We start from the raw sequence: 57,671 nt of genomic DNA on the forward strand, positions 1-57,671 counted from the left end.
GAGCGCCGCCGCCATCATCGCGCCGATACCAAGTGCCGCATCGCCGAAGTGCAGGTAGGCGAACTTCATCGCCTCGATCACCGCAACCGCCACCACGATGGTGATCATGCTGAGCATGCCCGCGACTGTCGCCCGATTGGGGCTGTCCACCGCAAACAGCGACTGGCGATACACCACGCCGTAGCACATGCCCATGCCGAATGCATGCAGGCTGGTGCCGACGAGCAGCGCCGGATACCCGGGCGCCAGAATGGCCGTGCCGATGAGCGACACCGCCGCGCCGATCAGCATGGCCGCGACGCCAGTGGCCAGCAAGCGGCCATTGGACCAACGTCCGACCTGACGCGCGAGCAGCACGTTGCCGAGAATCAGCGCCGCGAACACGGGCACTTGCAGCAGCGCGTATTGCATCTGCGACAGTCCGGCACGCTCGATGAGAAACACCGGGCCAAGCGCGATCCACGTGAGCAGCGGCGTCACGGCAAGCCCCGTGAGGATGGCACCACGCCAGAAGCGTCCGCTGGAGAGTGGCAACTTGTAGCCGGCCCAGAGCTGTTTCGCGTTCAACGCCTGACGATCGTGACGCGAGAGCTCCGGCATCGTGCGATACAACCCCACGAACGAGAACACGGCAACGATGGCGATGAGCCAGAAAATGCTGCGCCACGGCCAGAACGACACGACAGCAGCGCCGGCCAGCGGCCCGAACAAGGGCGAGAGCAGCGAGACGTTCGCCATGAGCGCCATCACGCGCACGGCGGTCTTTTCCTCGAACGCTTCATGCACGGTCGGGTAGCCCACGGTCAGCACAAAGCAGCAGCCCATGCCTTGCAGGAATCGCAGCAGAATGAACTGCGGCATCGTCTGCACGTAGTGCACGGCCAGGCAGGCGACGATGAACATGGTGAGACCGGAGAGCAGCACGCGACGGCGCCCGAAGCGGTCGGCAAGCGGGCCGAGCAGCCATTGCAGGCTGGCATTGCCGAGCATGGCCGCCGTGAGCGCCAGGGTGGTCATTTCCGTCGATGCGCCGAATTCGCGCGTCACGAGCGGCATGCCGGGCATGATCATGTCGTTCGAGATGTAGACGGCAAACTCGAAAAGCACCAGCGAGAAGGGAAACCAGAATCGTGAAACCGGCATTGCAGAGTGTGACACCTCGCAAAGACTCCTTTGTGCAGCCATCGCTCGTGACGATGGTCCACATGAATTGACGGCACTCATTGACAGCACCAAAAGACAACACCCCCGATGCCTGAGGCACCGGGGGTGTCTGTTTGCAACGACTGTGCCGCTTCGGTATGTTACGAGCGGCGTTCGATGCCTCAGACGTCCAACAGATCGACCTCGAAGACCAGGGTGGCGTTCGGCGGAATCACGCCGCCTGCGCCGCGCGCACCGTAGCCGAGTTCGGCCGGAATAATAAGCTTGCGCTTGCCGCCGACCTTCATGCCGGCAACACCTTCGTCCCAGCCGCGAATGACCATGCCGCCACCGAGCACGAAGGCGAACGGATCGTTGCGGTCTTTGCTGGAATCGAACTTCTTGCCATCGGTCAGCCAGCCGGTGTAATGAACGGTGACGGTCTTGCCCGGAATGGCTTCAGCGCCATCGCCCACTTGCAGGTCTTCGTATTCCAGGCCGGAATCGGTAGTGATAGTCGACATCGTTGTTCTCGCTCGAAGAAGAGGGGTATCGGCGCGCGAGGTATCGCCAACGCGCGAACTCGGGAAAGAAAAAACCCCCGGCTCTCCGCGAAGAGCCGGGGGTGTTCCGCCAAGGCGACTTGGCGGAGACGGAGGGATTCGAACCCTCGATCCAGGTTTTGGCCCAGATGCTCCCTTAGCAGGGGAGTGCCTTCGACCTCTCGGCCACGTCTCCCAAACTTGTCGTCGCACCAGGGAGGTGATGCAACGAAGCCGTGATACTACCTACTGTTCTCGATGCCGTCAAACATTATGCGCATCAAAATCCAACTTTTTTTGCGGACGTGTCATGCACAGGACACGTTCGAGGGAATTTTCCCGCATCCCGGCACGAAAATTCCGCTGCGCGCCGCATGCGCGATATGCGCATGCGGCCCGTCTTTTCCTGACTTCCTTACGCCTGATCGAGCTCGAACGCCTTGTGCAGTGCGCGCACGGCGAGCTCCATGTACTTCTCGTCGATGAGCACGGAGATCTTGATTTCGGACGTGGAGATCAACTGGATGTTGATACCCTCTTCCGAGAGCGTGCGGAACGCTTTGCTGGCGATACCCACGTGCGAGCGCATGCCCACACCGACGATGGAGACCTTGGAGACTTTCGGGTCGCCGACCACTTCGGCCGCACCGATGTGGCCCTGCACGTCGTTTTGCAGCAGGGTCATGGCGCGCTGGTAGTCGCCGCGCGGCACGGTGAATGTGAAGTCGGTCTTACCCTCGACGCTCAGGTTCTGGATGATCATGTCGACATCGATGTTCGCGTCGGCGATCGGGCCGAGGATCTGGTAAGCGATGCCCGGGCGATCCGGCACGCCGCGCACGGTGATCTTGGCCTCGTCGCGCTGGAATGCGATACCCGAAATGATGGCCTTTTCCATTTGTTCGTCTTCCTCAAAAGTAATCAGCGTGCCCGAGCGCGCTTCTTCTTCGAGCGCGATCATCGGATCGGTCAGGCTCGACAGCACGCGAGTCTTGACCTGGTACTTGCCGGCGAATTCCACCGAGCGGATCTGCAGCACCTTGGAGCCGAGGCTGGCCATTTCCAGCATCTCTTCGAAGGTGACCTTGTCGAGGCGGCGCGCTTCGTCGACCACACGCGGGTCGGTCGTATACACACCATCGACGTCGGTATAGATCAGGCACTCGTCGGCCTTGAGCGCAGCGGCAACCGCCACGGCCGAGGTGTCCGAGCCGCCGCGACCGAGCGTGGTCACGTTGCCGTTCGGATCGATCCCCTGGAAACCGGTGATGACGACGACGCGCCCGGCATCGAGATCGGCCATGACGCGTTTGTCGTCGATTTCCGAAATGCGGGCTTTGGTGAAAGCGCTGTCGGTCTTGATCGGTACTTGCCAGCCGGCATAGCTCACGGCATCGACGCCGGCCTCTTTGAGGGCCATCGCCAGCAGGCCAACGCTCACTTGTTCGCCGGTGGCGGCAATGGCGTCGAGTTCGCGCGGGTCGGGGTTGGCCGAAATTTCTTTGGCCAGGCCGAGCAGACGATTGGTCTCGCCGGACATTGCCGACGGCACCACGACCATCTTGTAACCGGCCTTATGCCACTTGGCCACGCGCTTGGCGACATTCTTGATGCGCTCCACCGAGCCCATCGACGTGCCGCCGTATTTGTGTACGATCAGAGCCATAACATTGCTAACACATTGATTTAAAACCGTTTATGAATCCTGCGCGGATACCCGTGATGAGGTATCGGTGACGTTTCGATTCGCGGAACTTTTGATTATCGCACGAATGTATCGCGAGGGAGCCAGTTTGACGCAGATTGCACTGCCGTGGATGCAACACGCCGCATCCGACAGCAGATTCTGCTGATTTTTTCGGGCTTTTTGGGGGATGCCTTCGTGGCTCCGGTCTTTGCCTTGACTTGGTGCCAGGCAGTGGAATCCTAGGTGCTTCCTGCCCCCCCACCCCACCCTTGCCATCGCTCCAGGGCAGCGAGGGTCGGGGCTTCACGCTTCAAGCTTCACGCTCCATGCTTAACGCCCCCACCCTACCCTTGCCATCCCTCCGGGCAGCGGGGATTGGGGGTGCCCGACTAGGCTCCAACTTAAAGTCGCTACGTCTGGGCACCCCCAATCCCCGCCACTCATACGCCCATATCCCTCCTCGCACCTTGTCGCACTCCGCTTGCGCTCTCCTCTCTCCTCTCCTCTCGTCACACCATCGCTTTCGCCGACACGCACTCCCTCACGCCTCGTCGCGCCATTCCATCCGCCAACGCGCGCCCCCCTCTTCTCGCTGCAACGCGCCGTCAATCCCCAATCGCGGGACGAAAACAATCCCATCGCCCCGCCAAACGATCGGCACATTCCGCAACCACGCCGCAATCCCCCGACTCTGATACCAATGCTTCAACGACCGCGAATGCCCCTCGGCATGCTCGCGCCATCGTTCCCCCCCCACCCTCGCCTTCGCCACCAGCCGCCCCGCGCGCAACACGCTGTCAGCAATGCTGGCACCGAATGGCGCATTTGCCTCATTCGGCACCACCGGCGTGAACACGATGCTTCCCTTCCACTGCGGCAAATGCCACTCGCGCTGCCCCGTCCACCACATCACGACATCGGAGGCCACATCGTCCGGATCGACCGCGCCATAAACGGCCGTCCACTGCAATTCGTCACGATATAAACGCAAGACCGCCTCGCCGTGCGGCAATTCGAGCGACGCCTCCGCCTGCGCATCCTTGATCTGACGCACCCACTCATCGAGCCGCGCCTCGGGCGGCATGGCCAAGCCGCGACGCGCCGTCCAGTACCGCAGCAAATTCGCCAGCCTCGACGCATCCAACGCCTGCAAACGACTGCGCTGCAAGCGCTCGTCGCCTTGCGCGCCCGCCGAATGCAAAGCGCCGCCGGCACGCGCCATCTCGAAGTCGAGTTGCGCCAACTGATCGAGCAATGTCTGCGCCTGCGCCGCATGACGCGCAAACCTTGCCAGCGTCTCGCGATAAGCCGGTACGTGCGCGGCAATGGCCGGCATGACGTCGTGACGCAACGCGTTGCGCAAGTAATGCCGGTCCTGGTTGGACGAATCTTCGACCCACGTGAGCGAACGCGCCTTGGCATAAGCGCGCAGCGTTTCGCGGCAGACGTCGAGCAACGGACGTAACATCCGCACCCGACTCGCCCCCCGCTCCACGACGGGCAACTCGCCTTCCATGGCCATAGCCGCAACGCCGGGCAAGCCCGCGCCGCGCAGCATCTGCAACAGCACGGTCTCAGCCTGATCGTTGGCATGGTGGGCGCTCAGCAGCCAGTCGATGCGATGCGTCCGACATAAGGTCGCCAGCGCTTCGTAGCGCGCCGCGCGCGCCGCCCCTTCGATACCCTGCCGGGCGTCGCGCGGCACGCTCACGCGATGGGCTTCGAATGCGAAGCCGCGCAAGCGCGCCTCGCGCTCGCACACGACGAGCCACTCGTCGGCCTGCGCAGACAGCCCGTGATGGATGTGGATGGCGAGCAACTGCGCAGTCGTCTCACCGGCCTCGCGACGCTTTTGCACCCAATGCGCCAGCGCATCGAGCAACACCATGGAGTCGAGTCCGCCACTCAGTGCGAGGGCAAGTCGGGCCGAGCGAGCATCGGGAGGTGCACTGTGCGGCATGACGTGGGCCGTCAATGCCAGACGCAAAGCGACGTCCACATGTGCAACTGCCGCGTCGCATCGGGCAGATGCGAGCGCGGCAGAAGAAGAATCGTGATGAGGCATCGGATTCGGCGTCATCGCCACAACGGACGATGACGCAATGGAAGGCGCTTTACTTCGCGCCGGCTTCCTTGAACTTGCCATAGCTCATGAGACGCTCGAAGCGACGCTCAAGCAGTTCTTTGTGGCTCATGCCCTGGAACTGACGCAGCGAGTCGGCCAGCGCACGCTTGAGCATGCCGGCCATGCCGAGCGGATCGCGTTGCGCCCCCCCCAGCGGCTCGTTGACAATCTTGTCGATCAGGCCAAGCGCCTTGAGACGGTGGGCCGTCAGACCCAGCGCCTCGGCAGCGTCCGGCGCCTTGGCCGCGCTCTTCCACAGAATCGACGCGCAACCTTCGGGCGAGATCACGGAGTAGGTGGAGAATTGCAGCATCATGACGGTGTCGGCCACGGCCACGGCCAACGCACCGCCGGAACCGCCCTCACCGATGATGGTGGTGATGATCGGCGTCTTGAGCTCGGCCATCACGTAAAGATTGCGGCCGATGGCCTCGGACTGACCGCGCTCCTCGGCATCGATACCCGGATAAGCCCCCGGCGTGTCGACGAACGTGAAGATGGGCAGGCCGAATTTCTCGGCGAGCTTCATCAGGCGCATAGCCTTGCGATAGCCCTCGGGACGCGGCATGCCGAAGTTGCGCATGGCGCGCTCTTTGGTGTCGCGGCCCTTCTGGTGACCAATGACCATGCAGGCCTGGCCGTTGAAACGCGCCATGCCGCCCACGATGGCGTGATCGTCCGAGAACGTGCGATCGCCATGCAGCTCATGAAAGTCGGTAAAGATGTCGCGTACGTAATCGAGCGTGTAAGGACGCTGCGGATGACGCGAGATTTGCGAAACCTGCCACGGCGACAGGTTTGTGTAGATGTCCTTGGTGAGCTGCTGGCTCTTTTTGGAGAGGCGCTCGATCTCTTCGGAAATGTCTACGGCTGAATCGTCTTGCACGAAGCGCAGCTCTTCAATCTTCGCTTCAAGTTCGGCGATCGGCTGTTCAAAATCCAAAAAGGTGTTCTTCATCAGGTTTCCCCGGAAATGCGGCAGCGTATTGTACCGCCGGTAACGTCTACCCGGATAGGATAGGCAACTTTCATCGCCTGTCGACCCGCAATAGCCATCAAAAATGACTGGATGAGACGGGATGGACGCGGATTATACGTCCAAGGCCCGATCGAAACCGTAAACAATCAGTATTCGACAGCCACCGGCTCGAGGCTTCGCCACATGTACCAGGTGGCGACGGAGCGCCAGGGCTCCCAATTGGCAGCCACCTCGCGCGCTTCGCTGCGCGTGACGGGCTCGCCGCTGAAATAGTTGACGCTGATCGCATTGATGAGCCCGACGTCGTCGAGCGGCAAAACGTCGGGGCGCAGCAGGTTGAACATGAGGAACATTTCGGCCGTCCAGCGGCCGATGCCGCGAATGCCGGTCAATTCGGCGATGACGGCCTCGTCGTCCATACTAGCCCACGCGTCGACGTGCAACGCCCCGGACTTGAAATGGGTCGCCAGATCAAGAATGTATTCGGCCTTGCGACGCGACAGCCCGCACCCGGCGAGCGCATCGTGCCCCGCCTTGATGAACTGGGACGGCGAGAGTTTTGGGCAAATAGCGACAACCCGGTCCCACACGGCCTGCGCCGCCTTCACGGAGATCTGCTGGCCGACGATGGAGCGCGCGAGCGTGACGAACGGCTCGCCTCGTCCGGTCAGATGCGCCGGACCGAACTGGGGAATCAGCTTCTTGAGAATGCGATCGCGCTTCATGAGATCGGCACACGCCTGATCCCAGAAGTCGGGACGCGACGACCCCGGCGCCACCGGCAACGGCACAACGCCCGTCACCGCCTGCTCGACGATCTCGTGCTCGATACGCTCGATCTCGGGCGTGACGATACGCGTCTCGCCATCGCGCTTGGCAATGACGCGTCGCGTGGTCGCAGCATTCGATGCGGCAGTCGACACCGTATTCGACACCGTATTCGTTGCAGTATTGGATGCCGTATTCAACGCCGCATTGGCGCGACTCGGCGCATCCGGCCTGACCGCCGTTTTGCTCGGCGCTTTGACGCCGGGCTTCGGCGCCGCCTTTTTTGCGACTTTCGACGCGACTTTCTGCACCACTTTCGGCGCGGCCTGTTCCGTCTTGGTCGCCCTGGACGCCTTAGCTGTCTTCGCCGCCCCCGGCTGCGCGGACTTGCGCACCGGATCGGCCTTTGCTGTCGTCTTTACGGTCTTCGCAGGGGTCTTGCCCGCGGCAGTCTTGCCGTCCGGCTTGGCGGTGGCCGTTCTGGTCGCCACGGCCTTGACCGGTGCGCGACGTGCGCCGTCGTCGGCCGCCGGGGCCGGCTTGGCCGCCTTCGCCGCGCCCTTCGTGGCGCGCTTGGCTGCCGGGATCTTGGTCGCAACCTTCGCGGCTACGGATTTACGAGTCACCATGAGTTTCGCCTCGATGCGCCGCGCTCAGGCACGACGCCATTCGGTGGCGCCTCCGGGACGGTCTTCCAGCACGATGCCCTCGCCCAGCAATTCGGCACGAATACGATCGGCCTCGGCGAAGTTGCGATCGCGCTTGGCTTGCGCACGCGCTTCGATGCGAGCTTCGACCGACGCACGCAGCGCATCGCCGTCACCCGCCTCCTCACCGCCCGTCGCGCCTTGCAGGAACGACTGCGGGTCGCGGCCCAGCAAGCCGAGCGTGCCGGCCAACCCTTGCAACTGACGCACCAGCACCGGGTCGCGCTGCTTGTTGATCTCGCCAGCGAGTTCGAACAGCACGGAGATGGCCACGGGTGTGTTGAAATCGTCGTTCATGGCGGCCGCGAAACGCTGCGCAAACGGCTCGTTCCAGTCGAGCGGCGCGCCATCGCCTACAGCGTCCTTGAGCGCGGTGTACAAACGCGTGAGCCCGCCGCGAGCGTCGTCCAGATGGGCGTCGCTGTAATTGAGCGGGCTGCGGTACTGGGCGCGCAGAATGAAGAAGCGCACGACTTCCGCATCGAACTTCGCGAGCACTTCGCGAATCGTGAAGAAGTTGCCGAGCGACTTGGACATCTTCTCGTTGTCCACGCGCACGAAGCCGTTGTGCATCCAGTAGTTCACGAACGTCTCGCCCGTCGCGCCTTCGCTTTGTGCGATCTCGTTCTCGTGATGGGGGAATTGCAGATCCGCGCCGCCACCGTGAATGTCGAAGTGATTGCCGAGCAACTGGCAGCTCATGGCCGAGCACTCGATGTGCCAGCCCGGTCGCCCCGCGCCCCACGGCGACGCCCATTTCGATTCCTCGGGCTCGGTGTCTTTCGCGCGCTTCCACAGCACGAAGTCGAGCGGGTCCTGCTTCGCGGCATTGGCCGCCACGCGCTCACCCGCGCGCAGATCTTCGATGGACTTGCCGGAGAGCCTGCCGTAGCTCGCGAACTTGCGCACGGCGTAATTCACGTCGCCGTCGTCGGCCTGATAGGCGTAGCCGTTGCGTTGCAGCGTGCCGATCATGTCCACCATCTGCGGAATGAAATCGGTCGCACGCGGCTCGTGATCGGGACGCTGAACGCCGAGCGCATCGGCGTCTTCATGCATCGCGGCGATGAAACGCGTGGTCAGTTCGCGCATCGTCTCGCCGTTCTCCACGGCGCGCTTGATGATCTTGTCGTCGATATCCGTGATGTTGCGCACGTAAGTCACGCGAAGCCCAAGCGTGCGCAACCAGCGCTGCACCATGTCGAACACCACCATCACCCGCGCATGACCGATGTGACAGTAGTCGTACACCGTCATCCCGCAGACATACATGCGGACTTCGCCGGGAACGAGGGGTACGAACGGCTGTTTATCTCGCGCGAGCGAGTTGTAGACACGCAGTGAATCCATAGATAAGCGCTTGACCGGGCGGCAACAGCGCCGGACGCTGCGACGATATCCTCATGTGAAACGAGAGCGATATCGCGAGGCGGGCTGCGCGCCGTGCGGCAGAAAAAACGAACCTGCGAACCGCATCCACCGCCACATCGAGAAATGGCGCAGGCCGGGCGCAGGTGTTTTGTTAGAATGCGGCCGAGTATAGCATCTCTTGTGCACCTCTCAGGTATCCCAAGCACCCACTATGACGCAACGAAGCCGGTCACTTTTGCACCCCTCAACGCGCCTTGCCTCGCGCCCTCTCCCGCGCCTCCTTTCGCGACTGATTTCCCGTGTCCGCCCGGTCACCGCTGCCGCTCGCAGCGTCCGTGCGCTGGCGCTCGCGGGCGCCACACTGGGCCTCGCAGGCACGTTGTTCGCGCTGCCCGCCGGCGCCCAGTCCATCACCGATCCACCGCCGCCCGCCCCGCTGCAAACGCCGCAGCAGGCCAGCGAGTCGGCCATCGACAAACTGGTCGACGCGGACAAGCTCACCGACGCGCTCGCCAAGATCGACGAGCACCTGAAGCAGTACCCGCGCGACGCGCAGGTGCGTTTCACGCGTGGTCGCGTGCTCATGGAAATGGGCCGTAATGCGCAAGCCATCGACGTCTTCACGGCGCTCACGCAAGACTTCCCGGAACTGCCCGAGCCGTTCAACAATCTGGCCGCGCTCTACGCACAAGCCGGTGAGTACGACAAGGCGCGCGCCGCGCTCGAAAGCGCGATTCGCAACAACCCGAATTTCGCCGTGGCCTACTCGAATCTGGGCGACGTCTACGCCAAGCTCGCGCAGCAGGCTTATCAGAAATCCCTGAAGCTTTCGCCGACGGCCCGCGTATCGAGCCGCGAAAAGATCCTGTCGAATATGCTGACCCCGCAACGCGCAGCACCGGTCAGTCAGACGCCGTCGCCGGCCAAGGCCAGCGACGACGCGGCACTGAAAAACGTCGGCAAGTCGGGCAACTAACCCCCTCGCTCCGACTCGAATCGATTCCTTATCGCATACGGAGACACGCATGTCCTTTCCGAATCGCCTGCGTCGCGCGCTGCTCGGCAGTGTCGGGACCGTCGTCGCAGCCGCCGCCCTGACGAGTGCGAGCCTGCCGGCCCTCGCCCAGACGGCGCAACCGCAAGTGCAGTTCAAGACCTCGCTCGGCAACTTCGTGGTCGAAGTCAACCCGAAGGCGGCGCCCAAGACGGTGGAGAACTTCCTCCAGTACGTCAACGATGGTTTCTACAACGGCACGATCTTCCATCGCGTGATCAACGGCTTCATGATTCAGGGCGGCGGCTTCACCCCGAATATGGATCAGAAGCCCACGCGCGCGTCGATCCCGAGCGAATCGAAAAACGGCCTGAAGAACACGATCGGCACCATCGCCATGGCCCGCACTTCGGATCCGAACTCGGCAACTGCGCAATTCTTTATCAATGTGAAGGATAATGCGTCACTGGATTACCCCAACCCGGATGGCTTCGGTTACACGGTATTCGGCAAGGTCGTCTCCGGCATGGATACCGTCGAGAAGATCAAAGGGGTTGCCACGACCCGCAAGGGCATGTATTCGGACGTGCCCGCCACGACGGTCGTGATCGAATCGGCCAGCGTCGTCAAACGCTGAATATTCTCCGGCCCGCCGGGACCATTTCATTAGAAGGAAAGCATCATGGTTGAACTGCACACCAATCACGGCGTCATTCGCATCGAACTCGACGCAGACAAGGCACCGAAGACGGTCGAGAACTTCCTGAATTACGTCAAGAACGGTTTCTACGACGGCACGGTGTTCCACCGCGTCATCAACGGCTTCATGGTTCAGGGCGGCGGTTTCGAAGCCGGCATGAAGCAAAAGTCGACCGAAGCACCGATCGAGAACGAAGCCAACAACGGCCTGAAGAACAACAAGTACACGCTGGCCATGGCACGCACGAACGATCCGCACTCGGCCACGGCACAGTTCTTCATCAACGTGAGCGACAACGACTTCCTGAACCACAGCGCACCGACGTCGCAAGGCTGGGGCTATGCCGTGTTCGGCAAGGTCGTCGAAGGCCAGGAAGTGGTCGACGCGATCAAGGGCGTGAAGACCGGCTCGAAGGGCTTCCACCAGGACGTGCCGGTTGACGACGTCGTCATCGAGAAGGCCGTGATCGTCGCGTAAGCGCATTCACGCGAACTGCGACACTCGATGCCAGTATCGACTGCGCGGTGCCCGCAATGCCCCGTGACACCACGGGGCGACGGGCCCGCGCTTTTCATTTCCGATCTTCACCTCTCGCCGGCGCTGCCGCGTACGGTGCAAGTCTTCGAAGACTTCCTGCGCGGTCCCGCGCGTGAAGCGTCCATCCTTTTCATCCTCGGCGATCTGTTCGAATACTGGATCGGCGACGATATGCTCGATGCCGACCGCGGCGTCGACACCGGCGCATCCTCGCCACAATCGTCCCCTTCGCCCTCGAACGCTACCGAGCCGCTCGGCGCATTCGCGCGTCGCATGACGGCGGCGATGGCAGCGCTCTCGGCAAGCGGGGTGCCGATTGCCGTCATGCGCGGCAATCGCGACTTCCTGCTCGGCAAGCGCTTCGCCCGCGCTGCCGGTGCGGTCATGCTCGACGACCCCTGCGTCTTCTCGTTTCTCGGTCAGGCGCTGGTACTCAGTCACGGCGACCAGTTGTGCACCGACGACGTGGGCTATCAGCGCTTTCGCCGCGTGGCGCATTCGCCGCTCGGCAAAGCGTTTTTCCTGGCGCTGCCGTTGCGTGTGCGCATGGGCATTGCGGATCGCATCCGGCGGCGCAGTGCCGCCAAGGGCGCGCATCGCATGGCGTATGCCGATGCCAATGCCAGTGCTATTGCCACGCTGCTCGACGCCGCCGGCGAGCGTACGCTCGTGCATGGCCACACGCATCGTCCGGCGCGGCATGTCGACGGCCGTCGCGTGCGCTGGGTGCTGCCCGACTGGGAGTTCGATCTGGAGCCGCCGCGCGGCGGCTACCTGCAATGGGACGTCAACGGTCTGCGAGCCGTCGATCTCTCGCCCTCGGTAAGCGGTGGCGCATAACCCGCCGCATCAGCCCGGTCGCCATGCAAAACGGCCCGTTCGAAACCATTCGAACCGGGCCGTTTTCACGTGGATGGCACAACGTGGCACGACGTGGCATGACGTGGCGCAGCGACGTAGCGACGTAGCGACATAGCGCGTCACATATCCTGAATTTCCTTCCCGAGCTTGCGCAGCTCTGCGGTGTCGAACTTGCTCGCGCCGAGCGCTTCGAGATGCGCACCGAGCTGATTGAGCGCCGCCACCATCACATCGATCTTGTGCGACTGATCCGTCGCGTTCTCGATCAGGCCGTGAATCGCGAGCGAGACGGGATCGTCGGCGTTCGGTGTGATGCCATAGGCGGAAAATTCCGCCTTACGTCCGGTGCCGCCCCGGCCGGCCTGCCCCTCACGAGGCGCGTCGGGACGAACAATGCGCGCGGGGTTGCCCACGGCCGTCCCGCCCGCCGGCACCGGCTTCACGACCACGGCGTTCGAGCCGATCTTCGCGCCCTCGCCCACCGTAAAGCCACCCAGCACCTTCGCCCCCGCGCCCACGATCACGCCGGGCTCCAGTGTCGGGTGACGTTTCGCGCCACGCGCGAGCGACGTGCCGCCCAGCGTGACGCCCTGATAGATCGTGCAATCGTCGCCAATCACCGCCGTCTCGCCAATGACCACGCCCATGCCGTGATCGATGAAAACGCGGCGGCCCAGCGTCGCGCCCGGGTGGATTTCGATGCCGGTGAGAAAGCGTGCGTATTGCGAGATGTAGCGCCCAAGCCACTTGAAGCCGGATGTCCAGCAACGGTTGGCAACCCGATGCAGCATCACGGCATGCAGGCCGGGATAGCAGGTGAAGACTTCCCAGTTGCTGCGGGCGGCGGGGTCTTTTTGCCGAATGGCGGCGATATCTTCGCGAAGACGAGTGAACATGAGCCTGATGCGATCCTGTCGTGCGCCGTCCGGCCGTCTTGGGGCGGATCGTCGCGTAGTAGCGGAAGGGCAGCGCGGGCCGTGCGTGGCCGGCGGGCGCGGCGGCGACACGTGCCAGGGCAACGCGTCACGCTGGCGAGCGCAGGGCTAACAACAGTGAACGTGATAAGGCAGAGAGGCAGCGCAACGCTGGCGCAAACGATTCATATCCGCGAGAGGCCGATAAGCATGTGACTGGGAATTGTATGACGTTTTTTTGCCCGATGTGCAGACACGCCGTCGACTTCCCGTGTGCGCTGCCGTGATATGCCGTCAATACGCCGTCGATATGCCGTCGATATGCCGTCGATCTCCCGTCCCCGGCACACGCGCGCCACGCTCAGCGGCGGACCTTGCGCTCCAGAATATGCTTCGCGATGCCGCGCAAGATGTTGACCTCCTCACGCTCGAGATGGCTCTTTGCGAAGAGTCGACGCAGACGCGTCATGAGCTTCTTCGGGTTATCCGGATCGAGAAAGTCAAGCTCGACGAGCGCGCGCTCCAGATGCGTGAGCATGCCCTCGACATCGTCGCGGGTCGCCAGCGCTTCGTGCGCTTCGTGCGCTTCGTGCGCTTCGTGCGCTTCGTGCGCTTCGTGCGCATCGTGCGCTGCGGCCGCGGCCACCGTTGCCGCCGCTGCACCTGCCGGTGAGGCCGCCACTGCCGTCATGCTCAGCACCTCACCCCGCGCATGCGACAGGCACGCCATGCGCACTTCGTAAGCGATCAACTGCACCGCCTGCGAAAGATTGAGTGAGCTGTACACCGGGTTCGCCGGGATATGCACGAGCGCGTTGCAACGCTCCACATCCGCGTTCGAAAGCCCCGTGCGCTCGCTCCCGAAGACGAACGCCACCGCTTCGCCCTGCCCCGCGTGCTGCACGGCGATGGCCGCACTCTCGCGCGGCTCGGCGTTCGGCGGCCCGTACTCGCGCGAGCGCGCGGAAAGCGCCACCGCCCAACTGACGCCTTGCAATGCCGTATCGAGATCGGGCACGACGAGGGCGTTTGCCAGCACATCGTCCGCACCGCTCGCGAGCGCGACCGCCTCAGGGTCACGCAGCACGTCGGCCCCGGCACGCGGCGCGGCAAGCACCAGCCGACCGAAGCCCATCGTCTTGATCGCCCGCGCGGCCGAGCCAACGTTACCGGGGTGGCTCGTCTCGTTGAGCACGAAACGCACTTGGTCGAACAACGGCGAGGGGGAAGCAGCAGACTGGGGCATGAGACAGCAGTGAGGGGAACGAGGTGCGATGAATGGAAACGGATATGGCCGCTACGGTCCCGGAGACTCCCCGGGCCGAACAATGTCGCTATTCTGCCTGAATCGACGGGCCGAATCGATGCACGGGATCGGCAAACGCGATCTGTAGACGGAATCGATGGCCGGCGGGAGTGAACGAAATGCAGACGAAATACGGGCGAAATGTGGGCGAAATGTGGACGAAATGTGGACGAAGTCGGGACGAAGTCGACGGCGCCAACCCACGTGGCCCTCGGCAGCGCCGCCAGACCCACGCTACACGGCCACCGCACGTCACCCCGACGAAAAAGGGTCAGAACATGCAGGTTCCGCAGCGCACGGGCCGCGTTTTTGCTAAAATGCGCGTTTTCGTCCTCGCAAACGAGCCGCCACCCAGTGCGCGGCGCTTGCGGGGCATCGCTCTTGCTCAATTCGTTCGCTTTGTCCGCCACGCTCGACGGCCGACCCAACGGGGGTCGCACGTACCGTCAGCGATGGCCTTAACAGGAATCTGTCATGCAGCATCCCATGCTCAATATCGCGGTGAAAGCCGCGCGCCGCGCCGGCAACATCATCAGCCGAGCCTCCCTCGACATCGATACCGTCAAGGTCAGCAAGAAGCAGCACAACGACTTCGTGACGGAAGTGGACAAAGCGGCTGAGCAAGCGATCATCGAAGTCCTCCTGACGGCCTACCCCGACCACGCCATCCTCGCCGAGGAATCCGGCGAAGCGCACGGCAATTCCGACTCGGAATACCAGTGGATCATCGACCCGCTGGACGGCACGACCAACTTCATCCACGGCCTGCCCTACTACTGCACGTCGATTGCGCTCGCGCACAAGGGCATCGTCTCGCAAGCGGTGATCTACGATCCGACCCGCAACGAACTCTTCACCGCCTCGCGCGGCCGCGGCGCCTTCCTCGACGGCAAGCGCATTCGCGTCTCGCGCCGTGACCGTCTGGCCGACGGCCTGATCGGCACGGGCTTCCCGTTCCGCGATCTGCAAGGCGTGGAAAACTATCTGAAGATGTTCGGCACGATGACGGAGCACTGCGCAGGCATCCGCCGCCCGGGCGCCGCTGCGCTGGATCTGGCCAACGTCGCCGCCGGTCGCATGGACGGCTTCTTCGAGCAAGGTCTGAACCCGTGGGACATGGCCGCAGGCAGCCTGCTGATCACCGAAGCCGGTGGTCTGGTCGGTAACTACACCGGCGAATCGAACTTCCTGTTCGAAGGCGAAATCCTCGCAGGCAACCCGAAGATCTATGCCCAGATGGTCAAGCTCCTCGAAGGCTATTCGCGCGCCAAACGCCCGGTGACGTCGTCCAAGGCAGGCTCGACCCTGACCCTCTCGACGGATGGCAGCGCCCAGGCGTAAGCACACATAAGGGGACGCGCCTTCTGCGGCGTCCCCCAACAAAAAACCCCGGCGATGCGCAAGCATCCCGGGTTTTTTTGTTTCCCGCGCCGCCCCCTCAAGGCTGGCGGCATCGGGAATCCAAAACGCGATCGGCGACGGACTCGGGCTCAGGCACCCAGACGCGCCAGCACCACATCGCGTCCCAGCAATTCGAGCACGGCGTCGATGGCCGGCGTGTGCGTGGTGCCGACCACGAGCAGACGCACCGGCATCGCGAGCTGCGGCATCTTCATGCCATGCTGCGCGAGCGTGGCCTTGAATGCCGGCGAAATGGCTTCCTTCTTCCATTCGGGCAGCGCTGCGAGCGCCGTGGCCAGATCCTTCATCGCCGCACGTGTGGTATCCGTCATGTGTTGCGCCAGATCGTCTGCCGAGGGCACCGGGTGACGGTAGAACATCTCGGCGCTCGCCGCGATGTCCTTGATCGTGTTTGCACGGTCCTTGAACAGACCGACCACACCAGCGAGCGACGGACCGCCGTCGATCGACACGCCCGCCTTTTGCAGGAACGGCTCGGTCAGCCCGGCCAGACGCTCGTTATCGGCCTGCTTCAGATACTGATTGTTCAGCCACTGAAGCTTTTCCGGGTTGTGCTGCGCTGGCGACTTGCCCAGATGCTCCAGATCGAACCACGCGACGAACTGCTCGCGCGAGAACACTTCGGCGTCTCCATGCGCCCAGCCCAAACGTGCCAGATAGTTCACCACCGCCTCGGGCAGATAACCCTCTTCGCGGTACTGCACGACACTCATGGCGCCGTTGCGCTTGGACATCTTCTCGCCCTGGTCGTTGAGCACCGTGGGCAAGTGCGCGTACACCGGCTGCGGCTTGCCGAGCGCCTGGAAGATGTTGATCTGACGCGGCGTGTTGTTCACGTGGTCGTCGCCACGAATCACGTGCGTGATCTCCATGTCGATGTCGTCGACGACCACGCAGAAGTTATACGTCGGCGTGCCATCGGGACGCGCAATCACGAGATCGTCGAGTTCTTCGTTCGAGATTTCGATGCGGCCCTTGACGGCGTCTTCCCAGACCACGCTGCCGGTGAGCGGGTTCTTGAAGCGCAGCACCGGCTGCACACCGGCCGGCGGCTCGGGCAGCACTTTGCCCGGCTCCGGACGCCAGCGGCCGTCGTAACGCGGCTTCTCGCCACGCACACGCTGCTGCTCGCGCAGTTCGTCAAGCGCTTCCATGCTCATGTAGCACGGGTAGACGTGACCGGCGGCCTTCAGTTGCTCGAGCACTTCGCGATAGCGATCCATGCGCTGCATCTGATAGAACGGGCCTTCGTCGTAATCGAGGCCGAGCCATTCCATGCCTTCGAGAATGACCTGCACGGCTTCCTGTGACGAACGCTCGAGATCGGTGTCTTCGATGCGCAACACGAACGCGCCGTTGTTGTGACGCGCGAAGGCCCACGGATAGAGAGCGGAACGGATGTTGCCCAGATGGATGAAACCGGTCGGGCTAGGCGCAAAGCGGGTGCGGACAGTGGTCATGGTTTGGCTTCGGTGCATCGCGTCGGCGACAAACAAAAACGCCCGCAGCGGAGAGTCTCGCGCAGGCGGGTCGCCAACATTTGGAAGCCGTCATTATATCAGCCGAGTGCGTGCATTCGCGGCACAGTCCGAGTCGAGGCTCGGAATTTCCTGTCACCTGCATCGGACGTCGCCCCCGCGCGCATCCGATGCAGGCGTCAACCACAGGAAAATGGCAGCGCTGCGGGCAAGCGCGTCAGAGCTTGGCGAGCGAAACTTCGGTGGCCTTGACCAACGCCACGACTTCGGAGCCGACGTCCAGACGCAGCTCGTCGATCGAGCGCGTGGTGATGACCGAGGTGACGATGCCGCTCGGCGTCTCGACGTCGACTTCGGACAGCACGGGACCGCGCAGAATTTCGCGAATACGGCCCTTGAACTGGTTGCGGACATTGATGGCGGTGATACCCATGGTGAACTCCTGTGTTCGAAAAAACGGTTCTGTGAGTGATTCTGAAACGTGATCGGTAAAAACGAATGCGCGCACGCGCTCAGATGGCCCAGCGCACGGCCGCCGCCGGCCACAGCGGCTCGGGCGCGGGCACGTGCGACGACGGCGACACTTCCGTTTGCAGCACGCGCGCGAGCACCTGTGCTTCGAGCCCGGCGAACTCGGCGCTCCCGCGCGCACGCGGACGCGCCAGCGACACCGACTGATCGAGCCCCAACTGCCCTTGCTCGATGAGCACCACGCGATCGGCCAGCGCTACGGCTTCCTGCACGTCGTGCGTCACGAGCAGCGCGGTGAAGCCGTGAGCGCGCCAGAGGCGTTCGATCAGGGCGTGCATTTCGATGCGCGTGAGCGCGTCGAGCGCACCCAGCGGTTCGTCGAGCAGCAGCAGATCCGGCTGATGCACCAGCGCACGCGCCAGAGCCACACGCTGACGCTGACCGCCCGAGAGCTGGCTCGGCCAATCGTTGGCGCGCTCGGCGAGACCCACTTCGCGCAGCACGTCCAGCGCTTTCGCGTGCGACGACTTCGGCAGCCCGATCGCAACGTTTTGCAGCACCGTGCGCCAGGGCAGCAGACGCGCGTCCTGGAACATGATGCGCGTCGCCACCTTGCCCGAGGTGTCACCGGCGCCGCCCAGCGCATGTCCGTCGAGCGTGATGCGACCGGCGTCCGGCGTCTCCAGACCGGCGATCAGACGCAGCAGCGTCGACTTGCCGCAACCGCTGCGTCCCACGATGGCCGCGAAGCCACCGCGCGGAATCGTCAGTGAAAAGTCCGACAACACCGAGCGTGCGCCGTAGCGTTTGCCCACCGCGTCGACGCGCAGGCCGCCAGATATCGCGGGCGCCTTCGGGGTGCTCGCGTCACTCGTCGCATGCACCACTTTAAGATTCGTCCCCGTCACCGAACGCGATGCGTGCGCGGCGATGTGCGCACCGAGCGGCAGTTGCGTGCCGAACGCATCGGCCTGCGGATCGAGCGCGAGGGTGTCCAGACGGCCCGTGGCGCGCTGCTCGGCGGTCCATTCGGACTCGATGTCGGCGCCCGCGACCGGGGCCAGTTGTTGTGCGCTCATGCGGCGGCTCCTCGTTGAAAGGCCGGATGCCAGCGCAACCAGCGAAATTCCAGTTCCTTGGCCAGCACGTCGGCCAGCTTGCCCAGCAAGGCGTACAGCAAGATCCCCACCAGCACGATGTCCGTCTGCAAGAACTCGCGGGCGTTCATCGTCAGATAGCCGATGCCCGACTGCGCCGAGATGGTTTCGGCAACGATCAGCGTCACCCACATCAGGCCCAGCGAAAAACGAACGCCCACCAGAATCGACGGCAGTGCGCCGGGCAGAATGACATCGCGATACAGCGCCCAGCCACGCAGCCCATAGCTGCGCGCCATCTCCACGAGGGCCGAATCGACCGCACGAATACCGGCGTAAGTGTTGAGGTACATCGGGAAAAACACACCGATGGAGACGAGGAACAGCTTGGCTTTTTCGTCGATGCCGAACCACAGGATCACCAGCGGAATCAGCGCCAGGTGCGGAATGTTGCGCAGCATCTGGAACGACGAATCGAGCGCGGTCTCGGCCACGCGCGACAGGCCGGTCAGCATGCCGAGCAGCAGCCCGAGACCTCCGCCGATGACGAAGCCGATCACGGCGCGTCCGGTCGACACGCCGATGTCGCGCCAGATCTGGCCCGTCACCGCGAGTTGCCACGCGGCTTCGACGACTGCCGACGGTGCAGGCAGCACCCGCGTCGACAGCCAGCCCTCTTGCGCGGCGAGTTGCCAGAGCGCGACCAGTACGATGGGCACGGCCCACGGTGCGAGACGTCGCGCGACCGAGCGCCAATAGCGTTGCAAGGTGCTGGGCGCCTCAGCGACGGCGACGGCGCTTGCAGCGGAGGAGCCGTTGCCGGTGACGGCGTCGGTCAGGGTAGTGTGCGTCATGCGAATTTCCTCCGGGGCGCGGGCGCCCCGTTTCCGTTCATTTCCAGGTGAAGTCGGTGCGTCTTGATGCGGCGTGAAGCTGCGTGGTTACGGTGATGGCACGCGATGACACGTGACGCCACGCACAGCGCCCGTCAGCTTTGCGACGCCTGCGGCACGATGTTGTTGGCCATGACTTCGCCGACGGGCCCTGCGAGCGAGACGTTGCCCAGCTTTTCGCGCACGTGGCGCGGCAGATGCGGGAACACCAGTTCGGCGAAGCGATACGCTTCTTCGAGATGCGGGTAGCCCGACAGGATGAACGTGTCGATGCCCAGATCCGCGTATTCGCGCAGACGCTGCGCCACGGTCGGACCGTCGCCCACGAGTGCCGTGCCGGCCCCACCGCGCACAAGCCCTACCCCCGCCCACAGATTCGGTGCGATCACGAGCTTGTCGCGACGTCCGCCATGCAGCGCCGCCATACGCCGCTGCCCTTCCGAATCCATCTTCGAGAACTGCGTCTGCACGCGCGCGATGGTCTCGTCGTCGAGCTTGCTGATGAGCGAATCCGCAGCGCGCCACGCTTCGTCTTCCGTCTCGCGAACGATCACATGCAGTCGCAGACCGTAGCGCAGCGTGCGCCCGAGTTTGGCGGCGCGTGCACGCACGTCCGCAATCTTCTCAGCCACATCGGCGAGCGGCTCGCCCCACGTCAGGTAGACGTCGAGCTGCTCGGCAGCGATCTGACGCGCCGCCTCCGACGAGCCGCCGAAATACAGCGGCGGATGCGGTTTCTGCACCGGCGGATACAGCAGCTTCGCGCCCTTCGCACGCAGATGCTTGCCTTCGAAATCGATGCTCTCGGCCGAATGCGACTTCTCGATCAGCGAGCGCCAGATGCGCAGGAATTCGTCCGTCACTTCATAGCGTTCGGCGTGGTCGGCAAAGAAGCCGTCGCCTTCGAGCTCACCGGCGTCGCCGCCCGTCACGACGTTGACCAGCAGCCTGCCCCCCGACAGGCGATCGAACGTCGAGGCCATGCGCGCGGTGAGCGCGGGCGACGCAATGCCCGGCCGAATGGCGACGAGAAACTTCAGATTGCGGGTCGCGCCGATCAGGCTCGATGCCGTCACCCAGGCGTCTTCGCAAGAGCGTCCCGTGGGCAGCAGCACACCTTCGTAGCCGAGCGAGTCGACGGCGCTGGCGATCTGTCGTGCGTAGTCGAAATCGAACACGCGTCCACCGTCGGACGTCCCGAGGTAGTGGGCGTCCCCGTGCGTCGGAATAAACCAGAAGACTTGCATACGGACTCCGGCGCTCAGGCGGCGAGCGTCGCGGCGGCGCGCGCGCGGCGAACTTCCTTCGCCGCCGTGGCGGGCCACTGACGAATCACCTCGCGCTCGTGCAGCCACCGCGCGAGTTGATCGACCGTCGCACCGAGCCGCTCGGCAACGGCGGTGTCGAGCACGGCGCCCTCTTCCTTCGGCACCTGCTGATCGACGGCAAATACGCCGCGCAGAATGTGTTGTGCCCCCAGCGCGGACAGCACCGGCTTGAGCGCGTAATCGAGCGCGAGCAAATGCGCCGGACTGCCGCCCGTGGCGAAGGGCGCGACGAGCTTGTCGGCGAGGCCGTCTTGCGGCAGCACGTCGAGGAAGGCTTTGAGCAGGCCGCTGTACGCTGCCTTGTAGACCGGCGTGGCAACGACCACCGCTTGCGCACCGGCGACCTGTGCGAGTGCGTGACGCAGATCGTCATGCGACGTATCGGCGGCCAGCAAGGCGGCGGGCGATAGCGCGCGAATGTCGATGCGGCGCACCGCGATACCGGCCTCAACCAGTTCGGATTCGACGAAACGCAGCAACCGGGCGCTGCGCGAGGCGGCCGACGGGCTGCCCGAGATCGTGACGGCGTATGTCATACTTCCCTGCCAAAGACGGGCCGCTGGCCCTGAGAAATCGAAGCGCATCGCGTGTCTGGCGGGCCTTGCGGCGCCGCTCGCGCGGTGCTGACCGGTACTCACCGGCCGCTGGTGAACCAGTGTAGCGAGCCGTCCCGCGCGCCCGAACCAATGAATCCGGGATTGCTTTGCGCGTTTTTTCATAACCTGAAGTCATGCACCGTCCGCGCCTTATTCCTTGGCAGGGTGATAACGTTCGATGGAGTCGGCTGCCGTTCGATGACGTTCGGGGCCGTCGGCTAGGGTCCGCCGCAGTCCACTGCCGTTCGGTAGCGCCCGCCAACATCCGCTACCATCGCTAACATCCGGTATCCGGTTTTTTGCCTGAGCGTCTGCCTGCCACACCTGTAAGCCCCCTGCTCCCATGTCCGCCCCGATTCTCGAACTGCGCGAGTACCGTCCTACTGCCAGCACCGACACACACGACTTCCATCAGGTCGTGATCGGGCTGTCCGGACGCATGTCGCTGTCGCTAGACGGCGACGCCAAGCGGTACGGACGCGTTGGCGCGCGCAACGGCGTGGTGATTCCTGCGGGTGTGCGTCACGACTATCGTGGCGATGGGCCGAATCGGCAGGTCGTGCTGGATGTGCCGCCGGAGATCGCCCGAGGTACGGGCACCGAACGTGCGTTCGCGCACGAGGCGTTTTTCGCGCTGGATGCGAAACTGCTGGCGCTGGCCGCCCGCGTGAGCGCGAGCGTGGACAGCGGCCACCCGCTGAGTGTGGACGATCCGGTAGTCCGCGAGTGGCTCGCCGCCCTCACCGCCCGACTGGCGCCGACGCGTCCCGTCTTGCGCACCGTCCGGCTGGATCTGGCGCAGGTCGACGCGAGGCTGCAAGCCGATCTGGCAACGCCACCGGATACCGCGACGCTGGCACAGGAAGCGGGAATGAGCGTGCGACATTTCCACGACTGCTTCGTGGCGATGACCGGCGAGACGCCTCACCGGCACCTGATGCGCCTGCGGCTCGCCCGTGCGTTGTCGCTGCTGGCCGAGAACGACACCCCGCTCGCTGACATTGCCCTGGACGTCGGCTTCAACGATCAAAGCGCCCTCACCCACGCGTTCCGCCAACACTACGGCGTGACACCCGCCGCCTGGCGACGGGAACGGGCAGCGGTGTTGGCGGATGGGCGTGGGGCATCTGGGGCTTGTGCTGTGTTTGCTGCATCGGAAAGTTGATGCTGGTGGGGGGCTTGCCGTGGGCTTGTTGTCCGCTTATCGTTCGCTTGCCGTTCGCTTGCCGTCTGCGTCCCGACTAATTGCCGTCTGATTACCGTCTGATTACCGTCTGCCGTTTTTTACAAGCCGTGCGGGCGAGCGACGCGTTACGCTCACCGCCTGGTCATCTATCGACGAGCAAAAGGGAACAGGAAATGACAGACTCGGCACACTCGGCTAATCCGGCAAACACCATCGAATGGCAGGACTTCGAGAAGATCGAATTGCGCGTCGGCACGATTGTCGCCGCCCGCGCGAATGAGAAAGCGAAGAAACCCGCCTACGTGCTGGAAGTGGATCTGGGCGAGTTGGGCGTGAAGACCTCAAGCGCACAAATCACCGCTCACTACACGCCGGAAAGCCTCGTCGGCCGCCAAGTGCTGTGCGTATGCAACTTCGCGCCGAAACGCATCGCCGGCGTCGCCTCGGAAGTCCTCGTGACAGGCTTCGCCGACACAAACGGTGCCATCGTTCTCGCCAGCGTCGAGCGTGACGTGCCCAACGGGGCACGTTTGCATTGAACGACGGCGCGAAACGCGCAGCGGGAATTGAGGCATACGGAATGGCGTTTGCCTCAAGAATTCGCTACCCGTCGATAAAAGAATTAAAACAGTTGCGGCGTAGCGAAGTTAAGTAGGACATTCCGGTCGCGGAGCACGAGGCATGCGGGATTGTGAGCAAGCGCATAGCTCGTGGATAGGAGCAGGCGACGACCGTGCTCGGCCAGGAACGGCCGTTTGCCTGTACTACATTTCGGACGTTCGAGTGTCGGTTCAGCGGAGAGAACGGACCGTCGCGTTGCTAGCCACACCGATGAGCGGGATTCGCTGCGGCGTCCACGTTCGGGTTTAGCTACCGTGAAACTTTGCGCCGAGAGCGAACGCCCCGGCAATCAACGCTGCCATTGCCGCAAGAAAGCTATACAGGTGCGACGCTTTCATGCCACTTACGAGCTCGCCGATCGTCATTTCCGACGGGCTCACTTTCGCCGCAGATTTAGCTGTGGCGGCTGACAGCTTTCCCTTCCAACTTGCAAGAACGCCATTAAATTCTATTGTGGTGAGAGATTCTGCCTTGGGTTCCACTGCCTGCACATACCAGTCAAAGCCAGGCTCCAGCAGTCCTTCAGCGCGTATCCCTCGCTCGACAATCACAAGTAACGGATGTCCACGACTATAGGCCATGGCTGCTTCGATCTGATTCCACGGCGTGGGAAGTATCACGTTTGTGATGGGGACTTCCTCTGAACCACCACGCTTCTCTAGCCCGCTGGGGAAATACTTCCGTTCGAGCGCGATGACAACCGTACCAGAACATTCATTCATCAGATCCACCACTGTTTTCAATGGTGAGTCCGATCCGAAGGTATTCCGTCCTACGGTATATGGGATAAGCCCTTCCGCACGCAAGCGGTCCTCAACAGCGCGAACGAAGGTCTCTTGCTGAACCGTGGCAGTTCCGCCGACACTAACAAACACCTTGAATTCATTCATGCGTCGTTTCCCCCGGCGTCGCTCTGGCCGCATTCTACGGCGGATCCTAATACGGGACATCTTCGTTCGGAAGCTTGGTTGCCTCCTACGAACTGCGTCCTGCATCTTACAAGGAAACCGTGGGAAACTCGCTCGCTGGTTGAATCAGCGACGGCTTGGTTCAAACCTTTTCTGCTCAGCACGCAAGCTTCAATGACTGACATGCCGGCCGATTGACGGGTTTGTTCTGTTGTTGACCATTCGCCTCAGGTGCGACATGATCCCTTCTGCTGCCGAGAGACAGCGGTCCAATCGGGGATAAAAAATGCAAAGAAAAAAGATTTTCGTAAGCTTTGATTTTGACCACGACTCTGATTTGAAGATGCTTTTAGTTGGGCAAGCAAAGCATCCCGACACTCCTTTCGATATCTGGGATTCGTCGGTGAAAGAGCACATGACGGGAGACTGGGAGAAGAAGGTTCGAGACAAGATTCGCAACGTAGACATTGTCTGTGTGCTTTGCGGCACACAGACGCATACCGCGGCCGGAGTCGGCATCGAACTCGAGATCGCGAAAGATCTTCGGAAGGAATACTTTCTGTTGGCAGGGTACAAAGACAAAGCCTGCACCAAGCCGACGTCAGCGACCGCGGCTGACAAGATGTACAACTGGACTTGGGACAACCTCAAGACGTTAATTCACGGCGGTCGATGATGCCGGACGTGCCAAAAGACAGGCTCTGGAATGAAATCCCGGATAGGATGGCCTATCCGGATAACGAGAAGTGGTATTCGCATCTGCTCGATCAATACAAACTATACGTCGAGATGGCCGATCGAATCAGTCAGCGACGCACCACTGCCAACTCGTATTTTCTCAGCGTGAATTCAGCAATCCTCGCGTTCGTTGGTTATTTGACGTCGAAGAATTCTTCCGACTATCTGTGGCTGCTCGCTACCGCTGGCGTCACGTTAACGTTCCTGTGGCATTCAATCATCACGTCGTATCGCAACCTGAATTCGGCTAAATGGGAGGTCGTGCACGAGATCGAAAAGCGACTTCCTATCAGTCCGTACGACGCAGAATGGGAAGCTGTGCAACGGGGCGGAAATGCAAAGCTCTACCGTCCCATATCGCACATTGAATCTGGTGTGCCTTGGGTTTTCTTCGTGCTCCATTTGATCGTACTGTTAAGAACGTTCCCATGGTTTGGCGTGTTCACGGGTCTCAGGCGGTTTGTGTACTGAGTGAGTCGCGCCGCAATGCAGGCTTTCCCTGGCAGTCGGATGGGACAAGAATTCGAAGTGAGTCCGTCCAAGATTTGTCGGACTTGGCGCGTGAACTTTCCGGGCGACATGGAAACGCGATTCAAGAAGCACCTGTCGCCGGACGGATCGAGCCGAGCTATCGGACGTAATCCGACGCACGCTTATGCGCGGATCCTAGAGCCTTCGTAATTTCTGCGCGCCGGGTACACCAACAGATTGAAACTTCGACGCCATCAAGATGAGGGGGATTCTTGGACTCCGGCATCATTTACGTCAAAAGCTACAGGGAAGGATCGGATGTTGTGGACTTCATGAAAGAGGTCTATAGGCATCCTGAGTTCTCGCATTTCCTCGTCACGAGGATGGATGCGATCAACGTTCGCGAGTATTTTCGCGAATATATCGTCGAGAACGGAATTTCCTCGTTATTCAATTTCTCACTTACATATGATGCTGTGATGCACGGGGGAATTCACGTTGATGAAATTGCAAACGTCGTACTGCAATTTGTTGAAAAATTGAAAGGAGTGAAAGATCTTTTCATTATTGACCCATACTTCTACTCAGATGATCCGGGCTGCGTTGCCCTTTTCGGCAAAATGATGTCGGAAATTTCCGAACAGCTCAGATCTGTCACGTTTTTTACGAACGGCAGAAAAGCGAACAAGAAATCGGCGATGCATTCAGTTTTGCAGAACGTTGCACCAAAGGTTTCGATCGAAGACGTCGTGACCGAAGAGTTTCATGATCGATTTTGGGTTGACGCGGAAAAGAACGTCGGAATTGTCATGGGAACATCTCTGAACGGTATTGGAAAGAAAATAGCACTTATCGATCACCTGTCCGCACATGACGCGCGCGATATTGCCACGCTGGCACGTCAATTAATCGGCGGAACTGAATAGCACCGTGAACCATCTCGCCGAAGGGCGCCCATTTGAATTAATCGCTGCCCTACGCTTCTGTTAGACCGCTTACGCCTCGCATTACCTTCGAGGCGAGCTTGAACAGGTCATGCCCGGAAATTTGATTCTGTTCGGCAAGTTCGAAGACGCTGTCGTGCCTATCGATATGCCTGCCACCTGGGTCGGGGTATCGTCCCGCCCATGCGATAAAGTGCGTCAGCAACTCGAGAATGGCGAGATCCTTCGCGTTGAGATCAACAAAGAACGTTGCGAGTTTCTTCAGGTCATGGGTCAGATACTTTCGCTCGGCTTCGGAATAAGCCTCGACACCGTCTTTAACGAGGATCATTGCCTTCAGGCATACCTCTAGACTGTAACCGACCAACATGAGGGTAACGGCGCAATATTGGCTGTCACAAATGCCCCGCATTTCCGCAGGCAAGTTGTCGAAAGCGGGCTCAGCTTTAATTAAGACAAGCGCGGCTTGTGCCATCGCTTCTGCTTGAGTCAGCCACAACAGTGGATTCTTCAAGTCTTCACTGCTCGGCTGCTTAAAGGGATCAAGTTCGACACCATTCATCGAAGCGATCATCGCCCAGCGCATCCACGCGGAACGGCTATAGCCTGCCGGATCTTGGATGAATTGTTTCCTGTTCGGCAACGTCGGATTCATCATTCTGGTAGCGGATAGCTATTTCGTAGACGAACGAGAATTATAAGGTTTTGGCGGATTGCTGCGCCACATATCCGAATTGGCTGCACGGTCGAAGTTGGCCGTGTCGACGGCAAGCGGTAGCCGGACGTCGAGGCCGACATCACTGCTCGAACGGCTGTTGTACGTAAAGAAGCCGCCGCAAGGGCCGCGCTGATTGAACGACTGTTGTGGGTCAGAAACAGCCGTTTGCGAATGGCTCTAGTGTGTTGCATCCACCGGTTGAATCCACAACCAGAAGCTGACATTGAAAAAGTCATACCGAGCGACTGTTTTCGCTCGCGAAGACGCAACTTTGCGCCCGGTGCGCCACGTCGATCCTAGGCAGTCCGACGAGGTTTCGGTGCCATGGCAGGGCTCCCCAATCCAGCCAACCGTACCTGTATCAATTCCAGCAGCGCCCGAACACGCGCAGTCACGGAATGGCGATGGCTGTATGCCCCGAGCAATTGCAGAGGGGCAGGACAAAGGTCCAACGGCACTTCCTGCAACCGCCCCGCCACAAGGTCCTCCTGGCAGGGATAGGCGGCCACAATCGCGAAGCCGATGCCTTGGCGTGCGCCTGCCACGGCCAACTCCCCGCTGTTGACGCGGTAGCGGCTGCGTACCGGCACTGCTGCGTCCTGAAACTGCCAGGGCTGGCCCTTCAACGCACTGAGGGTGGTGATACAGGGCAGAGACTTCAGCTCGCGCACGTTGCGTGGCATGCCGGTCCTGGCCAGCAAGGAGGGTGCAGCAACCACGATACTGGGCAGTGTGGCGAGTTCACGGGTGATGAAGGCACTGTCCTCCTGATGGCCCCGGTGGAAGACGATGGAAAGGTCAACGTCCTCTCGAAGCACTTCCAGTCCGGTCATCCGGGTATCGCATTCCAGCTCGATGCCGGGATGGAGGCTACAGAATTCGGCGAGGATGGGAGCCAGCAGCCTTGGCGCTTCGCCGGGCATGCACATTTTCAGAGGACCACGCAGTTCGCGCTGTACCGCACCAAGCTCTTCCTGCGTAGCGAGCAGAGTATCGAGCAAGGGCTTGGCACGTTCGTAGAGCAGTCGGCCGGCTTCCGTCATATGCAGGTGGCGGGTGCTTCGCTCCAGCAAGCGCACGCCGAGTCTGCGCTCCAGCGCAGCGACATGGCGGCTTACGTTGGACGAGGGGATGGCCAACAAACGCGATGCGCCAGCAAAGCTCTGCTCATCAACAACTGCCGTGTAGACACGGACCGTATTCAGATCGAGTCCATCGCGCATTGATTATCCCGTTTAAGGTATGAAAGCCTTCCATTTTTACATGCTAGCTCTCCTTAATGACGAAATCTAAGATGCCCTTTTGCCCGCTGCGACACGGTGGACCGTGCATCGGGCACCGTATGAACAGGAGAGATTCAACGTGGAAATTGGAATACTTGGCGGCGGCATCGCCGGCCTGAGCGTGGCACTGGCCTTGCGCAAGCAGGGTTACAACCCTCGGGTCTATGAGCGTCGAGCGGAGCCGGCAACCGTGGGGGCCGGCGTGACGCTTTGGCCCAATGCCAGCTTTGTGCTGGAAGCACTGGGACTGCTGCAAGACATTGAGGCCATTGGCGGTCGCCCGCTGACAATGCGTCGCCAGGATGATGCGGGAAATGCACTGGGGGGCCTCGATATTGGTTTGCTGGATCGGACGATGGGATACCCAACCTACACGGTGCTACGCCGGCACTTGCAGGCAGTGTTGCTGGACCATGCGACACGGGCGGGGATTCCGGTGGAGTTTGGGCGCCGGGCGGTAGCCATTGAGCTGGATGCTCATGGCAAAGCCGTGGCCCATTTCGAAAATGGTGCGAGCATCCGCCCGGATCTGCTCATTGGCGCCGACGGCCGCATGGATTCTGTGGCGCGCAAGTTTGTCGCGGGTGACAACACACCTGTCTATCAGGGCTTCGTGAACTGGATTGGCGTAGCTCAGGGGCAGCATGCGCTGGTGGACGATATTTCGATTCAGGATTTCTGGGGGGCGGGCGAGCGCTTTGGTTGCGTGCCGGTTCGCCCCGGACTGGTGTATTGGGCAGCAGCGCAGGCACGGCCCCTGAATAAGGCCACGCCCACAGCAGATATACGCAAGGAGGTCGAAGATCTGTTCGCGGGATGGCCCGAACCGGTCTCGCATATCATCCGTGCCACGCCCGCAAATGCCATCCGGCTGATTGCCGTGCATGACCTGGAGCCGCTGCATACATGGTGTCGGGCAAATGTACTGCTGGTTGGGGATGCCGCACATGCGCCATTGCCGACGTCGGGGCAAGGGGCCTGCCAGGCGTTGGAGGATGCCTGGCATTTGGCCCGGTGCCTGAATGGCGCAAGCGGCTGCCTAGATGAGGCCTTTCAGGCATTCACGAAGATCCGCAGCCCCAAAACTGCAAAGCTAGCGGAGCAAGGTCGGGTCTTTGCACGCGGGCTGTTCGCCACCGATCCTGAAACCTGCCGCATGCGCAACGAGCGGGCCAAGGCGTCCGATCCTGTGCGTGACGTGCAGGTCTTGGCCGCCGGATGGGGACAGGGCCTGCCAATGCCAAGCTGCACCGACAACACGCCAGCGCAAGGCGGGGGCTTCGGCAGCCTGTACCGTATTGAATGACGTGCGCTAGATGTCCTTCATCGGGTTTTATGCAAACGTTTCTTTCCATCCAGCCAGTTCGCATGCGGGCATCTGCCGGTAAGCGCTGCGTAGCAAACATTGGTCATTGAAACTCGAACGGCGGCAACGGGTCGGAAACCGTCCGTTGCGCCCGGCGGCAACCGGCCGGCAAGCGACGTTCGACAGAGACCGTTCGTCGACAATCCGAACACCGGTAGACAATCAGGGGGGGAAAATGCTGTTACGCCCGGATGAAATCCACATCGAGTCAGAACGGCTTTCGATTCGGCCATTCTCGGCTGATGATGCTGACGACTCGTTTCGCTGCATTACCCCTTCGCTTACCCGCTTCATGTCATGGGAGCCACCGGCGAACAGAGAGACATTTGATCGTATCTGGCAAGGTTGGTTGCTGACGATCGCCGAAGGGACGGACTTTACATTCGCAATCCGTCAAAAGGCTACCGGGAATTTCCTTGGGTTGGCCGGACTCCATGGCGTTCGGAGCACCAGCGCGGAATTAGGAATCTGGATTCGAGAAGACTTCCATGCACAAGGCTTTGGCCGTGAAGCTGTGGGCCTTGTTGCGATGTGGGCAAGCTTAGCCCTTGGCAGCGAGAGTTTCACGTACCCAGTAGCTGAAGAAAACGACTCAAGCCGCCGTATCGCCGAATCTCTCGGCGGTGTCATCGTAGAACGACACGAGACACCGAAATTGATGTCCGTCATCTATCGAATACCTAAGCAATCGACACGCGACGAGTAGCGAAATATGTTGTGCTGCGGTGGCGAGCTTCGGCCAAAAGCGTTCGTTCCCCGTCTCTACAGCAGGTATCGTGGCACACATCGAGACATTGATTCGCGCAGATGGAAAATTCCAGAGACTCACATCCCGCACCAGCGATCCCGGTGCTTGACGACATTCCGATTCAACCGGAGCTTGCGCTCCTTGTCGCGGATGCATGCGAATCCATTGCGTCAGGGTTGGGTGAACTGCTGGATGGTCTTTATCTCTACGGTAGCGTCGCACGCGGATGTGCGTTACCAGGCCAATCGGATCTTGATCTGACCCTCGTACTAACGCGTCAGCCGTCGGCATTGCAGAGCGCGCGTATCGAGACGCTGCGCCAAGATCTGGAAGCGCGTCACTTTGAGGTCGCAAAAATTGACTTCGACATAGGGACACGCGCGGACGTGCTGAATCCCGCCAATTTATACAGTTGGGGGTATTGGCTGAAACATGAGTGTCGATGCATTCACGGGAACAATCTTGCCCAAAAATTCGATGCGTTTATCCCCTCACGAGCTATTGCAGAATCCGTTAACGGCGACTACTTTCATGTGTTGAACGAATATGCTCATCGCATCGCCGGCGCCAGTCACCCTGCCACAGCAAGTCGCCTCATGAAAGAAGCAGCAAGGAAGCTGATTCGCTCGACCAATATACTCAGGACCGCCTCGGACCCATTTTGGCCTCGCACGCTGGAAGAGCACGTCAGTCATTTCTCCGTGGGATACCCGAAGATGGCCAACCAGCTCGAATTTTTCCTGACGCAGGCAAGAGCACCCCAGACTTCAGCAACACGTTTCAACGTCAACCTGTCGAGCTTCATTGGCTGGATGCAGCGCGAACATCAGCACCTATCGACGGCGGCTTAGGGCCGCAAGCAGACGGTGGCAGTTGGCTCAAATGCATCTTCCCATTGAGGCGGCGAGCTCACCGTCTGCGCATGCTTACGACAACGCCATGGCTTACAGCGGCTACATCGTCGCCAATGCGTCCGACTACGCGATTTCGCTGCGCATTCAGGTAAGTGCGTCGCTCGAATGCCGACCACGTCGCACCGATCCGACCACCCGCCCCAAAACCGCTATACCCGCCCTCGAATTCAACCGCAAGAACCGGAGCGTTTGCGCCCCTTCATCCGCCTAGACTCCCTCATGGGGATCCCCCCGAACGGAGTCGCCGCGATGGTCAATGGCACCACACAGGACGCAAACGTCTCGCCTGAGAAGGACTGCGACGCCTCGCGAATCTCTTCGTGCACGCCCAGGCACATCCCCTCACGCATCCCCGCTTTGGTGAACGATCTCTCGCGAGCGAATCTCGCAGCGCAATTCAGCGAGCAGATGACGCTTGCCGTCATTCCGCTCGTGGCCGTGATCGCGTTGGGGGCATCGGCCGGGCAGACGGCCTCGTTACAAGGGGCGACGACATTGCCTTTCCTGCTGCTGTCGCTGCCCGCCGGTGTGCTTGCCGACCGCTACCGGCGCAAGCCGCTCATGATCGCGACGGAACTGCTGCGCGCCCTCGCCCTGCTGCTTCTGTTCGCGCTGTTTCGCACCGGCATGCTGACGCTCACCGCGTTGGGCTCGCTCGGCTTTGCCATGGCCACAGGGACGGTCGTCTTCGGGGCCGCCGCGCCGTCGCTGGTCGCCGCCCTCGTTGGTCCGCGTGACTTGCTCACCGCGAACCGGCGGCTGGAGATTGCCCGCAGCGTGGCCTTCACCGCCGGTCCCGCGCTCGGCGGCATACTCGCAGGATGGGCCGCGGGCACGCCCGCGTTCGCAGGCGCCTTCCTGCTCTCGCTCGCCAGTGCGTATTGCCTCTCACGCCTGCCGCATGAAGCACCGCGACCGGTCTCGCCTCGGCACTTTCTGCACGAGTTGACGGAAGGCGTCCGCTTTATCGCCGTCAACCGATACCTCCGTCCCATCGTCGCGACGGCTTTCGTCTTCAATACCTCGTGGTATCTGCTGCTCGCCGTCTTCGCTTACTACGCGATCCACTCGCTCGCGTTCACGGCGCAGACCGTTGGCATCGCGCTGGGCGTCTACGGCTTCGGAATGGTCTGCGGCGCCTTTGGCTACGCACGTATCGCCTCGCACCTCCGGTTCGGCAGACAAATCCTCCTCGGCCCGGCATGTGCCGCCCTCGCAGCCTTGCTGATGGCCGGCACCTTGCACCTGACCAGCGGCAGCGCAATGCGCTATGGCGTGGTCTTCGGCGCGTTCTTCCTGTTCGGCTTCGGCCCTATCGTGTGGACGATTTCAACGACGTCGCTGCGGCAGGTCGTCACGCCATCAGGACTCGTCGCCCGTGTGTCGGCCGCGACGATGACAGCGACGTTCGGGGCACGTCCCTTCGGCGCTTTTCTCGGCGCATGGCTCGCGGCGAGCTTCGGCACGCAGGCCTGCCTGATCGCCATGACAGCGGGTTTTGCCTTGCAACTCGGCGTCATCGCGTGCTCCCCCGCCGTGCGGCTCGACTCACTCGACACCACACCCGTCGATTGAGCAGTCCATCACCGCAGGAGACAGCGGACAGAAGACTGAAGACAAGCACCAGCAATAAAAAAGCCGACGCGATCGCTCGCATCGGCTTTTCACCCTGGCGGGAGCGCGTCAGACGTCCAGACGCGTCACGAACTTCGGCTGAAGATACGCTTCGAGCGCTTCCGGGCCGCCTTCCGAACCGTAGCCGCTGTCCTTCACGCCGCCAAACGGCACTTCCGGCAGCGCCAGACCCTGATGGTTGATCGTCAGCATGCCGCTCTCGACGCGCGCCCCCAGACGATGCGCCGTGCCCGACGACGTCGTATAGGCATACGCTGCCAGACCGTACGGCAGACGATTTGCCTCAGCAATGGCTTCGTCTTCCGTGTCGAACGCATTAATGATCGCCACCGGGCCGAACGGCTCTTCGTGCATGATCTTCGCGCTCATCGGCACATTGCACAGCACGGTCGGTGCGTAGAAGTGACCGCCCTCGGCAGCACGCTTGCCACCGGTCTTGAGCTGCGCACCGTTGGCGACGGCGTCGTCGACGATGGCGCTGATCGCGTCGAAACGCTTGCGGTTGACCAGCGGGCCCATCGTCGTTTCCGGGTCCAGACCATTACCCACACGCACGGCTTGCGCGGCTTTCACGAACGCGTCGACGAACTGGTCGTACACGCCGCGCTGCACGAGGAAACGCGTCGGGGCGATACACACCTGCCCCGCGTTACGGAACTTGCCGGCGGCGAGGTTGCGCACGGCGGCAGCGATATCCGCGTCGTTGAACACGATCGCCGGTGCATGGCCGCCGAGCTCCATCGTCACGCGCTTCATGTGCAGACCCGCCATCGCGGCCAATTGCTTGCCGACCGGCGTGGAGCCCGTGAACGACACCTTGCGCACGGTCGGATGCGGAATCAGATACGACGAAATCTCCGCCGGCACGCCGTACAACAACTGAACAACGCCGTCCGGCAGACCGGCATCGGCGAAGGCGCGGATCAGGCCGGCCGGCGACGCAGGCGTTTCTTCCGGTGCCTTGACGATCACCGAGCAACCCGCAGCGAGTGCCGCCGAGACCTTGCGCACCACTTGATTGACGGGGAAGTTCCACGGCGTGAAGGCGGCGACCGGGCCGACCGGCACCTGGATCACCATCTGATAGACGTTCGGCACGCGGGCCGGAATCAAGCGGCCATAGGCGCGCTTGCCCTCTTCCGCGAAGAAGTCGATGACATCGGCCGCCGCGAGCAATTCGCCCTTGGCTTCACCGATAGGCTTGCCCTGCTCCAACGTCAGTTGATGCGCGATATCACCAACGCGCTCGCGCAACAGACCGGCCGCCTTGCGCATGAGCTTGGCGCGCTCGAACGGGGCGACGTCGCGCCACTTGGCGAAACCGGCTTCGGAAGCGGCCAGTGCCGCATCCAGATCCGGCTGCGTGGCACGCGCCACGGTGCCGATGGTCTCGCCCGTGGCCGGGTTTTCGATCGGCAGCGTCAGGCCTTCCGCGCCCGCTTTCCACTGCCCGTTGATGAAAAGTTCTACGTTGTGCGACATGCGACGTCTCCAATAACTGCTGGGGGAATCCCAAAGAATAGCGCAGTCTGCGGATGTGCGTTGGTGACAGAAAGACATCACCTCATTCAACGAACGCCCGACGCCGATGCAAAAAGGGGAAGGCGACGCCACCGCTCAACGCAATAACGTCACCCCCCTAATTCCGTGCTGAATGCTGGCGAACGACGTGGCGTTACCGTGACGCTATTGCCACGCTATTGCCACGCGGCCGCCACGTGCCATGTCATCACCGCATCACGCGCCCAAGACCTCGTGCAATGCGTTGGTGAGTGCCTGACATTCGTCTTCGGTCCCGACCGTCATACGCAGGAACTGGGCGATACGCGCATGCTTGAAGTGACGCACGATGATCGAGCGCTCGCGCAACGCAGCGGCCAGTTGCGCCGCGTCATGCGACGGGTGACGCGTGAACACGAAATTCGCCTTCGACGGCAGCACCTCGAAACCGAGCGCCGTCAATCGTGCCGTCAGCGCCTCGCGGCTGGCGATGACCGCCTGACGCGTCTCGTCGAAATACGCTTCGTCATCGATGGCCGCCACGCCCGCCGCCTGTGCGAGACGGTCGAGCGGGTACGAGTTGAAGCTGTTCTTCACGCGCTCCAGCGCTTCGATCAGGGCCGGATGCCCGATCGCGAAGCCCAGACGCAGCCCGGCGAGCGAGCGCGACTTCGAGAGCGTTTGCACGACCAGCAGGTTCGGATACTTCGCAATCAGCCCGGCCGCCGTCTCGCCACCGAAGTCGATGTAGGCCTCGTCGATCACCACGACCGAATCCGGATTGCCCGCCAGCAGACGCTCGATCTCGCCCGACGCCAGCACGCGCCCCGTCGGCGCATTCGGATTCGGGAAGATGATGCCGCCGTTGGGCTTGAGGTAGTCGTCGACATCGATCTCGAACGTCTCGGTCAACGGTACGCTCTCGAACGCCACTCCGTACAGTCCGCAATACACGGGATAGAAGCTGTACGTAATGTCCGGATACAGAATCGGCTTGTCGTGCTTCAACAATCCCTGGAAGACGTTGGCGAGCACTTCGTCGGAGCCATTGCCCACGTGCACGTTGGCCACGTCGAGACCGAAGCGCGTCGCAATCGCCTGCTTGAAACGGCGAGCGTCCGGATCGGGGTACAGCTTGAGCGCGTCGGCATCGCTGCCGAGCGCCTCGCGAATGGCAGCGAGCACGCGCGGCGACGGACCGAACGGGTTCTCGTTGGTATTGAGCTTGATGAGACGCTGCATCTGCGGCTGCTCACCGGGGACATAGGGCGTCAGTTCAGCAACGCCCGCACTCCAGAATCGACTCATGACTTCCTTTTCACTCAGCTCAACGCAATTCAACGCGATTCAACTCGATTCAACTCGATTCAGCCCACCAGACCGCGCGCCAGATCGGCCTGAAGGTCGGCAGGCGACTCCAGACCGACGGCCAGACGGATCAGACCCTCGGTGATACCCGCCGCGGCACGCGCTTCGGGCGTGATGCGGCCGTGCGTCGTGCTGGCCGGATGCGTGATGGTCGTGCGCGTATCGCCAAGGTTGCCGGTGATCGAACACACGCGCGTGTTGTCGATCAGACGCCATGCGTTCTCGCGCTGCTCGGCAGGCGTTGCGCCCTTGAGCTCGAACGCGACAATCGCGCCGCCGGCTTTTTGCTGACGTTTCGCGAGTTCGTACTGCGGATGCGACGGCAGCCCCGGGTAAAACACGCGGCCGACCTGCGGCTGCGCTTCGAGCCACTGGGCCAGCGCCAGCGCGTTGGCCGATTGCTTCTCGATGCGCAACGACAGCGTCTCCATGCCCTTGAGCAGCACCCACGCGTTGAACGCCGACAGGGTCGGGCCCGCGCTGCGCACGAACGGGAAGACCTTGCCCATGATGAAGTCCTTGGTGCCGACGATGGCGCCGCCGAGCACGCGCCCCTGACCGTCGAGATACTTCGTCGCCGAGTGCACCACGACGTCCGCACCGTATTCGATGGGACGCTGCAACGCGGGCGTGCAGAAACAGTTGTCGACGACGAAGAGCGCGCCGGCTTCCTTCGCGATCTTGCCAATGGCTTCGATGTCGGCAATGTCCGTGAGCGGGTTCGACGGCGTCTCGAGGAAGAACATCTTCGTGTTCGGACGAATCGCGGCGCGCCAGGCGTCGAGATCGGTCGGGTCGACGAACGTCGTCTCGACACCGAAGCGGCTGAAAATCGTCGAGAAGACGTTCAGCGTCGAGCCGAATATGCTCTGCGAGCTCACGAGATGGTCGCCGGCCGAGAGGGCCGTCATCACCACGGAGACGATGGCGCTCATGCCCGATGCGGTCGCCATGCAGGCCTCGCCGCCTTCGAGTGCCGCCAGACGGTCCTGGAACATCGACACGGTCGGGTTGGTGAAGCGCGAATAAGTGAAGCCCTCCTCCGAGTGCGCAAAGCGCTCGGCAGCCTCGGCCGCGCTCTTGAAAACAAAGCTCGAGGTCAGGTACAGCGCCTCGGAGTGCTCACCAAACTCGGAGCGCTGCGTGCCCGCGCGCACCGCCAGGGTATCGAAGTCGAAGGAGTCCATCGTGTGTCTCGTCATTGGGTCGGCTCTCTCGCCGGCCAAAAAAGAAAAGCCCGTTTCGCTTGTCAGCAAAACGGGCTCGAAATCCATCTGTCTAGGCCTCGCTTTAGCTGTTTCGGGGAGATTCCCCCACGTCCGCAAGCTGAAATCAAATCGACGTGAGAAGCAGTGTAGCACGTTGCAGGCGCAGAAGGAAAACCCCCGCCGCCCTGCCAGAGCGCCCCGATTTCACGGGGCATCCGGCATTGTTCGGGCGCACCGGACCTCGTTCAGAGGCCAAGCTGAGCGCCGCGCGGCTCGTTTTCATCGCCTTCGCCCGACTCGACGACCGGTGCCTTCGGCGCCTTGCGCTGCTGCTCCAGACGGGTCAGGTATTCAGGCGTGACGTCCCCGGTGATGTACTTGCCATCGAAGCACGACGCGTCGAAATCGGACAGCGCCGGGTTGATGTCGCGCACAGCGGCCTTCATGTCTTCGACATCCTGATAGATCAGTTCGTCGGCGCCGATGATGCGCGCCACTTCTTCGTCGCTACGGTCATGCGCAACCAGCTCGCTGCGCGTGGGCATGTCGATGCCGTACACGTTCGGGAACTTCACCGGCGGCGCTGCCGACGCGAAGATCACCTTGCGCGCACCGGCGTCACGCGCCATCTGCACGATTTCCTGGCTGGTGGTGCCACGTACGATCGAGTCGTCGACGATCAGCACGTTCTTGTCCTTGAACTCGACACGCATGGCGTTAAGCTTCTGGCGCACCGACTTCTTGCGCATCGCCTGGCCAGGCATGATGAAGGTACGGCCGACGTAACGGTTCTTGAAGAACCCTTCGCGATAGTTCAGGCCCAGACGCTTGGCGACCTGCATGGCCGCCGGACGGCTGGAATCAGGAATCGGCATGACGACGTCGATGTCCTTGTAGTCAATCTCGCGACGAATCTTCTCTGCGAGGTAGTCGCCCATGCGCAGACGCGCATCGTAGACCGCCACGCCATCGAGCACCGAATCCGGACGCGCCAGATACACGAGCTCGAAAATGCACGGATGCAACGACGACACTTCCGAGCACTGCCGGGACGTCAGCTCGCCATCGTTGCTGATGAAGATCGCCTCGCCCGGCTTGACGTCGCGCTCGAACGCGAAGCCCATGCCTTCGAGGGCCACCGACTCCGACGCCACCATCCACTCCGTGCCGTTCGGGCCCTCGAAGCGGCCGATGCACAGCGGACGAATGCCGTGCGGATCGCGGAACGCCAGCAGACCGAAGCCGGAGATGATCGAGACGATGGCGTACGAGCCGCGCAAACGGCCGTGCACCTTGCCCACCGCCTGGAACAGCGAATCGACGCTCAGGCCGTCGCGCGAGCTTTCCTGCAACTCGTGCGCGAGCACGTTGAGCAGCACTTCGGAGTCGGAGGTGGTGTTGATGTGGCGACGGTCGACACGGAACATCTCGTCCTTGAGCTGTTCCCAGTTCGTCAGGTTGCCGTTGTGGGCGAGCACGATGCCGTACGGGGCATTCACGTAGAACGGCTGGGCCTGTGCGGCGCTCGACGAGCCTGCCGTCGGGTAGCGCACCTGACCGATGCCCACCGTGCCCGGCAAATCGCGCATGTTACGCGTGCGGAACACGTCGCGCACCATGCCGTTGCCCTTGTGCATGTAGAAGGACTGACCATCCGTCGTCGCGATACCGGCGGCGTCCTGGCCGCGATGCTGCAGCAGCAGCAGGCTATCGTAGATGAACTGGTTGACCGGGGATTTGGAGACTACACCGACAATGCCACACATGGCATGAATCCTTCTAAAAACATCGAAATCTGCGTCAAACGGACTGTATTATCCGTCATTCGGAAACCTTGTGCAGGCCGGTCGACGGCGTAGCCAATCCGCTCGATCCGCCACTGCGCATACCCCATCCCTGCTGTTGCGCGCCTGCATCCTGGTAAGCGCCCCGCGCGCTCAGGCCGTCGCCCTTGGGCGCACTGCCGCCAGCGTCGCGAAGCGCGCCGCCCATCAGGTTCGACAAGCGGGCAGACATCCCCGTGCCGACCGGGGCGGCGACATCGTTCTGCGTGCTCTGGCCGCGCGATGGGCTCTGCATGCCATCGCCAGATTGACTGCCCCGGCCATCCGGGGCGCTCCGGCCGCCCTGTCCGCCCGAGTCGGGCGTCCCACGATAGGGTTCCAGTTGTGGCAAGGGGAGGGTCGTTCCCATGGGATTGACGTTCGGCACCGCGGCCTCGGGCTTTTGCAGATAGTGCTGCACCGCCTCGGGTAGATACGGCATCAACCGATCCAGCCCCGCCTCCACCCACGGACGGGTCAGCGAATGCTGCCAGACCGGCTGTTGCGGCAACGCCGTTAGCTTGGCGGCGACCATCAACAACATCAAGAGCAGAATGCCGCGCACGATGCCGAACAGCATGCCCAGCCCACGATCGGCCGGGCGCAGGCCGATGAGATCGGTCATGCGTCCCACCAGCGCGCTGACGATACCGGCACCGAACACCACGGCCACCAACACCAGCAGGAAACCCAGCGCGCCCTGCGTCATCTCGCCGCCGGGCAGATCGGCGGGCAGCCAGTGCGCCACGGTCGGACCGAAGGCGCGCGCCACGAAGAACGCCACCACCCAGCCCACCAGATTGAACAGCTCGCGCACGAGTCCGCGCAGCATGCCCAGCAACATCGAGCCGACCAGAATCGCAATGGCCGCGTAATCCACTACGGTCAGCAGACCGCTATGCACCGAATCACCCAACTCAACCTGCCTCGGCGACCTGCGCCGTCAGGCCCGCGTCGCGAATCTTCTTGCCGGCCGCTTCGGCCGCCGTGCGATCCGGGAAGGGTCCCGCACGCAGCAAATACAGCTCGCGGCCGTCGACCGTGCTCTTGACCATATAGCTCGGCACGTTCACCAGCTTGAGCTTGACGAGCCAGGCTTGCGCGCGATCCTGCGTCGAGAAGGCACCGATGCGCACCAGATACTTGCCACCCGACGCCGCCTTCTGTGCGTTGTCGTGATTGTCCGCCGGCTTGGCGGCGGGCTTGGCCGTGGTGTTGTTCTGTGCGAACTGCGCGATCGGGTCCGCCACGTTGTTATTCGGCTGCTTGGCCTGAGCTTGCGTCTGCGCCTTGGCCGTGTCGTGCGATTCCGGCTTGGCGGCCGGCTTCGTCTCGGCGTGCTGCTCGGGCTTCTTGACCTCGGGCTTGGCGTCCGGCTTGTGCTCGGGCCTCGCTTGCGCGACCTGCGGCTCCGGTACGGCGCTCGGTGCGGGGGCCGGCGTCGGCGATATCGCGGCAGACGGCGGGACCGCCGTCGGTGCCGGGGCGGGCGTCGGCACAGGCTTGGCCGTGTTGGTCAGCGTACTGCTGTCGACCGCCTCCTCGCCCTTGTCGAGCGACGCATCGGAAGACGGCATGGCAGCCGCCTGCGGCTTCACCCGCACGGGCGGCGAATTGGCGTCTTTTCCGGGGATCTGAATGGCAATGTCGTCGGCCGCCGGCTTTGGCTCGGGGGCAAGCACCATCGGCAAAATGATGACGGCCGCGAGCACCAACGCGAGCGCGCCAACCAAACGGCGGCGCGCACGTTGCTTCTCGGGCAGCAGCGGGTCGAGTTGCTCATGCTCGCTGTACTCGCCCCCTCCTCCCGCCGTACGGGTGCCGGCTCGGCCGCTCCTGCGGCTGCCGCGCTTCGGGGGAACGGCTTCGGCGTCTTTCTTGCGGAAGGAAAACAATCCCATAGGCCCTTGGCTCAGGTCGAAACTTGCGTCGTTGGACTGATCATCGCGCATCTGGTGCGTCGCGCGCATGACATTTCTCGTAAGAAAATGTCACGACAGACGCACCGTCACACTTCAGTGGCGTTGCAATTTGCGGTGCGACATGACGCCCGCCACTGTAAAGAACGATCCAAAAACCACGATTCTATCATTCTCGCCGCACTGCTCGAGCGCGGCAGCATAGGCTTTCTCAGGAGATTCGAAGGTTTCGACCGAATGATCGGCGTCCTCGACGAACCCGACCGAGCGCAACTTCTCTTCAAGCAGCGCCGGACTCGCGGCACGCTCGGTCGGCAACGCGCACAAACGCCAGTGGTCGACCTTGTCGACGAGATGCCGCAAGACACCCTCGATATCCTTGTCGGCCATCGCCCCGAACACGGCGTACGTGTACGGAAAGAAGCCCATGCCGTCGAGATTGTGGCCCAGTGCGGCGGCGGCGTGCGGGTTGTGCGCCACGTCGAGCACCACGGCCGGACGCCCCGGCAGCACCTGAAAACGCCCCGGCAACTCAACCGAAGCAAGCCCCAGACGAATGTCCTGCGCCGAGACCGGCAACACGTCACGCATCGACTCAAGCGCCGCGAGCGCCGCCGACGCATTGAGCAACTGGTTGGCACCACGAAGGGCCGGATACGCGAGCGCCGGGCGGCGCATATTGCGTCCGCCGTAGCTCCATTGCTGCTTGTCGCCCTGATAGTTGAAATCGCGCCCGAACAGCCACAAGTCCGCACCGATGCGCTCAGCTTCGGCGAGCAGCGTGGCCGGCGGCACGGGATCGCCGCAGATCGCCGGCTTGCCCGAACGGAAGATGCCCGCTTTCTCGATGGCAATCGCTTCGCGCGTATCGCCGAGATATTGCTGGTGATCGATGTCGATGCTGGTAATGACGGCGCAATCCGCATCGATGATGTTGACGGCGTCGAGCCGGCCGCCAAGACCGACTTCCAGAATCACGGCGTCGAGCCCCGCTGTCGCGAACAGATGCATGATCGCGAGCGTCGTGAATTCGAAGTACGTCAGCGAAATCGGCGTGTCAAAGCTCGTGCGCGCTTTTTCGACGGCTTCGAAATGCGGCAGCAACGTGGCGTCGTCCACGATCTCGCCGTTCACTCGGGCACGCTCGTTGAACGAGATTAGATGCGGCGAGGTGTGGCAGCCCACGCGGTAGCCCGCACTCAGCAAAATGGCTTCGATGATGGCGCAGGTGGACCCTTTGCCGTTCGTGCCGCCGACCGTGAAGACGGGGCACGGGAATTTCAGTCCGAGAGCCTCTTTCACGCGGCCAATGCGCGTGAGGCCCATGTCGATGCCCACAGGATGAGCGGTTTCCAGGTGGGCGAGCCAGGCGTCGAGAGTGGAGTATGTCGGCATGATGTGCGGGCAGAAAAACAAAAACGCGGACGTCACTAACGTCCGCGCCTCATATCCTGCTAAGTGATGCGTTCAAGCGCCGCTGATGCAGCGCTGCGTGGCGTTGCGTCATTCTACGCCGTTGCACCGCCCTTTGGGGCGCCGCAACGGCGCGAGCAACGTCATCGCACGAGTGAGTCTCGCGCTCGACCCCGTCAAGCGACGGCGTCTGCCGGCTGGCACTGCATGAGTGCGATCAGGCGAGCGATCTCTTCGCGCAGCTTGCGACGGTCGACGATCATGTCGATCGCGCCCTTCTGCAACAGGAACTCCGAGCGCTGGAAGCCTTCCGGCAGCTTCTCGCGCACGGTCTGCTCGATCACGCGCGGGCCGGCGAAGCCGATCAGCGCCTTGGGCTCTGCGATCACCACGTCGCCGAGGAAGGCAAAGCTGGCGGACACGCCACCCATCGTCGGATCGGTCAGCACGGAGATGAACGGCAGCTTGGCGTTGGCCAGCTTCGTGAGCATGGCCGTGGTCTTCGCCATCTGCATGAGCGAGAGCAGGCTTTCCTGCATACGGGCGCCGCCCGACGCCGTCACGCAGATGAACGGCACGCCCTGCTCCAGCGCATTCTGCGCGCCGCGCACGAAACGCTCACCGACTACCGAGCCCATCGAGCCGCCCATGAACGAGAACTCGAAGCAGGCCACCACGACCGGCAGCGTGTGAATCGCGCCACCCATGACCACCATGGCGTCGGTCTCGCCGGTGTCGTCCATCGCTTCCTTGATGCGATCCGGATACTTGCGGCTGTCCTTGAACTTCAGCGCGTCGACCGGCACGATTTCCTGACCGAGTTCGTAGCGGCCTTCCGCGTCGAGCAGCGAGTCCAGACGCGCACGTGCGCCAATGCGCATGTGATGATCGCACTTCGGGCAAACATGCAGGTTCGCTTCCACGTCGGCGCGGTACAGAACCGCCTCGCACGACGGGCACTTGATCCACAGCCCTTCCGGGATGCTCTTGTTGCGCTGCGTCGGATCGGTTTGCTTGATCTTCGGGGGCAGCAGCTTATCGAGCCAGCTCATAGTTTCTCCTTGGCAAACGCCCGCCCCAACTGGGACGGGCATTTCCGGCATTTCCGGGCATTTCGGGGCGACCGTACGACACGGTCGTTTCCATTCGGCGTTTCACCGGGGCTTGCACGCCGTTTCAGCGCCGACCCCGGCAAATTTCTGCCGCGAATTTACGCTGATTTGACGCTCTCGTCGAGCGCCTGACGAATTCCGCCGATGAATTCAGCGAGCGATTTTACCGCGTTCTCGCCCTCCAGATCACGCGGCGTGTTTTCGAGCCGCTGGACGATGGCGCTACCGATGACCACCGCATCCGCCACACTCGCTACGGCACGGGCCGTGGCGGCGTCGCGAATCCCGAAGCCCACGCCCACCGGCAACGCCGCGACAGCCTTGATCTGGGGGATTTTGGCGGCCACGCTCTCCATATCCAGACTCGCGGCCCCCGTCACCCCCTTGAGGGAGACGTAATACAGATAGCCGCTCGCCTGACGCGCCACCGCCGCAATCCGCGCCTCGGTCGAGGTCGGCGCGAGCAGGAAGATCGGGTCGATTCCCTGCGCCCGCACGGCGCCTGCGAAGGCTTCGGCCTCCTCGGGCGGATAGTCGACGACCAGCACGCCGTCCACGCCAGCCTTGGCGGCGCGCTCGGCGAAGGCGTCGAGCCCCATTGCCTCAATCGGGTTGGCGTAGCCCATGAGCACGATCGGCGTACGGTCGTTCGTTTGACGGAATACCGCCACGTAGCCGAGCACCTCAGCCAGGCTGACGCCGCGTGCGAGCGCACGTTCGGAGGCGCGTTGAATGACCGGGCCATCGGCCATCGGGTCGGAGAACGGCACGCCGAGTTCGATGACGTCGGCCCCGTTGTCGGCCAGCGCATGCATCAGCTTGACCGTCCAGCCCGGCTCGGGGTCGCCGGCGGTGATGAACGGAATGAGGCCCTTTTTACCCTGCGCTTGCAAGGCTTGGAACGTCGCTTGAATGCGGGACATGATCGGAAAGTCTCTGAAGTCGTTGGTTGGCGAGCGCGTGGTAATGCGCGTTCAGCTCGTAGCCGACGAAACGCCGGCCGTGCAGCGCGCAAGCCACGGCAGTCGTGCCGCTGCCCATGAACGGGTCGAGCACGAGACCGCCGGGCGGGCAACTGGCCAGCACCATGCGCTCAATGATATGCAGCGGTTTCTGCGTCGGATGATCGACGCGTTCGGGGTCTTGCCGGTGCAATCGCGAGATCGACCACAGATCCTTGGGGTTGTAGCCCAGTTCCAGCCACTTGCTGCCCTCGAAGATGCGGCGCGAGCGCGCCTTCTTCGTTGCGGCGTCGTACGGCACGCGCACGGCATCGAGGTCGAAATAATAGTCCTTCGAAACCGCGAAAAAGCCGATGTTGTCGTGTACCGACGAGAACCGCCGCGTACTGCCGCCCATGCTGGGCACGCGGCGATCCCAGATGATCTCGTTGATCATCAGCATGCGCTGCTTCAGAAACACGAACAGTTCCGGGGCGTACTGCCACGTGCAGAACAGGTAGAGCGAGCCGCGCGGCGCGAGCTTCGGAATCGCCGCCTCGAGCCAGCCATACGTCCAGCCGAGGAAGTCCTCGCCGGAGCGTTTGTCGGAATCGTTGCCGTAGTCCTTGCCGAGGCCATACGGCGGGTCGGCAAGGATCAGATCGACGCTGCCGTCTTCCAGTTCGTGCAGGTGTTGCAGGAAGTCCGCATGACGCAACGTGATGTCGCCCGGCGCCCAACGCGCGCGCAACTCGCCGGCCGCTTCCATGGCCTCGAGACGTGCGGCGGCGGCTTCGGTGGCGTCCATGGGACGCTCGGTCCCGAGGGCGTCATTCTGTGCCTTGCGATCAGTCAGATCGGTCATGCTGGTTCTGGTGTCCTTATTCAGACGCTAAGACGCTGGGAAACCCTGTGAATCGGTGCCATCTCGCTGCGTGGCTTACGCGCCCGTGGGCTCAGGTTTTGCCAGCGCCATCACGGTGTGCATGTCCTTGTCGCCGCGTCCCGAGAGGTTGACCAGTACGATCTGGTCGCTCGGCAGCGTCGGCGCCAGCTTGCACGCGTAAGCGAGCGCGTGGCTCGACTCCAGTGCGGGAATAATGCCCTCGATCCGGCAGCAGTCATGGAACGCCCGCAACGCTTCGTTATCAGTAATGCCCACATACTCGGCGCGCTTGATGTCGTGCAACCACGCGTGCTCGGGGCCGACGCCCGGATAGTCCAGACCGGCCGAGATCGAATGCGTCTCGGTAATCTGGCCGTTGGCGTCCTGCAGCAGATAGGTGCGGTTGCCGTGCAGCACGCCGGGCGTGCCGCCGATGATCGATGCCGCGTGACGGCCGGTCTCGAGACCGTCCCCCGCCGCCTCCACGCCCACGAGCTTCACGTCCGGCACGTCGATATACGGGTAGAAGATGCCCATGGCGTTCGAGCCGCCGCCCACGCACGCGAGCACGTAGTCCGGCTGACGGCCGGCGAGCTCGGGCATCTGCACCTTGCACTCCTCGCCGATCACGCTCTGGAAATCGCGCACGAGCATCGGGTACGGATGCGGGCCGGCCACGGTGCCAATGATGTAGAACGTGCTCTCGACGTTCGTCACCCAGTCGCGCATGGCTTCGTTGAGCGCGTCCTTCAACGTCTTCGAACCAGACTCTACGGGCACGACGGTCGCACCCAGCAGTTGCATGCGGTACACGTTGGCGGCCTGACGCTTGACGTCTTCCGAGCCCATGTACACCACGCACTCCATGCCGAAACGCGCGGCAATGGTCGCCGTGGCCACACCGTGCTGACCGGCGCCTGTCTCGGCGATCACACGGCGCTTGCCCATGCGACGCGCAAGCAGCGCCTGCCCGATCACGTTGTTCACCTTGTGCGCGCCCGTGTGGTTCAGATCTTCGCGCTTCAGATATACCTGCGCGCCGCCCAGCTCCTGGCTCCAGCGCTTGGCGTGATAGATCGGCGACGGACGGCCGACGTAGTGCTTCAGTTCGTAATGGAATTCTTCGAGGAAGGCCGGATCGTGCTGATACTTGGCATACGCCTCGCGCAGTTCGTCGAGCGCGTGAATCAGCGTCTCGGCCACAAAGACACCGCCGTACTGGCCGAAATGGCCGTGGGCGTCAGGCAAATCGTACATGGTCGTCACTTTTCGCTTTACCGGTGCGTGGCGCGTGCGGCCACCGCCGGTGAGTTGCTTGGCTTATTCGGCGTCGGCAGCGAGCACCGCTTGCACGAACGCCGTCATGCGGGCGTGATCCTTCACGCCCCGCGACACCTCGACACCGCTCGATACGTCGACGGCATAAGGCGCCACCCGGCGGATGGCCTCAGCAACGTTGAGTGCGTTCAAGCCACCACTCAAAACGGCCCGACGCGCGATGTCTTTTGGAATAAGTGACCAATCGAAAACCTTTCCTCCACCGCCGTAGCCGTCTACCAGCGCATCGAGCAGGATGCCTTGCGCGGCGGTGTATGCATTGGCGAATTGTAGCAAATCGCCGCTGTCTTTCGTTTCCGGACCAATACGCATGGCGCGCATGTAGGGACGGTTGCCCGCCGCGGCAGACAGCGTCGCGCACTGCTCGGGGGTTTCGTCCCCATGGAATTGCAGCGTGGTGAGTGGCACGGCGTTCACGGTGCGGGCGATTTCGTCGGCGCTCGTGTTGACGAACAGGCCAACCAGACTCACGTACGGGGGCACCCGGCGGGCCAGTTCGGCCGCGCGGGCGGGCTCCACATAGCGAGGGCTGGGCGGATAGAAGACGAAACCGATGGCGTCGACGCCGAGCGCCACCGCATGATCGATGTCCGCCGCCTGCGAGAGGCCGCAAATCTTGATTCGCGTGCGGGACTGACGTGACTGGCCGGACTGACCGGACGGATTGGCGTTATCGGATTTCATGAACGGGCCCAGGGCATCGGGAACGGCCACGCAGCCAGGTTCGGCTCGGGCACATGGAAGCGCTCAGGATACCCCACGCGCGCCAGATACAGGCCGTCCGGCATGAACGTCGGCGCGGCCTGACGACGATCGAGGCTCGCGAGCACATGCGTCATCCAGCTCGCCGGCTGACGCCCGCGCCCGATGGTAACCAGACACCCCATGATGTTACGCACCATGTGATGCAAAAAAGCGCTCGCGCGGAAGCGGAAAATGAAGAAATCGCCCACCTGCTCGATGTCGATTGCGTACAGATGCTTCACCGGCGTCTTCGCCTGGCATTCAGAGGAACGGAAGGCGGAGAAGTCGTGCTCGCCCACGAGCACCTGGCTGGCCACGCGCATGGCGTCGAGATCGAGCGGCGTGTGCAGCCAGCCGCAACGGCCGTGGAGCAACGGCGAGCGCACCGGGTTTGCGTACAGCACGTAGAAATACGTGCGCTCGAAGGCGTTGAAACGCGCATGAAAATCGTCCGGCATCGCCTGCGCCCATTGCACGGCGACCGTCTTCGGCAAGAACGCGTTGACGCCGCGCACCCACGAGAACATGGCGCGATCGAGTTCGGTATCGAAGTGCACCACCTGACCGATGCCGTGTACGCCCGTATCGGTGCGGCCCGCGACCGTCGTTGGCAAGGCGACGCCGCCGAATTCCCGCAGCGCGGCTTCGAGCGCCTGCTGCACGGTGTTGCCATGCGGCTGCGATTGCCAGCCGGAGAACGCCGTGCCGTCGTAGTGGATGCCCAGTGCGATTCGCATATGAAAAAGAAAAATGGGCGCTCAACCTGCGAGCGCCCCAAACTACGGTCAATCAGTCCTGTACAGGCCGGTCCGCGCGATGTCTCGTCGCGTCACTTGCGCGTCACTTGCCCAACTCGGCCAGCCGCGCCCGGGCGACGGATTGCTGTGCAGCGTCGCCACCGGCGATCACCTCTTCGAGCAGTTCCCGTGCCCCTTCGTCGTCGCCGATGGTCTGGTACGCCGTGGCCAGTTCGAGCTTCGTATGGAATTCGTCCGGCACGCCCGGTTCCGTCGCACGCGGCGCGATGGGCTCGGGGGCCGGGGCCGGGGCCGCTGCGGGTGCCGCGGCTTGCGGCACCGGCGTGACGACTTGCGGCGACATAGGCGCGGCGGGGGCTTCGGCATACGGCGTCGTAGGCGCCTGACTCGGCAGCGTTTCGTGCTCGACCAGCGCTTCCTCACCGGTTTCGGCAGGCAGCGTCGGGGCGCTCACGAACGCAGGCGCGACGGAGGCGGCTTGCGAATCGTCACCCTTCAGATCGAGGCTGAAGTCCGACAGATCGAACGACATCGGCCTGAGCGACGGGGCTTCGTGCGCGGCGTCCGCGTAGGTGCGCGACGCATCGGATGCACTCGCGGCCTGCTGCATGGCGGCGTCGAAATCGGCATCGCTCAACTCGCCGTCGAGATCGTCGGCATGATCGGACGTTTGCCCGGCAGCCGTCGCGTCGGCGTGAGAATGCGCATCGCCGCCCAACGGCGCCATCGTGAACTGTACCGAGCCAATGCCCTTGCTGAGCGACGGCAAGGCTTCGCTCGAAATCGTCCCGACGTTCGTCGGCTGGCCCGGAATGCCCAGATCGAGATCACCCAGCATGCCCGCCACGCCGCCCTCCGGCGTCGCCTCCGCGACCGGGGCAGTTGCCGCAGCAGCGGGTTCGGGAGCCGATGCCGGTTCCGGCGATGCGGCGTGCGTCACCGCCGCCGCGCCGCCGACAGCCGCTGCGGCACCCAGTGCCTCAAGCGACGACAGGGTGGCTGCCTCCGGAGCGTCGTGAGCAACGGGCGTCTCACCCGCTTGTTCGGCAAACGCAGCGTCCCAATCGATTTCCGGCTCACTCGCAGCAGCCTCACTCACGTGCGCTTCGGCAGACGCTTCATGAGCTTCATCCCCGTGTTCGGCCACTGACGGCTCGCCGAGCCCTTCGGCGCGCGCCGTATCGGCCAGTTCGTCGCGCAGCGGTTCTTGCTCGGCGTCCCATGCATCGAGTTCGGTCGGCGCTGCCGCCTCGCTCGCCACAGGCTTGACGACCTCGGGCTGAACGCCTTCCACCGCAGCGGCATCCTCCTCCGGTGCGCGCCAATCGGCGTCGGCTGCCGGGTGCAGATGCTCGTCGGCCTCGGCCTGATTCGCCGCGTACAGCGCCGCTGCGCCCGCAGCGCCGGCCGCGGCCACACCGGCAGCGGCAGCCACGCCGTGCGATGTCGGCTCGGCGCTTTGCGGGGCATCGTGCGGCGCGTCGGGGCCGGGATGTCCATCGTGCACATCACCGCCATCGTCATACGGTCCCGGCTGGCCCGCCGGCGGCTCTGCACGGCGACGGCGCATGAGCCACCACAGGCCGAGCAATACCACCAGCGCACCGGCGCCCGGCAGCACATACGGGTTCTGCGTCACCGCACGCCACGTCATGGCGGCATTCGGTGCCGGCTTCGACTCGGCTGCCGGGGCACTGGCGGCCGCTGCCGAAGATGCGGCGTCGCTTGCCGATGCCGCAGCCGCGGCTGTGGCCTGCGACGCGCTCGCTTCGACCGACGCCGCCGAAGCGGCATCGCTCGCAGCGCTGGCGGTGGCTGCGGCAGTCCCCGCGCTCGCGGCTGCCTCGGTCGGTGCCGGCGTGGCGGTCGCAGCCGTTGCCGGCCCGGTCGTCTTGCTGTCGGCGGATTTCGCCGTCTTCTCTTGTGCAGTCGCCCCGGATGCGGTGGCGGCCTGCTGCTCCAGATTCGCGACGGCCTGACTCTTCATCGCCAACAGCTTCTGGAGATCTGCTACGTTCTTCTGCAACTCATTCACCCTGCCCTGAGCCTCGGTCTGCGCCTTGCCCTGGGCGATTTGCTCTTCTTCGCTGCCGCCGGCTCGACCGGCTGTGCCGGCCGCCCCACCCTTACTGGGTCGCGACAGCTTCAACTCATCGCGCGTGGCGGGAGCAGCGGCTTCTGGCGCCTTGCCCGCGTCGATCGCGCCCTGTGCACTGCGGCCACCGGCCGGTGCTGCCTGCCGTGCCGTCGATTCGGCCAGCCGCGCGCGATACGCGTCAAACTGTTCCCGCGCAGCCGACACGAACTTGCGCGCCTGGGCGGGAGGAATACTCTGCACTTGCGTATCGGTGGGACGATTCAACGTCGCCCCCTTACGCAACCGGTTGGGATCGTTGCCAATGAACGCCGAGCGGTTCGATTCGAACAGCGCCGTCATCATCTGCGCCAGCGTCGTGCCGCCTTCGCCGCTCGTGTACTCACGGGCAATCGACGACAGCGAATCGCCACGGCCCACCTTGCGCGCACCTTCGTCCGTTGCCGCCGAACCGTTCTGCCCGGCCTTGCCCGACGTCGCGGGCGCTGCCGGCGCAGGGGCCGCAGCCGAAGGCGCAGGCGCAGGTGAGGAGGAGGACGCAGCGGAAGCGGACGAAGCAGAAGACGCAGACGAGGTGGACGTAGCCGCCCCGCCTGACGAACTTGTCGCAGCGGCAGGCACGACCGCCTCCGGCTGCGCGGCACTGGCTTCAGGAATGGCGGAGAGCGTCACTGCATTGGACTGACGGCCCGTGCGCCATTCGAGCACCAGCAACAAATCGAGGAACGACGTGTTGATCGGCTCGGCCGAATCGACATGCACGAGATACGTGCCGCTGTACCCTGCCTCACGCCCGCCCGTCGGCGATACCGACACGGAGAGCTTCTCGAGCGTGGGGTCGTAGCGCAGACCGGCTTGCCTGAAGGCATCGCGCGGCGCGAGCTTCACCGACAACCCGTCGGCCTCCGCCTGCGACACGTTGCCCAGCACGATCACGGCGCGTAGCGGCTGCCCCGGACCGGAGCGCACTTGTTGCGGCCCGAACTCGGCGGCCCCGGCGTTGACGAGCCCAAGGCTCCACAAAACAGCCGCCGCCGCACTCAGGCGAAACGATTTGCGGGACGAATTTGCGCGCTTGCCGGTCGAGAGTTTCCGCACTATGTCTTGTCTAGCCTGTCAGTCGTTTGTCACTGGCCGCCCCTGCAAAATGGGCAACCTCCCAAAGCGCGGACGGCGGCCTCGCGGGCCGCCGTTCTTCACGCCTTACCGATACGCTGCAACGCTTAAGCGTCGAGCAGGATCCGCAGCATGCGGCGCAGCGGTTCGGCCGCGCCCCACAACAGTTGATCGCCCACCGTAAATGCCGACAGGTACTCCGGACCCATCGACATCTTGCGCAAGCGACCCACCGGGATCGTCATCGTGCCGGTCACGGCAGCCGGCGTCAAATCGGTCATCGACGCCTCGCGCGTGTTCGGCACGACCTCCACCCAGTCGTTCGCCTGGCCGATGATGTCGGTCAGTTCGTCTAACGGCACATCTTTCGTAAGCTTGATGGTCAGTGCCTGGCTATGACAGCGCATCGCACCGATACGCACGCACAGACCGTCGACCGGAATGGCGCGCGTGCCCGGGAAACCCTCGCCCAGACCCAGAATCTTGTTGGTCTCGGCCCCGCCCTTCCACTCTTCCTTGGACTGACCGTTGCCCAGATCCTTGTCGATCCAGGGAATGAGGTTACCACCAAGTGGCACGCCGAATTGCTTGGTTTCGTCGGCCGTGAACGCGTGTTGCTTGGCGAGCACCTTACGGTCGATTTCGAGAATGGCCGAGTGCGGATCGTCGAGCAGTGCCTTGACTTCGGCGTTGATGCTGCCGAACTGCGTGAGCAATTCGCGCATATGCTGTGCGCCGCCGCCCGAGGCTGCCTGATACGTCATCGACGTCAGCCAGTCGACCAGACCCTTCTCGAACAGACCGCCCAGCCCCATCAGCATACAGCTCACGGTGCAGTTGCCGCCGACGAAGTTCTTCGTGCCCTTCGTGAGCGCGTTCTTGATCACGCCGAGATTGACCGGGTCGAGGACGATGATGGCGTCGTCCTTCATGCGCAGCGTCGAGGCCGCGTCGATCCAGTAACCGTTCCAGCCCGCAGCACGAAGCTTCGGGAAGATCTCGGTTGTGTAGTCACCGCCCTGGCAGGTAATGATGATGTCGCATTTTTTCAGCTCGTTGACATCATTGGCGTCTTTCAGCGAAGTTTCGTTCTTCGCCATCGACGGGGCTTTGCCGCCCGCGTTGCTGGTGCTGAAAAACACCGGCTCGATCAAGGCGAAGTCGTTCTCCTGCTGCATACGCTGCATCAGAACCGAACCGACCATGCCCCGCCAACCTACCAGACCTACGGTTTTCATTTATCCACTCTCTTATCGTTGCAATTGCGCCGAGGGGCGTCTCACGACGCCCCGTCAACGTTATAGCGCGGCAACTACCGCCGCGCCCATTTCGCGCGTACCGACCTTGGTCGCGCCTTCCTGCCAGATGTCGGGCGTGCGCAGTCCTTGCGCCAGCACCTTCTTGACTGCGCTCTCCACGCGGTCGGCCTGTTCGGCACGGCCCAGCGTGTAGCGCAGCATCATGGCAGCCGACAGGATCGTGGCCAACGGATTGGCCATGCCCTTGCCGGCGATATCGGGAGCCGAACCGTGCGACGGTTCGTAAAGCCCCTTGTTATTGGCATCGAGCGACGCCGACGGCAGCATGCCGATCGAGCCCGTGAGCATCGCCGCTTCGTCCGACAGGATATCGCCGAACATGTTGCCAGTCACCACCACGTCGAAGTTCTTCGGCGCCTTGACCAGTTGCATCGCGGCATTGTCGACGTACATATGCGAGAGCTCGACCTCCGGATACTGCCTGGCGACCTCGATCATCGTGTCGCGCCACAGTTGCGACGTCTCGAGCACATTGGCCTTGTCCACCGAGCAAAGACGCTTGTCGCGCTTGGCTGCCGCCTGGAATGCCACGTGCGCAATACGCTCCACTTCGGGCACGCTATAGCGCATGGTATCAAAACCTTCGCGCGCACCTTCGAAAGCCCCATCCGGCGATTGACGGAAACCCTTGGGCTGACCGAAGTAAATATCGCCGTTCAGCTCGCGAATGATCAGGATGTCCAACCCTGACACGATTTCCGGCTTCAGGCTCGACGCATCCGCCAGTTCCTTGTATAGAATGGCCGGACGGAAGTTGGCGAACAGCTGAAGGTGCTTGCGCAGCCCCAGAATCGCCTGCTCGGGACGCAGCGCGCGCTCGAGCGAATCGTACTTCCAGTCACCCACGGCGCCGAACAGAATGGCGTCGGCTTCCTTGGCCAGCTTGAGCGTGGCTTCCGGCAGCGGGTGACCCGACGCCTCATAGCCCGCCCCGCCCACCGGCGCTTCTTCCAGTTCGAACGTCTCGCCAAGTGCGTTCAGCACATTGACGGCTTCCGTCACGATTTCCGGACCAATGCCGTCACCCGGCAACACAGCAATTTTCATGCAATCTCCTTGGATGTGCCTTGAGTACGCGGGGCTCAGCCCGGCAAACGCGTTGCGAGCCACGGCTGCTTGGCGAGCCGCTCCGCTTCATAGGCGCGAATCTTGTCGGCGTGACGCAGTGTCAGGCCGATATCGTCGAAACCGTTCAACAGGCAGTACTTGCGGAACGGCGCGATGTCGAACTCGTAAGCGCGACCGTCCGCCGTAATCACCGCCTGCTTTTCCAGATCGATGGTCAACTGATAGCCGTTGAACGCGGCCGTCTCGTTGAACAGATGATCGACCTGCATCTCGGACAGCGCGATCGGCAGCAGCCCGTTCTTGTAGCAGTTGTTGAAGAAGATGTCGGCGAAACTCGGCGCGATGACCGCGCGGAAACCGTATTGCTGCAACGCCCACGGCGCGTGCTCACGCGAGCTGCCGCAGCCGAAGTTCTTACGTGCGAGCAGCACCGTCGCGCCCTGGAAGCGCGGCTGGTTCAGCACGAAGTTCGGGTTGAGCGGACGTGTGCTGCAATCCTGGCCCGGCTGGCCGACATCGAGATAACGCCATTCGTCGAACAGGTTCGGGCCAAAGCCCGTGCGCTTGATCGACTTCAGGAATTGCTTGGGGATGATCGCGTCGGTATCGACGTTTTCGCGATCCAGCGGTGCCACCAACCCCGTATGGACGGTAAATTTTTCCATCACGAACCACCTGATCAAAACAGTTCGGCTGCGGCTTGTTTCTCGCGCTGATGCCTGGAGTCAAAGCCGTCAAAACCGGAAATTTCGGAGGTGCGCGGGCGAGGCATCTGCCCCGGCGACGCGCACCGTCGCATCACTTCTTCGCAGCGTTTTCGAGCGCCGAGCCCGCGGCTTGCGTATCCTTGCCGAGGCCCGCCATCGTGTTGCAACCCGCCACGCCCAATAGCAGCACCGCACCGATCAGCATCCACAGTTTCTTCATGGTTTTGTCTCTATCAAAGAAATTGTCAAACAACGGATAAATCGATGCCTGCGTATCAGACGAGACGACGCACGTCGACGAAATGGCCCTCGATGGCGGCTGCCGCAGCCATGGCCGGGCTCACCAGATGGGTACGCCCGCCTGCGCCCTGACGGCCTTCGAAGTTACGGTTCGAGGTTGAGGCGCAGCGCTCGCCCGACTCCAGGCGGTCGGCGTTCATCGCCAGACACATCGAGCAGCCCGGCTCGCGCCATTCGAAGCCGGCGGCCTTGAAGACCTTGTCCAACCCTTCCTGCTCGGCCTGCTGCTTCACGAGCCCGGAACCCGGCACGACCATCGCCAGACGCACGTTCGACGCGACACGTCGACCGAGCTTCTTCACGACGTAAGCGGCTGCGCGAATGTCTTCGATGCGCGAGTTGGTGCACGAACCGATGAACACCTTGTCGACGTTGATGCTCGCCATCGGCGTGTCCGGCGTGAGCGCCATGTACTCGAGCGCGCGCTCCATGGCGCTGCGCTTGACCGGGTCCTTCTCCTTCTCGGGATCGGGCACGCGATCTTCAATGCTCACGACCATCTCCGGCGACGTCCCCCAGCTCACCTGCGGACGCAGCGTGTTGGCGTCGATCTCGACCACGTGGTCGAACGCGGCGCCCGGATCGGTGTGGAACGTACGCCAGTAAGCCTCGGCTTGCTGGAGCTCCACGCCGGCCGGCGCGAACGGGCGGCCCTTCACGTAGTTGATGGTCGTGTCGTCGACCGCCACCAGACCCGCGCGGGCACCGGCCTCGATGGCCATGTTGCACACGGTCATGCGGCCTTCCATCGTGAGCGAGCGGATGGCCGAACCGGCGAACTCGATCGTGTAGCCCGTACCGCCTGCCGTGCCGATCTTGCCGATGACGGCCAGCACGATGTCCTTCGCGGAACAGCCGCGCGGCAGCGTGCCTTCGACCTTCACGAGCATGTTCTTGCTCTTCTTCATCAGCAAGGTCTGGGTGGCGAGCGCGTGCTCGACTTCCGACGTGCCGATGCCGAACGCGAGCGCGCCGAAAGCACCGTGCGTGGACGTATGCGAGTCACCGCACACCACCGTCATGCCGGGCAGCGTGGCGCCCTGCTCCGGGCCGATCACGTGCACGATGCCCTGACGCACGTCGTTCATCTTGAATTGAGTGATGCCGAAGCTGTCGCAGTTCGTGTCGAGCGTGTCGACCTGCAAACGCGACACCGGATCGGCGATGCCTTGCGTGCGGTCCGTGGTCGGCACGTTGTGGTCCGACACCGCGAGGTTGGCGGACAAACGCCAGACCGGACGCTGCGCGAGTTTCAGACCCTCAAACGCCTGCGGACTGGTCACCTCGTGCAACAGATGACGGTCGATGTAAAGCACGGTCGTGCCATCGTCCTCGGTATGCACGACGTGTGCATCCCACAACTTGTCATACAGCGTCTTGGCCATGATAAAAAACGCGGGGGCGCAATATAGTTCTGAGAACAGAATATCGTTCTGTGAACTTTTGATTATGCCATAGCGCTTTCGCGCCGGCGGAATACGAAATCCCCGGGAAACCGGGCGGCAAACGCACGATGAACCGGGGATTTGTGCGAATCACGGCAGCTTGTGCCGTGAATTCGAATATAGCGCAACGAGGGCTCGTTGCGGGCCGCACCGCCTTGCCGTTTCGGCAAGGTTGCGGTGCCGGCACGGCAAGCGGGGGCCGTGCCGGACGCCGTCGACTGGCTTAGCGCTTGTCGATCGGCGTGACTTCGCGCGGCGTGTGGCCGATGAACAACTGACGCGGACGACCGATCTTCTGGTCCGGCTCGCCGATCATTTCGTTCCACTGCGCGATCCAGCCCACGGTACGGGCCAGCGCGAAGATGCAGGTGAACATCGAGGTCGGGATACCCAGCGCGCGCTGAACGATGCCGGAGTAGAAGTCGACGTTCGGGTACAGCTTGCGCGACACGAAGTATTCGTCTTCCAGAGCGATCTTCTCGAGCTGCATGGCCAGCTTGAACAGCGGGTCATCGTGCAGGCCCAGTTCGTTGAGCACTTCGTAGCACGTCTCGCGCATCAGCTTGGCACGCGGGTCGTAGTTCTTGTACACGCGGTGACCGAAGCCCATGAGCTTCACGCCCGAGTTCTTGTCCTTCACCTGCTTGATGAATTCGGGGATCTTGTCCGGCGAACCGATCTGCTCGAGCATGTTCAGTGCGGCTTCGTTCGCACCACCGTGCGCCGGGCCCCACAGACATGCGATACCGGCAGCGATACACGCGAACGGGTTCGCACCCGACGAACCGGCCAGACGGACGGTCGACGTCGAAGCGTTCTGCTCGTGATCGGCGTGCAGGATCAGGATACGGTCCAGTGCTCGCACCAGCACGTCGTTGACCTTGTACTCTTCGCACGGGTTGGCGAACATCATGCGCATGAAGTTCGCGCTGTACGACAGGTCGTTGCTCGGGAACACGAACGGCTGACCGATGCTGTACTTGAACGCCATGGCGACGAGCGTCGGCAGCTTGGCGATCAGACGAATCGCCGAAACTTCGCGGTGCTTCGGATCATTGATGTCCAGCGAGTCGTGGTAGAACGCCGACAGGGCGCCGACCGAACCGGTCAGCACGGCCATGGGGTGAGCGTCGCGACGGAAGCCACGGAAGAAGAAGTTC

53 protein-coding genes and 1 tRNA gene (2 of these 54 only partly in view) are annotated in these 57,671 nt (G+C 62.8%); 15 read left to right on the plus strand and 39 right to left on the minus strand.

Features of this window, described 5'->3' with window-relative positions; genetic code table 11:
• The 8 genes from ACIPHM_RS03965 to cysS all read right to left on the minus strand — a co-directional run.
• Window positions 1-1,143 carry the 5' portion of an MFS transporter gene (locus ACIPHM_RS03965; protein WP_400324754.1) on the minus strand. The gene continues 75 nt to the left of window position 1, outside the view, so 1,143 of the gene's 1,218 nt are visible here — the first part of the coding sequence; its start codon is at window positions 1,141-1,143; its stop codon lies off the left edge, out of view.
• Between the two features lie 182 nt (window positions 1,144-1,325).
• Window positions 1,326-1,667 carry an FKBP-type peptidyl-prolyl cis-trans isomerase gene (locus ACIPHM_RS03970; RefSeq protein WP_400324756.1) on the minus strand — a complete coding sequence of 114 codons (342 nt, stop codon included), beginning with the start codon at window positions 1,665-1,667 and terminating at the stop codon, window positions 1,326-1,328.
• 120 nt (window positions 1,668-1,787) lie between these two features.
• Window positions 1,788-1,881: transfer RNA gene (locus ACIPHM_RS03975), tRNA-Ser, on the minus strand.
• A 219-nt stretch (window positions 1,882-2,100) separates the two neighbouring features.
• Window positions 2,101-3,351: an aspartate kinase gene (locus ACIPHM_RS03980; protein ID WP_400324758.1), complete on the minus strand. Its 1,251-nt coding sequence runs from the start codon at window positions 3,349-3,351 to the stop codon at window positions 2,101-2,103.
• A 562-nt stretch (window positions 3,352-3,913) separates the two neighbouring features.
• On the minus strand, window positions 3,914-5,371 hold the full coding sequence (tilS, locus tag ACIPHM_RS03985) for a tRNA lysidine(34) synthetase TilS (protein WP_400324760.1): 1,458 nt from the start codon (window positions 5,369-5,371) through the stop codon (window positions 3,914-3,916).
• A 115-nt stretch (window positions 5,372-5,486) separates the two neighbouring features.
• On the minus strand, window positions 5,487-6,455 hold the full coding sequence (locus tag ACIPHM_RS03990) for an acetyl-CoA carboxylase carboxyltransferase subunit alpha (RefSeq protein WP_400324762.1): 969 nt from the start codon (window positions 6,453-6,455) through the stop codon (window positions 5,487-5,489).
• A gap of 167 nt (window positions 6,456-6,622) precedes the next feature.
• Window positions 6,623-7,735, minus strand: a complete 1,113-nt coding sequence (locus ACIPHM_RS03995; protein ID WP_400325321.1) for a hypothetical protein — start codon at window positions 7,733-7,735, stop codon at window positions 6,623-6,625.
• A gap of 162 nt (window positions 7,736-7,897) precedes the next feature.
• Window positions 7,898-9,301, minus strand: a complete 1,404-nt coding sequence (cysS, locus tag ACIPHM_RS04000) for a cysteine--tRNA ligase (RefSeq protein WP_400324764.1) — start codon at window positions 9,299-9,301, stop codon at window positions 7,898-7,900.
• Between the two features lie 400 nt (window positions 9,302-9,701).
• Between cysS and ACIPHM_RS04005 the strand changes: the two genes are divergently transcribed.
• The 4 genes from ACIPHM_RS04005 (at window position 9,702) to ACIPHM_RS04020 (ending at window position 12,393) form a co-directional block, all read left to right on the plus strand.
• Window positions 9,702-10,298 (plus strand): tetratricopeptide repeat protein, encoded by a 597-nt coding sequence (locus tag ACIPHM_RS04005; RefSeq protein ID WP_400324766.1) that lies wholly within the window; start codon window positions 9,702-9,704, stop codon window positions 10,296-10,298.
• 67 nt (window positions 10,299-10,365) lie between these two features.
• A complete protein-coding gene (locus ACIPHM_RS04010) occupies window positions 10,366-10,953 on the plus strand; it encodes a peptidylprolyl isomerase (protein ID WP_400325323.1) in 588 nt (195 codons plus the stop codon).
• Window positions 10,954-10,998: 45 nt separating this feature from the next.
• The gene (locus ACIPHM_RS04015; protein WP_400324768.1) at window positions 10,999-11,493 is read left to right on the plus strand and encodes a peptidylprolyl isomerase; all 495 of its coding nucleotides are present in this window, start codon (window positions 10,999-11,001) and stop codon (window positions 11,491-11,493) included.
• A 63-nt stretch (window positions 11,494-11,556) separates the two neighbouring features.
• Window positions 11,557-12,393, plus strand: coding sequence for a UDP-2,3-diacylglucosamine diphosphatase (locus tag ACIPHM_RS04020; RefSeq protein WP_400324770.1), 837 nt, complete (start codon window positions 11,557-11,559; stop codon window positions 12,391-12,393).
• 140 nt (window positions 12,394-12,533) lie between these two features.
• Here ACIPHM_RS04020 and cysE read toward each other — a convergent pair whose 3' ends face one another.
• On the minus strand, window positions 12,534-13,310 hold the full coding sequence (gene cysE, locus ACIPHM_RS04025) for a serine O-acetyltransferase (RefSeq protein ID WP_400324772.1): 777 nt from the start codon (window positions 13,308-13,310) through the stop codon (window positions 12,534-12,536).
• A 379-nt stretch (window positions 13,311-13,689) separates the two neighbouring features.
• Entirely contained in the window at window positions 13,690-14,574 is an 885-nt protein-coding gene (locus ACIPHM_RS04030; protein ID WP_400324774.1) for an RNA methyltransferase, read from the minus strand.
• Between the two features lie 534 nt (window positions 14,575-15,108).
• On the opposite strand from ACIPHM_RS04030, the gene ACIPHM_RS04035 reads away from it, so the two are divergent.
• Window positions 15,109-15,975 carry an inositol monophosphatase family protein gene (locus ACIPHM_RS04035; RefSeq protein WP_400324776.1) on the plus strand — a complete coding sequence of 289 codons (867 nt, stop codon included), beginning with the start codon at window positions 15,109-15,111 and terminating at the stop codon, window positions 15,973-15,975.
• Window positions 15,976-16,124: 149 nt separating this feature from the next.
• On the opposite strand, the gene gltX is transcribed toward ACIPHM_RS04035, so the two are convergent.
• From gltX to ssuE, 6 genes are all read right to left on the minus strand, one after another.
• The gene (gltX, locus tag ACIPHM_RS04040; RefSeq protein ID WP_400324778.1) at window positions 16,125-17,516 is read right to left on the minus strand and encodes a glutamate--tRNA ligase; all 1,392 of its coding nucleotides are present in this window, start codon (window positions 17,514-17,516) and stop codon (window positions 16,125-16,127) included.
• Window positions 17,517-17,751: 235 nt separating this feature from the next.
• Window positions 17,752-17,967, minus strand: a complete 216-nt coding sequence (locus tag ACIPHM_RS04045; protein WP_010807342.1) for a molybdopterin-binding protein — start codon at window positions 17,965-17,967, stop codon at window positions 17,752-17,754.
• Window positions 17,968-18,046: 79 nt separating this feature from the next.
• Complete coding sequence (locus tag ACIPHM_RS04050; protein WP_400324780.1) at window positions 18,047-19,084, minus strand: ATP-binding cassette domain-containing protein; 1,038 nt, start codon at window positions 19,082-19,084, stop codon at window positions 18,047-18,049.
• A complete protein-coding gene (gene ssuC, locus ACIPHM_RS04055) occupies window positions 19,081-19,956 on the minus strand; it encodes an aliphatic sulfonate ABC transporter permease SsuC (protein ID WP_400324782.1) in 876 nt (291 codons plus the stop codon). The genes ACIPHM_RS04050 and ssuC overlap by 4 nt, the downstream gene beginning before the upstream one ends.
• 134 nt (window positions 19,957-20,090) lie before the next feature.
• Complete coding sequence (gene ssuD / locus ACIPHM_RS04060) at window positions 20,091-21,242, minus strand: FMNH2-dependent alkanesulfonate monooxygenase (RefSeq protein ID WP_400324784.1); 1,152 nt, start codon at window positions 21,240-21,242, stop codon at window positions 20,091-20,093.
• A gap of 14 nt (window positions 21,243-21,256) precedes the next feature.
• Complete coding sequence (ssuE, locus tag ACIPHM_RS04065) at window positions 21,257-21,859, minus strand: NADPH-dependent FMN reductase (RefSeq protein WP_400324785.1); 603 nt, start codon at window positions 21,857-21,859, stop codon at window positions 21,257-21,259.
• A 403-nt stretch (window positions 21,860-22,262) separates the two neighbouring features.
• On the opposite strand from ssuE, the gene ACIPHM_RS04070 reads away from it, so the two are divergent.
• Together ACIPHM_RS04070 and ACIPHM_RS04075 are read left to right on the plus strand one after the other, a co-directional pair.
• The gene (locus ACIPHM_RS04070) at window positions 22,263-23,084 is read left to right on the plus strand and encodes a helix-turn-helix domain-containing protein (RefSeq protein ID WP_400324786.1); all 822 of its coding nucleotides are present in this window, start codon (window positions 22,263-22,265) and stop codon (window positions 23,082-23,084) included.
• Window positions 23,085-23,278: 194 nt separating this feature from the next.
• Window positions 23,279-23,644 (plus strand): tRNA-binding protein, encoded by a 366-nt coding sequence (locus ACIPHM_RS04075; protein ID WP_400324787.1) that lies wholly within the window; start codon window positions 23,279-23,281, stop codon window positions 23,642-23,644.
• 327 nt (window positions 23,645-23,971) lie between these two features.
• On the opposite strand, the gene ACIPHM_RS04080 is transcribed toward ACIPHM_RS04075, so the two are convergent.
• The gene (locus tag ACIPHM_RS04080; protein ID WP_400324789.1) at window positions 23,972-24,616 is read right to left on the minus strand and encodes a hypothetical protein; all 645 of its coding nucleotides are present in this window, start codon (window positions 24,614-24,616) and stop codon (window positions 23,972-23,974) included.
• Between the two features lie 304 nt (window positions 24,617-24,920).
• On the opposite strand from ACIPHM_RS04080, the gene ACIPHM_RS04085 reads away from it, so the two are divergent.
• From ACIPHM_RS04085 to ACIPHM_RS04095, 3 genes are all read left to right on the plus strand, one after another.
• Window positions 24,921-25,310: a TIR domain-containing protein gene (locus tag ACIPHM_RS04085; RefSeq protein WP_400324791.1), complete on the plus strand. Its 390-nt coding sequence runs from the start codon at window positions 24,921-24,923 to the stop codon at window positions 25,308-25,310.
• On the plus strand, window positions 25,307-25,843 hold the full coding sequence (locus ACIPHM_RS04090; protein WP_400324793.1) for a hypothetical protein: 537 nt from the start codon (window positions 25,307-25,309) through the stop codon (window positions 25,841-25,843). Before ACIPHM_RS04085 ends, ACIPHM_RS04090 begins: the two co-directional genes overlap by 4 nt.
• Window positions 25,844-26,115: 272 nt before the next feature.
• Window positions 26,116-26,769, plus strand: a complete 654-nt coding sequence (locus ACIPHM_RS04095) for a hypothetical protein (protein ID WP_400324795.1) — start codon at window positions 26,116-26,118, stop codon at window positions 26,767-26,769.
• A gap of 49 nt (window positions 26,770-26,818) precedes the next feature.
• Here ACIPHM_RS04095 and ACIPHM_RS04100 read toward each other — a convergent pair whose 3' ends face one another.
• Both ACIPHM_RS04100 and ACIPHM_RS04105 read right to left on the minus strand, forming a co-directional pair.
• A complete protein-coding gene (locus ACIPHM_RS04100; protein WP_400324796.1) occupies window positions 26,819-27,445 on the minus strand; it encodes a hypothetical protein in 627 nt (208 codons plus the stop codon).
• A gap of 356 nt (window positions 27,446-27,801) precedes the next feature.
• The gene (locus ACIPHM_RS04105) at window positions 27,802-28,728 is read right to left on the minus strand and encodes a LysR family transcriptional regulator (RefSeq protein ID WP_400324798.1); all 927 of its coding nucleotides are present in this window, start codon (window positions 28,726-28,728) and stop codon (window positions 27,802-27,804) included.
• A gap of 139 nt (window positions 28,729-28,867) precedes the next feature.
• Here ACIPHM_RS04105 and ACIPHM_RS04110 point away from each other — a divergent pair, with 139 nt between their 5' ends.
• The 5 genes from ACIPHM_RS04110 (at window position 28,868) to ACIPHM_RS04130 (ending at window position 33,391) form a co-directional block, all read left to right on the plus strand.
• Complete coding sequence (locus tag ACIPHM_RS04110) at window positions 28,868-30,094, plus strand: FAD-dependent monooxygenase (RefSeq protein ID WP_400324800.1); 1,227 nt, start codon at window positions 28,868-28,870, stop codon at window positions 30,092-30,094.
• Between the two features lie 235 nt (window positions 30,095-30,329).
• Window positions 30,330-30,860: a GNAT family N-acetyltransferase gene (locus ACIPHM_RS04115; RefSeq protein ID WP_400324802.1), complete on the plus strand. Its 531-nt coding sequence runs from the start codon at window positions 30,330-30,332 to the stop codon at window positions 30,858-30,860.
• A gap of 101 nt (window positions 30,861-30,961) precedes the next feature.
• A complete protein-coding gene (locus tag ACIPHM_RS04120; protein ID WP_400324804.1) occupies window positions 30,962-31,753 on the plus strand; it encodes a nucleotidyltransferase domain-containing protein in 792 nt (263 codons plus the stop codon).
• A gap of 31 nt (window positions 31,754-31,784) precedes the next feature.
• A complete protein-coding gene (locus ACIPHM_RS04125; protein ID WP_400324806.1) occupies window positions 31,785-32,027 on the plus strand; it encodes a hypothetical protein in 243 nt (80 codons plus the stop codon).
• 149 nt (window positions 32,028-32,176) lie between these two features.
• Window positions 32,177-33,391, plus strand: coding sequence for an MFS transporter (locus ACIPHM_RS04130; protein WP_400325325.1), 1,215 nt, complete (start codon window positions 32,177-32,179; stop codon window positions 33,389-33,391).
• Window positions 33,392-33,499: 108 nt separating this feature from the next.
• On the opposite strand, the gene ACIPHM_RS04135 is transcribed toward ACIPHM_RS04130, so the two are convergent.
• From ACIPHM_RS04135 to gltA, 20 genes are all read right to left on the minus strand, one after another.
• Window positions 33,500-34,933, minus strand: coding sequence for an NAD-dependent succinate-semialdehyde dehydrogenase (locus ACIPHM_RS04135; RefSeq protein WP_400324808.1), 1,434 nt, complete (start codon window positions 34,931-34,933; stop codon window positions 33,500-33,502).
• A gap of 255 nt (window positions 34,934-35,188) precedes the next feature.
• The gene (gene hisC, locus ACIPHM_RS04140) at window positions 35,189-36,259 is read right to left on the minus strand and encodes a histidinol-phosphate transaminase (protein ID WP_400324810.1); all 1,071 of its coding nucleotides are present in this window, start codon (window positions 36,257-36,259) and stop codon (window positions 35,189-35,191) included.
• 59 nt (window positions 36,260-36,318) lie between these two features.
• Window positions 36,319-37,506, minus strand: a complete 1,188-nt coding sequence (locus ACIPHM_RS04145) for an O-succinylhomoserine sulfhydrylase (RefSeq protein WP_400324812.1) — start codon at window positions 37,504-37,506, stop codon at window positions 36,319-36,321.
• Window positions 37,507-37,772: 266 nt separating this feature from the next.
• The gene (gene purF, locus ACIPHM_RS04150) at window positions 37,773-39,293 is read right to left on the minus strand and encodes an amidophosphoribosyltransferase (RefSeq protein WP_400324814.1); all 1,521 of its coding nucleotides are present in this window, start codon (window positions 39,291-39,293) and stop codon (window positions 37,773-37,775) included.
• A 55-nt stretch (window positions 39,294-39,348) separates the two neighbouring features.
• Window positions 39,349-40,266 (minus strand): CvpA family protein, encoded by a 918-nt coding sequence (locus ACIPHM_RS04155; protein ID WP_400324816.1) that lies wholly within the window; start codon window positions 40,264-40,266, stop codon window positions 39,349-39,351.
• Between the two features lies 1 nt (window position 40,267).
• A complete protein-coding gene (locus ACIPHM_RS04160) occupies window positions 40,268-41,320 on the minus strand; it encodes an SPOR domain-containing protein (protein ID WP_400324818.1) in 1,053 nt (350 codons plus the stop codon).
• A gap of 45 nt (window positions 41,321-41,365) precedes the next feature.
• Window positions 41,366-42,664, minus strand: coding sequence for a bifunctional tetrahydrofolate synthase/dihydrofolate synthase (folC, locus tag ACIPHM_RS04165; RefSeq protein ID WP_400324820.1), 1,299 nt, complete (start codon window positions 42,662-42,664; stop codon window positions 41,366-41,368).
• A 194-nt stretch (window positions 42,665-42,858) separates the two neighbouring features.
• Entirely contained in the window at window positions 42,859-43,734 is an 876-nt protein-coding gene (gene accD, locus ACIPHM_RS04170) for an acetyl-CoA carboxylase, carboxyltransferase subunit beta (RefSeq protein WP_044455339.1), read from the minus strand.
• A gap of 158 nt (window positions 43,735-43,892) precedes the next feature.
• Window positions 43,893-44,717 (minus strand): tryptophan synthase subunit alpha, encoded by an 825-nt coding sequence (gene trpA / locus ACIPHM_RS04175; protein WP_400324822.1) that lies wholly within the window; start codon window positions 44,715-44,717, stop codon window positions 43,893-43,895.
• Window positions 44,671-45,543 carry a DNA-methyltransferase gene (locus tag ACIPHM_RS04180; RefSeq protein WP_400325327.1) on the minus strand — a complete coding sequence of 291 codons (873 nt, stop codon included), beginning with the start codon at window positions 45,541-45,543 and terminating at the stop codon, window positions 44,671-44,673. Before ACIPHM_RS04180 ends, trpA begins: the two co-directional genes overlap by 47 nt.
• Window positions 45,544-45,675: 132 nt before the next feature.
• Entirely contained in the window at window positions 45,676-46,878 is a 1,203-nt protein-coding gene (trpB, locus tag ACIPHM_RS04185) for a tryptophan synthase subunit beta (RefSeq protein ID WP_400324824.1), read from the minus strand.
• A 63-nt stretch (window positions 46,879-46,941) separates the two neighbouring features.
• Window positions 46,942-47,643, minus strand: coding sequence for a phosphoribosylanthranilate isomerase (locus ACIPHM_RS04190; RefSeq protein WP_400324825.1), 702 nt, complete (start codon window positions 47,641-47,643; stop codon window positions 46,942-46,944).
• The gene (gene truA, locus ACIPHM_RS04195) at window positions 47,640-48,440 is read right to left on the minus strand and encodes a tRNA pseudouridine(38-40) synthase TruA (RefSeq protein ID WP_400324826.1); all 801 of its coding nucleotides are present in this window, start codon (window positions 48,438-48,440) and stop codon (window positions 47,640-47,642) included. Before truA ends, ACIPHM_RS04190 begins: the two co-directional genes overlap by 4 nt.
• Before the next feature lie 103 nt (window positions 48,441-48,543).
• On the minus strand, window positions 48,544-51,654 hold the full coding sequence (locus tag ACIPHM_RS04200; protein ID WP_400324827.1) for a FimV/HubP family polar landmark protein: 3,111 nt from the start codon (window positions 51,652-51,654) through the stop codon (window positions 48,544-48,546).
• 125 nt (window positions 51,655-51,779) lie between these two features.
• Window positions 51,780-52,910 (minus strand): aspartate-semialdehyde dehydrogenase, encoded by a 1,131-nt coding sequence (gene asd, locus ACIPHM_RS04205; RefSeq protein WP_400324829.1) that lies wholly within the window; start codon window positions 52,908-52,910, stop codon window positions 51,780-51,782.
• A gap of 60 nt (window positions 52,911-52,970) precedes the next feature.
• A complete protein-coding gene (gene leuB, locus ACIPHM_RS04210) occupies window positions 52,971-54,038 on the minus strand; it encodes a 3-isopropylmalate dehydrogenase (RefSeq protein ID WP_400324830.1) in 1,068 nt (355 codons plus the stop codon).
• Window positions 54,039-54,073: 35 nt separating this feature from the next.
• Entirely contained in the window at window positions 54,074-54,724 is a 651-nt protein-coding gene (leuD, locus tag ACIPHM_RS04215) for a 3-isopropylmalate dehydratase small subunit (protein ID WP_400324831.1), read from the minus strand.
• 133 nt (window positions 54,725-54,857) lie between these two features.
• A complete protein-coding gene (locus ACIPHM_RS04220; RefSeq protein ID WP_023596599.1) occupies window positions 54,858-54,986 on the minus strand; it encodes an entericidin A/B family lipoprotein in 129 nt (42 codons plus the stop codon).
• A gap of 55 nt (window positions 54,987-55,041) precedes the next feature.
• Window positions 55,042-56,451, minus strand: coding sequence for a 3-isopropylmalate dehydratase large subunit (gene leuC, locus ACIPHM_RS04225; RefSeq protein ID WP_400324833.1), 1,410 nt, complete (start codon window positions 56,449-56,451; stop codon window positions 55,042-55,044).
• A 283-nt stretch (window positions 56,452-56,734) separates the two neighbouring features.
• Window positions 56,735-57,671, minus strand: the 3' portion of a protein-coding gene (gene gltA, locus ACIPHM_RS04230; protein ID WP_400324834.1) for a citrate synthase. 365 nt of this gene lie beyond the right edge of the window; the window shows 937 of its 1,302 coding nt (coding positions 366-1,302); its start codon lies off the right edge, out of view; its stop codon occupies window positions 56,735-56,737.

Origin of the sequence: Pandoraea sp. NPDC087047 (assembly GCF_044745225.1) — a bacterium.
In the GTDB taxonomy this organism is placed as follows: Bacteria; Pseudomonadota; Gammaproteobacteria; order Burkholderiales; family Burkholderiaceae; genus Pandoraea.

Excerpts from the sequence above, each read along its gene's own strand:
- ACIPHM_RS03970 (WP_400324756.1), bottom strand. The coding sequence starts at position 1,667 with ATGTCGACTATCACTACCGATTCCGGCCTGGAATACGAAGACCTGCAA.
- ACIPHM_RS03980 (WP_400324758.1), bottom strand. The coding sequence starts at position 3,351 with ATGGCTCTGATCGTACACAAATACGGCGGCACGTCGATGGGCTCGGTG.
- ACIPHM_RS03990 (WP_400324762.1), bottom strand. The coding sequence starts at position 6,455 with ATGAAGAACACCTTTTTGGATTTTGAACAGCCGATCGCCGAACTTGAA.
- cysS (WP_400324764.1), bottom strand. The coding sequence starts at position 9,301 with ATGGATTCACTGCGTGTCTACAACTCGCTCGCGCGAGATAAACAGCCG.
- ACIPHM_RS04015 (WP_400324768.1), top strand. The coding sequence starts at position 10,999 with ATGGTTGAACTGCACACCAATCACGGCGTCATTCGCATCGAACTCGAC.
- cysE (WP_400324772.1), bottom strand. The coding sequence starts at position 13,310 with ATGTTCACTCGTCTTCGCGAAGATATCGCCGCCATTCGGCAAAAAGAC.
- ACIPHM_RS04030 (WP_400324774.1), bottom strand. The coding sequence starts at position 14,574 with ATGCCCCAGTCTGCTGCTTCCCCCTCGCCGTTGTTCGACCAAGTGCGT.
- ACIPHM_RS04035 (WP_400324776.1), top strand. The coding sequence starts at position 15,109 with ATGCAGCATCCCATGCTCAATATCGCGGTGAAAGCCGCGCGCCGCGCC.
- gltX (WP_400324778.1), bottom strand. The coding sequence starts at position 17,516 with ATGACCACTGTCCGCACCCGCTTTGCGCCTAGCCCGACCGGTTTCATC.
- ACIPHM_RS04045 (WP_010807342.1), bottom strand. The coding sequence starts at position 17,967 with ATGGGTATCACCGCCATCAATGTCCGCAACCAGTTCAAGGGCCGTATT.
- ACIPHM_RS04050 (WP_400324780.1), bottom strand. The coding sequence starts at position 19,084 with ATGAGCGCACAACAACTGGCCCCGGTCGCGGGCGCCGACATCGAGTCC.
- ssuC (WP_400324782.1), bottom strand. The coding sequence starts at position 19,956 with ATGACGCACACTACCCTGACCGACGCCGTCACCGGCAACGGCTCCTCC.
- ssuD (WP_400324784.1), bottom strand. The coding sequence starts at position 21,242 with ATGCAAGTCTTCTGGTTTATTCCGACGCACGGGGACGCCCACTACCTC.
- ssuE (WP_400324785.1), bottom strand. The coding sequence starts at position 21,859 with ATGACATACGCCGTCACGATCTCGGGCAGCCCGTCGGCCGCCTCGCGC.
- ACIPHM_RS04070 (WP_400324786.1), top strand. The coding sequence starts at position 22,263 with ATGTCCGCCCCGATTCTCGAACTGCGCGAGTACCGTCCTACTGCCAGC.
- ACIPHM_RS04075 (WP_400324787.1), top strand. The coding sequence starts at position 23,279 with ATGACAGACTCGGCACACTCGGCTAATCCGGCAAACACCATCGAATGG.
- ACIPHM_RS04080 (WP_400324789.1), bottom strand. The coding sequence starts at position 24,616 with ATGAATGAATTCAAGGTGTTTGTTAGTGTCGGCGGAACTGCCACGGTT.
- ACIPHM_RS04085 (WP_400324791.1), top strand. The coding sequence starts at position 24,921 with ATGCAAAGAAAAAAGATTTTCGTAAGCTTTGATTTTGACCACGACTCT.
- ACIPHM_RS04090 (WP_400324793.1), top strand. The coding sequence starts at position 25,307 with ATGATGCCGGACGTGCCAAAAGACAGGCTCTGGAATGAAATCCCGGAT.
- ACIPHM_RS04100 (WP_400324796.1), bottom strand. The coding sequence starts at position 27,445 with ATGATGAATCCGACGTTGCCGAACAGGAAACAATTCATCCAAGATCCG.
- ACIPHM_RS04105 (WP_400324798.1), bottom strand. The coding sequence starts at position 28,728 with ATGCGCGATGGACTCGATCTGAATACGGTCCGTGTCTACACGGCAGTT.
- ACIPHM_RS04115 (WP_400324802.1), top strand. The coding sequence starts at position 30,330 with ATGCTGTTACGCCCGGATGAAATCCACATCGAGTCAGAACGGCTTTCG.
- ACIPHM_RS04120 (WP_400324804.1), top strand. The coding sequence starts at position 30,962 with ATGGAAAATTCCAGAGACTCACATCCCGCACCAGCGATCCCGGTGCTT.
- ACIPHM_RS04125 (WP_400324806.1), top strand. The coding sequence starts at position 31,785 with ATGCATCTTCCCATTGAGGCGGCGAGCTCACCGTCTGCGCATGCTTAC.
- ACIPHM_RS04135 (WP_400324808.1), bottom strand. The coding sequence starts at position 34,933 with ATGTCGCACAACGTAGAACTTTTCATCAACGGGCAGTGGAAAGCGGGC.
- hisC (WP_400324810.1), bottom strand. The coding sequence starts at position 36,259 with ATGAGTCGATTCTGGAGTGCGGGCGTTGCTGAACTGACGCCCTATGTC.
- ACIPHM_RS04145 (WP_400324812.1), bottom strand. The coding sequence starts at position 37,506 with ATGGACTCCTTCGACTTCGATACCCTGGCGGTGCGCGCGGGCACGCAG.
- purF (WP_400324814.1), bottom strand. The coding sequence starts at position 39,293 with ATGTGTGGCATTGTCGGTGTAGTCTCCAAATCCCCGGTCAACCAGTTC.
- ACIPHM_RS04160 (WP_400324818.1), bottom strand. The coding sequence starts at position 41,320 with ATGCGCGCGACGCACCAGATGCGCGATGATCAGTCCAACGACGCAAGT.
- folC (WP_400324820.1), bottom strand. The coding sequence starts at position 42,664 with ATGCCGACATACTCCACTCTCGACGCCTGGCTCGCCCACCTGGAAACC.
- accD (WP_044455339.1), bottom strand. The coding sequence starts at position 43,734 with ATGAGCTGGCTCGATAAGCTGCTGCCCCCGAAGATCAAGCAAACCGAT.
- trpA (WP_400324822.1), bottom strand. The coding sequence starts at position 44,717 with ATGTCCCGCATTCAAGCGACGTTCCAAGCCTTGCAAGCGCAGGGTAAA.
- ACIPHM_RS04180 (WP_400325327.1), bottom strand. The coding sequence starts at position 45,543 with ATGGACGCCACCGAAGCCGCCGCCGCACGTCTCGAGGCCATGGAAGCG.
- trpB (WP_400324824.1), bottom strand. The coding sequence starts at position 46,878 with ATGTACGATTTGCCTGACGCCCACGGCCATTTCGGCCAGTACGGCGGT.
- ACIPHM_RS04190 (WP_400324825.1), bottom strand. The coding sequence starts at position 47,643 with ATGAAATCCGATAACGCCAATCCGTCCGGTCAGTCCGGCCAGTCACGT.
- truA (WP_400324826.1), bottom strand. The coding sequence starts at position 48,440 with ATGCGAATCGCACTGGGCATCCACTACGACGGCACGGCGTTCTCCGGC.
- asd (WP_400324829.1), bottom strand. The coding sequence starts at position 52,910 with ATGAAAACCGTAGGTCTGGTAGGTTGGCGGGGCATGGTCGGTTCGGTT.
- leuB (WP_400324830.1), bottom strand. The coding sequence starts at position 54,038 with ATGAAAATTGCTGTGTTGCCGGGTGACGGCATTGGTCCGGAAATCGTG.
- leuD (WP_400324831.1), bottom strand. The coding sequence starts at position 54,724 with ATGGAAAAATTTACCGTCCATACGGGGTTGGTGGCACCGCTGGATCGC.
- ACIPHM_RS04220 (WP_023596599.1), bottom strand. The coding sequence starts at position 54,986 with ATGAAGAAACTGTGGATGCTGATCGGTGCGGTGCTGCTATTGGGCGTG.
- leuC (WP_400324833.1), bottom strand. The coding sequence starts at position 56,451 with ATGGCCAAGACGCTGTATGACAAGTTGTGGGATGCACACGTCGTGCAT.